Origin of the sequence: Streptoalloteichus tenebrarius, from assembly GCF_024171885.1 — a bacterium.
GTDB classification, from domain to species: Bacteria; Actinomycetota; Actinomycetes; order Mycobacteriales; family Pseudonocardiaceae; genus Streptoalloteichus; species Streptoalloteichus tenebrarius.
In genome coordinates, this window is record NZ_JAMTCP010000027.1 from 1 (window position 1) to 56,862 (window position 56,862).

Genomic DNA, 56,862 nt, shown 5'->3' on the forward strand with positions numbered 1-56,862 from the left:
CCGGGCTGGCCAGGCTGTCCGGGCTGGCCAGGCTGTCCGGGCTGGCCAGGCTGTCCGGGCTGGCCAGGCTGTCCGGGCTGGCCAGGCTGTCCGGGTGCCGGGGACGCGCCAGGACGCTGCGCGCCCGGCGGGTTCGCCGCGCCTGGAGGATGCGCACCGGGGGGGCCGCCGGGCTGGGGCCCAGGGGCGACCCCGCCACCGGGAAGCACACCGACGCCAGGGGCGCCGGCGCCCCCGCCGACGGTTCCCCCGCCGATCGCTCCCCCGCCGATCGGGCCGGGCACCGGCCCCGGCATCGCTCCCGGGACGAGGCCCGGCGCGGGTCCCACCGGCGCTCCTGCCCCCAGAACGCCAGGCGTCACCGTGCCGGGCAGGGGCGCGGGCTGTGCGGAATCCGCCGGGACGCCGACCGCGGGCGGAGGCCCGATCGTCGGAGCGCTCGGCGCGGTCGCCCACACCTGTCCCACCACGGCGGGCGCTTCCACTGCCGGCTGCCCGGACGACGCGCCCACGCCGGGTTCGTCGTGGCGGCCGGGCGGCCCCTCCACGCCTCGGTGGCCCTGCGCCGGGGCCGGGTCGCCCACCACTCCGTGGGCCACGCGCTGGTCCACGCCCCGTACGACGTCCGCGACACCGGGCACCGGCCCGGTGCTGTCCGGGTCGAGCACGGCGAGTCCCGGCGGCACGGGAGGACGCCCCGCCGCCGGCACGTTCCCGGTCGGCTCCTCCGCCGTCGGTTCCACCAGTGGATTGAGCCCCGCTCGCGCGGGGCCGTGACCGTGGGGGTTGCCGCCCCCGGGCACCACGCCGTCCGCGCCGGCCCGCACAGCACCGGCCCCGAGGCCGACCGCGTCGCTGGCGACCCCGGTGGTGATCCCGAGCGCGGCGTCGGTCGCGCCGACAGCACCCGCAACACCGCCAACGGCAACACTCCCGACCCCGCCGACGACGGCGTTCACGCCGTCCCGCACCACGCCGGACGCCCCGTCGACGGCGTGGTGGAGGGCCTGCCCTCCGGCGCCGACAGTCCCGGCAGCGCCGACAGCGCCGGCAGCGCCGTCCACCAGCCCGAGCGGGCCTCCGCCCGGAGCGTGGCCCTGCGGCGAGACCGGCAGCACCGCGTCGGTGACGCTGACGCCGCTGCCGGGCTGCACCGCCCTGGCGAGCACGTCGTGGAGCGCGGCGACGTTGGCCGCCGTCCCCCGCACCGCGGTGTCCAGCCCGAGCAGGGCGTGGGGGTGCCCGGCGGCGGCCGCCTGCTCGGCGGCGTCGCGGTTCCTGGCCAGCCCGACGAGCTGGCGCACCATCTCGACCTTGGCCGCCCCGACCTGCTCGGCGGCGTGCTCCAGGCGGTCGGCGGCGGCGTGGCAGTCCCTGGCCACCGTCGACAGGTGGCCGGAGTCCGGCGCGACGAACGCGTCCCAGTGCCGGCGGGCGGCCTCGGCGGTGTCGCCCTCCAGCGCGCCCACCGCCTCGCGCGCCACGCCGTCGGCGTCCCTGGCCAGACCGTCGATCCCGGCCGCGGCCTCACGCCACGCCCTCGCCTGCTCGCGCATGGCGTCCTCGTCGGCCGTCGGCCACCGCACGCCGGCCGCGGCGGCGACGTCGGCGAGCTCCGCGGGCAGCTCGATGCCCATCGCCGTCCCCCTAGCTCCCGTGGCCGATCGCCCGCGCCCCGTCGAGCGCCGCGTCCTCGGCCGCGCGGTAGTCCCGGGCCGTGGCGGCGAACCGCGCCGCGACCTCGCCGAGCCGTCCGCCCAACGCGCCCAGGCGGGCGACCGCGTCCGACGCCGGGCCCTCGTGCGCGGCGGCGAAGCCGCGGCCGATCTCGTCGCCGCCCCAGCACGCCCCGGTGGCGGCCAACGCGTCGGCCAGGCGCGCGGCGATCGCGTCCGCCCTGCCCGCCAGGTCCTCGAACCGCCGCGCCCGGTCCACGAGCAGCTCGTGGTCGGCGCGGAACCCGTCCGCGCTCATGCCGACCTCCCGTCGTGCGTGTCCTGCAACCAGGTGCGGTCCTCGTTGTCCGGTTCGTCGTCGGCGTCCGGCGCGCGGTGCCGGCCCGACGACGCGGGCGCCAGCTCCTCGGGACGCAGCTCCTCGGGGCGCAGGTCGCCGGTGCCGGCGAGCACGGCGGCGGGGTCGGCGCCGGGCGGCAGCACCTCGGCGACGGTCCGCTCGGCACGGGCGGCGGCCGCCGCGGCGGCGGTCCCGACGAGCCGCACCACCAGGCGGGCCAGCGCGTCGGGCCGGTGCCGCCGGTACGCGTCGTCGGAGAGGGTCAGGTCGACCAGGGCGCCGCCCGGTCCCACCGTGGCGGTGACCGCGCCGTCCTCGCTGGTCGCGGACTCCCTGACGGTCGCGAGCGCCCGGTGCACGGAGGCCAGCCGCTCCCGGTCGCGCCGGTAGGACGCGAGCAGCTCCTCCACCTGGGCGTGGTGGTCGGTCGACACGGCCACCTCCGGTCTGACGGGCTCCAGGCATGGACATGGGTCGGATGTTCGACGGGACACAGTCGGGTTTGGTTCCGCGCGCGCCGGGGAATTCCGCCGACCGTGCCCGGGGTCGCCCGAACGGACCAATCCCGACCGGAGGGGTCCGGCGGGCGGGACCCCGGCCCGAGGACCACACCCCGCGGGGCGGGCGCGACGACCGACGGAGGCCGCGCCCGTCCCGCCTACTCCCCTCACCCGTCCGTGGGATGTCAGGATCGTGCCGTGGCCCACTACGCCTTCGAGGACCTGACGCCCGGCCTGATCATCGACCTCGGCGAGGTCGTCGTGGACCGGGAGGAGATGCTGGCCTTCGCCCGGCGGTTCGACCCGCAGCCGTTCCACGTCGACGAGGAGGCCGCCAGGGACTCGGTGCTCGGCGGGCTGTGCGCCTCGGGGTGGTTCACCGCGTCCCTGTGGATGCGCGCCTACTTCGACCACGTGCTGGCCGACTCCACCTCGCAGGGCTCGCCCGGCGGCAAGGAGCTGTCCTGGCTGGCGCCGGTGCGCGCCGGGGACGTGCTGCGCTGCCAGCTTGAGGTCCTCTCCGCCCGCCGCTCCCGCAGCCGTCCCGGCCTCGGCCTGGTCGAGATCACCGGCACGGCCAACCGCGCCGGTCAGGACGGGGCCGAGGAGTGCGTGCTGCGGTTCACCTTCGTCGGGCTGTTCGGCACGAACGGGCCGGAGTGACGGCGACGCCGGTCATTCGCGGAAGCGCGGGTGGGGGACGCGCAGGCCGGCGCTGACCGCCTGGTGCACCGCCCTGGCGAGCGCGGAGCCCACGCGGGAGCGCGGGCCGCCGTAGGACTCGGCGGGTCCGGTGGCCGGGCACAGCAGCACCACCGCGTCCGTGCAGGTTCCCGTGCCGGGGACACCCGCGTCGAACAACGCCTGCGCCTTCGCCTCCGCCACGGTCGCGACCGCGTTGACCAGCGCCGCGTCGCTCAGCCGAACCGGCAGCCAGCACACCGCGTTGATCGTGCCGGCCACCAGCCGGTCCGGCGGCTCGACCGGAGGGGCGGCCGCCCAGACCGGGTAGCCGACGCCCGTCGTCACGTCGGCCCGGACACCGCCGTCCGCCACGCTGACCGCGTGCCGCACGTCGACGGCGGTGAGCAGGCCCGTGCCCCGCCCGTCCAGCCCCAGCTCCTCGGCCAGCTCCGCGACGTGGACGTCCGGGTCGTCCCGGTCGTAGTCCCGCCAGACGGTCGCGTTGACCACCCAGTGGCGCGGGCCGAGCCCGCCGCCGTGCGGGCCGGAGGAGATCGCCAGCCACGGCGGGTCGCACCGCCACACCAGCAGGGGCCGGCCCGCCACCCACGCCAGCCGGGGCTCCGGCGGCGTGGCCCGCGCGGCGCTCACGCCTGGTGGGGCTCCCACCCCGAGCGGGGGTGGAAGTCGTCGTCCGGGTTGTCGTTGACCTCGCGGTACAGCAGCGAGTGCACCTGCTCCACGTGCGGGATGTCGTCGAACTCGATGGGCTCGTCCGACGCCGACTCGATCACCAGCGTCCCGCAGCCGAAGACCCGGTCGACCAGGCCGTGCTGGAAGCGGACGCTGTTGATGCGCGACATCGGAATGTCGATCCCGCTCCTGCTCAGCACGCCCTCCCGGTACATGACCCGCTGCGTGGTCACCACGAAGTGGGTCGTGCGCCAGCGGACCAGCGGGACGAGGGTGAGCCACACGACCAGGAGGCCGCCCACCGCGCCCAGCCCGATCCACGCCACCGAGTGCCAGGAGGTGTCGCTGACCAGCCCCGCCAGGTAGAGGCCCGCGGCGACCACGACCAGGAAGGCGATCACGGGGACGACGAGCGTCTTCCAGTGGGGGTGCTTGTGCACCACCACCAGCTCGCCGTCACTGAGCAGGTTGTCGGGGTAGGCCACGTCGCTCCTCCCGGGTACCGGCGCACCCTCCTGGCCCGCTCACGCTACCCGGGAGGGGGTGCCCCGACCGGGTAAGACGTGCCCGGCGAGGCGCGTGATCCCCGGCGCTACCCGACCGGCCGAACGTGGACCACGTCCCCCGCGGAGACCGGCACCAGCGCGCCGGAGGCCTCCCTGATCACCAATCGGCCGTCGGCGTCGACGTCGACCGCGGTGCCGTGCAGCGCCCCGCCGTTCGGCAGCTCGACGCGCACCTGTTGACCGACGGTGGCGCACACCTGCCGGAACGCGGTCTGGAGACCGCTGGCCACGGGGTCGCCGGCCGCCTGGCGCCACTGCGCCTCGGCGGTGGCCAGGTGTCGGAGGAAGGCGACCGCCACCTGCTCCCTGCTCACCGAGGTCATGCCCTCGACGGCCAGCGAGGTCGCCGTCAGCCCGCCGGGACCGGTGGCCAGCTCGTCCCTGCGGTGGCTGACGTTGAGCCCGACCCCGACCACGACGGCCGGCTCCGGCTGGACGGACACGACCTCGGCGAGCACGCCGGCGCACTTGGCCCGCGCCGGCCCCACCAGCAGGTCGTTCGGCCACTTCACCGCGGCCTCGATCCCGGTCAGCTCGTCGATCACCTCCGCGAGCACCAGCCCGGTCAGCAGCGGCAGCCAGGCCAGGCGGGGGGCGGGCACGCCGCGTGGGCGCCACAGCACGCTGACGTAGAGGCCGGCCCCCCTCGGCGAGGTCCAGCTCCGCTGCTGCCGCCCCCTGCCGGCCGTCTGCTCCTCCGCGATCAGCACGGTCCGGTCGGCCGCGCCCGCCCTCGCCGCCTCGGCCAGGTCGCTGTTGGTCGACCCCGTCCGGTCGACCACGTCCAGCGCCGCCCAGCGGTTCTGGTCCACGAGCTGCTCGCGCAGCACCTCCGCCCGCAACGGGGCCCGCACCACGTCCGTCGTCACCCGTCCAGCGTGACCGAGCCGCGTGACGTGGGCAACGCCGGGCACGGTCGGGGGTGTGGGCGTGGCTACAGTGCGAGGCCGTGAGCAGCGCGACGGAGCCGATCGGCCAGCCCCCGGCTGTGTCCGACACCCAGCCGGACATCCACACCACCGCCGGCAAGCTCGCCGACCTCTACCGGCGGAACGACGAGGCGGTGCACGCGGGCTCGGCGCGGGCGGTGGAGAAGCAGCACGCCAAGGGCAAGAAGACCGCCAGGGAGCGGATCGACGCGCTGCTCGACCCGGGCTCCTTCGTGGAGCTGGACGAGTTGGCGCGGCACCGCTCGACCAACTTCGGGCTGGAGCGGACCCGGCCCTACGGCGACGGCGTGGTCACCGGCTACGGCACGGTCGACGGCCGGCCGGTGTGCGTGTTCAGCCAGGACGTGACCGTCTTCGGCGGCAGCCTCGGCGAGGTCTACGGCGAGAAGATCGTCAAGGTGATGGACCTCGCCGTGAAGATGGGCTGCCCGATCATCGGCATCAACGAGGGCGGCGGCGCGCGCATCCAGGAGGGCGTGGTCTCGCTCGGCCTCTACGGCGAGATCTTCCGGCGCAACACCCACGCCTCCGGCGTGATCCCGCAGATCTCGCTGATCATGGGGCCGTGCGCGGGCGGGCACGTGTACTCGCCGGCGCTGACCGACTTCACGGTGATGGTCGACAAGACCTCGCACATGTTCATCACCGGCCCCGACGTGATCAAGACGGTGACCGGCGAGGACGTCGGCTTCGAGGAGCTGGGCGGCGGCCGGACCCACAACACGAGGTCGGGCAACGCCCACTACCTGGCCGCCGACGAGGACGACGCGATCTCCTACGTCAAGGAGCTGCTGTCGTTCCTGCCGTCGAACAACCTCTCCGAGCCGCCGGTGTTCGACGCCGAGGTGGAGCAGGGCGCGATCGCCGAGGGGCTGACCGACTCCGACCGCGAGCTGGACACCCTGATCCCGGACTCGGCCAACCAGCCGTACGACATGCACGAGGTCATCACCCGCGTGCTCGACGACGGCGAGTTCCTGGAGGTCCAGCCGCTGTTCGCGCCGAACATCGTGGTCGGGTTCGGCCGGGTCGAGGGGCGCAGCGTCGGTGTGGTGGCCAACCAGCCCACCCAGTTCGCCGGCTGCCTGGACATCGACGCCAGCGAGAAGGCCGCCCGGTTCGTGCGCACCTGCGACGCGTTCAACGTCCCGGTGCTGACCTTCGTGGACGTGCCCGGGTTCCTGCCCGGCACCGACCAGGAGTGGAACGGCATCATCCGGCGCGGGGCGAAGCTGATCTACGCCTACGCCGAGGCGACCGTCCCGCTGGTCACCGTGATCACGCGCAAGGCCTACGGCGGCGCGTACGACGTCATGGGGTCCAAGCACCTCGGCGCCGACCTCAACCTGGCGTGGCCCACGGCGCAGATCGCCGTGATGGGCGCGCAGGGCGCGGCCAACATCGTGCACCGCAAGCGCCTGGCGGAGGCCGCCGAGAACGGCGAGGACGTCGAGGCGCTGCGGGCCCAGCTCCAGCAGGAGTACGAGGACACCCTGTGCAACCCGTACGTGGCCGCCGAGCGCGGCTACGTCGACTCGGTGATCCCGCCGTCGCACACCAGGGGCCACATCGCCCGCGCGCTCCGCGTGTTGAAGGAGAAGCGGGAGACGCTGCCGCCCAAGAAGCACGGGAACATCCCCCTGTGACCGGGAGCGAGGCCATGGACGAACAGCCGAGGCGGCCGCTGCTGCGCGTGGTGCGCGGCACCCCCGACGACGTCGAGCTGGCCGCGCTCACCGCGGTCGTCGCGGGCCTGGCGTCGTCGGTCGGCGGCGGGGAGACCGCTCCTCGCCCCCGCTCGGCGTGGGCCGACCCGGCGCGGCGGCTCCGTCAGCCGTTGCGCCCGGGTCCTGGCGCCTGGCGCGCCTCCGCCCTGCCGCGCTGACTCCACGAAAACCCCGTGGACCACGTGAAAGTCACGTGGTCCACGGGGAACGACAAGGGCATCGCGAGGCAGAATCTGACAGTTCAACTCGACGAGGACGTCATCCGCCGCGCCAAGGCGGCCGCCGCCAAGCGGGGGATGTCCCTGAGCAGCCTGATCGCCCGGGACGTCGAGCGGATCGCGGAGTCCAACGAGCGCTACGAGCGGGCGAAGCAGGTCGCCTTCGACGCGCTGGCCAACGCCGTCGACCGCGGAGGACGGAGCTGGCGCCGAGAAATCTTTACGACCGGTGATTCAGCCCGAACCGACGTTCGTCGACACGAACGTCCTCGTTCACGCACACGATCCCGTGCGTTCCACAGTCGCGCGCGCGTTGCTCGAAACACTCTGGGTCAGTCGCCGCGGAGTCCTCAGCACACAGGTGCTTCAGGAGTTCTACGCCGTCGCCACTCGCGAACTACGACCAGTGATGCCGAAAGCTCAGGCACGAGCGATCGTGGCCGCGTATGGCGAGTGGTGCGAGGTGTCCACAGACCCACTGTTGATCGTGTCGGCGAGCAGGCCTGAGGAGGATCACTCGCTGTCCTTCGGGAACGCGCTGATCGTCGAGGCGGCGTTGCGGTCCGGGGCTCGGCGTCTCGTCTCGGAGGATCTCCAGGACGGGCGCCGGTTCGGCGACCTGGTCGGGGAGAACCCTTTCGCCGGTCCCGAAGACCGACGATCGGGCCTGCCGAAGGCGTGATCACAGCCCGTAACGTGCCGGACACCCTGCTGTGGGAGGTGTTCGGTGCGTCGACTCTTCGTGGGGCTCGTCGCCCTGGCGTCGCTGCTCACGGTCCTGGTCGCGCCCGCGGGCGCGGCGCCCCCGGCGTTCGTGGTCCGCGACGGGGTGAGCCAGCCCGTCCACGACGTGGAGAAGGCCGTGCGGGAGACCGTGTGGGTGGAGATCGGCCTCGACGGCGACCGGGACGGCGTGGTGGACCGGGTGGCGGCGGACATCATCCGCCCCGGTGAGCCCGCGCGACGGGGCCAACGGGTCCCGGTGATCATGGACGCGAGTCCCTACTACTCGTGCTGCGGCCGCGGCAACGACGGCGAGCGCAAGACGTACGACCGGAACGGGCGGCCGGTGGGCTTCCCGCTCTTCTACGACAACTACTTCGTCCCCCGGGGTTACGCGGTCGTGTTGCTCGACCTGGCCGGAACCAACCGGTCGGAGGGCTGCGTCGACGTCGGCGGACGGTCCGACGTCGCGTCCGCCAAGGCCGTCGTGGACTGGCTGAACGGCCGGGCGCGCGGCTACGACGCCCGCTCGGGTGGACGGTCGGTGCTGGCGAGCTGGGCCAGCGGCACGGCCGGGATGATCGGGAAGTCCTACGACGGCACGATCGCCAACGGCGTCGCGGCCACCGGGGTGGACGGGCTGCGCACGATCGTGCCGATCGGGGCGATCAGCTCCTGGTACGACTACTACCGCTCGGACGGGGTGTCGTTCGGCCACGACCCGGTGGGGCTGGCGCGGACGGTGGAGCAGAACGGCGGACGGCCGGACTGCCGCGCGGTGAAGGACCGCCTCGTCGCCGGGGCGCCGGCGAACGGCGACGTCACTCCACTGTGGACGGAGCGGGACTACGTCCTGGGCGCGTCGAGGGTCAGGGCGAGCGTGTTCGCCGTGCACGGCCTCGGCGACCTCAACGTCAAGACCATCCACTTCGGACAGTGGTGGGACGCCGTCGGCCGAGCCGGCGTGCCGCGCAAGGTCTGGCTGGGCCAGGCGGGGCACGTGGACCCGTTCGACTTCCGCCGCGCCGAGTGGGTGCGCACGCTGCACCGCTGGTTCGACCGCTGGCTGCTGGACGTGCCGAACGGCATCGAGCGGGAGCCGTCGGCCACGATCGAGCGACAGCCCGACCGGTGGGTGGACGAGCCGAGCTGGCCGGCTCCCGGTGTCGCGCCCGCCGTCGTGCGGATGCGCCCCGGCGACACCCCCGGACTGGGACGCCTGGGCGTCGAGCCGGCCGGGGCCGGCGCGACCGAGACGTTCACCGACGACCCGGGCAAGGACGAGTTCGACTGGGCGGCGCGGCCCGACCAGCCGTCGTCGGCGCGCCTGCTGTTCACCACCGGCCCGCTCGCCGAGGACCTGCGCGTGGCCGGCACCGGCCAGGTCACGGTGACCGTCCGCTCGTCGACGCCGACCGCCCACGTGTCGGCGGCGCTCGTCGACTACGGGCCGGCGACCGTCCGCGACTCCCTGGGCGCCGGCGAGGGCATCCGGACGCTGGACACCCAGTCGTGCTGGGGGGAGAGCAGGGACGGCGACGACGCCTGTTTCCGCGACACCGCCACGACGACCAGGAACGTCGACCTGGAGGTGTTCGCCAGGGGGTGGGCCGACATCGGCAACCACGCCTCGCTCACGTCCGGGGAGCGCCTCGTCCCCGGCCGGCCGTACACCATGACGTTCCGGCTCTCCACGACCGACCACGTGGTGCCGGCCGGGCACCGGCTCGGGCTGCTCGTCGGCGGCACCGACCGCAGGTTCGTCGTCGCGCCGGCGCGGCCGCCGACGGTGACGCTCGACCTGGCCCGGTCGTCGGTCGCCCTGCCGCTGCTCGGCGGATCGGGGGCCGTCCCGCCCTGGGCCTCGGTGGGCCCGGTGACGATCGACCCGACGCGCGTTCCGCCGAAGCCGGACGTCCGCCTCAACCACGACACGGACTGACCTGATCTGACCTGACCGAAGCCGACGTGGCGCCCGCTTTCCGGCGCCACGTCGGCTTCGCGCTTTTCATCCCGAGATCCGCGTCACACCCCTGAGCCGCTCGACCCTTCGGCGGCCCCTCGTCGCCATATAGTCCACGTGGAGCATTCCTTGCCGACTGATCGATATGGAGTTCACGATGGCCGACCCACCCGAGCGCGCGCTGACCCCGCTGGCGATGGCGGTGCTGGAGCTGCTGCACGAACACCCGATGCACCCCTACGAGATCCAGCAGACGATGCGCGAGCGGCAGACGCACGACCGGCGGATCGCCAAGGTGCGCGTGGGGTCGCTGTACCACACGATCGAGCGACTGAACCGGCTCGACCTGGTCGAGGCGGTGGAGACGACCCGGGAGGGACGCCGGCCGGAGCGCACGGTCTACCGGATCACCGACGCCGGGCGGGACGCCTTCGCCGACCGGCTCGCCGGGATGGTGGCGCTCACCGCCGACGAGTACCCCGAGTTCACGATGGCCGTCGCGTTCCTCCACCAGCTCGAACCGGAGGCCGCCCTGGCGAAGCTGAACGTGCGCAGGACCCACCTCACCGGCGAACTCGCCACCCTGCGCGCCGTGCAGGCCGCGCTCAGCGAGTCCGTCCCCGAGCGGATGTACTGGCTGGACGTCGAGTACCGCATCGCCATGCGGGAAGCCGAGCTGAACTGGGTGACGAGCGTGCTGGAGCGGGTCGACCGCGGGGAGCTGCGGTGGCCGCGGCGGACCGCCGGGACCGCCCCCTCGGACACCGGGAACACCGGGAACACCAGGAACACCGGGGACACCAGGGACACCAGGAACACCGGGGACACCGAGACCGCCGACGCCGGGGGCACCGGTCGAGGCGGGACCGCCGACGCGCCGGAGGACGACCAGTGACCAGGACCCGGAACCCGTGGGTGGTGCTCGGGGCGCTGTGCCTCGGCTTCTTCATGATCATGCTGGACGGCACGATCGTGAACATCGCGATGCCCTCGATGCTGACCGACCTGGGGTCCAGCCTCGACGAGATCCTCTGGGTGGTCAGCGTCTACGTGCTCACCGGCGCGGTGCCGCTGATCCTGGCGAGCCGGCTCGGCGACCGGTACGGGCCGAAGCGGCTGTACCTGGTGGGCCTGGCGGTCTTCACCGTGGCGTCGGCGTGGTGCGGCCTGTCCGGCAGCGTCGGGATGCTGGTGGCGGCGCGGGCGCTCCAGGGCCTGGGCGCCGCCCTGCTGACCCCCCAGACCTCGGTGTTCGTCGCGACGCTGTTCCCGCCGAACCGGCGGGGCGCCGCCTTCGGCCTGTGGAGCGGCGTCGCCGGCGTCGCGACGCTGTCCGGGCCGCTGGTCGGCGGGGTGCTGGTGACCCACCTGAGCTGGGAGTGGATCTTCTTCGTCAACGTCCCCGTCGGCGTGGTCGGCCTGGTCCTGGCCGCCGTCCTGGTCCCCGACCTGCGCCCCGGCGCCGCGCACAGCTTCGACCTGCCGGGGCTCCTGCTGGTCACGACCGGGCTGTTCGCGGTGAGCTTCGGCCTGCTGGAGGGCGAGCGCTTCCACTGGGGGACCGTGGTCGGCCCGCTGAGCATCCCACTCGTCCTCGCCGCCGGCGTCGTCCTGTTGCTGCTCTTCGTCGTGCAGCAGCGACGCAACAAGCACGAACCCCTGGTGCCGATGACGCTGTTCGCGCACCGCAACTTCGGGTTGGCCAACGCCGTGGGCCTCGGCGTGAGCTTCGCGATGATCGGCATGATGCTGCCGGTCACGCTCTACCTCCAGGCCGTGCTCGGCCTGTCCGCGGTCACCGCCGGCCTGCTCAGCGCCCCGACGTCGGTGGTCGCCGGTCTGGTCGGGCCGTTCGCGGGCCGGCTGGCCGACCGCGTCGGCGGCAAGTACCTGCTGCTGTTCGGGCTGGTGGCGTACGGCGCGGGGTTCGGGACGGTGTGCGTGACGGCCGAGCCGGACAGCAACCCCTGGACGTTCCTGCCGGCGCTCGCCGTCGCCGGCGTGGGCATCGGGTGCGTGTTCACGCCGATGGCCAACGTGGCGATGGGCTCGATGGACAAACGCCTCGCCGGTTCCGCCTCCGGCGTCTTCAACACCACGCGGCAGGTCGGGAGCGTCCTCGGCAGCGCCGCGGTGGGCGCGTTGTTGCAGGCCCGCCTGGTCAGCGCCCTGCACGACGAGGCGACGGCGCGGTCCGGCCAGCTCCCGGAGGCGCTGCGGCGGCGGTTCGTCGAGGGCGTCGACCAGGTGGCCGGCGGCGGCGTCGACCTCGGCGGCGCGGCCGGACCGAAGCTCCCGTCGGACGTGCCACCCGACGTGGCCCAGACCCTCGGCCGGCTCGGGGCCGAGGTGTTCCAGCACGGTTTCGTCGCCGCCATGCGCCACACCATCCTGCTCCCGATCGGCGTCCTCGCGATCGCCGCGCTCTGCTGCCTCGCCATGGTCCGCCGCCCTCGACAGGACCACCCGGAGCGGGGTGGCGCTCCCCAGGAGCCGAGCCACGGCCCGTCCGCGACGGGCGCGGCGCCACTGAGCGGAGCGGCCCGCCCGTCCTGACCACCACGCCCCACCGCGCCGGGCCCGCTCCCCCTCGGGGGCGGGCCCGGCCGGCCTCGTAGGCTCGACAGCCATGCGCCTGGTGCTCGCTTCGGCATCCCCCGCCCGGTTGGCCGTGCTCCGCGCGGCCGGTGTGGACCCCGTGGTCGTCGTCTCCGGCGTCGACGAGGACGCCGTGGCCGCGTCGCTGCCCGACCCCACGCCCGAGGAGCTGGTGACGGCGCTGGCCATGGCCAAGGCGCGGGCGGTGGTCGACGCGACCGGCGACGAGCACCGCGACGCGGTCGTCGTGGGCTGCGACTCGATGCTCGTGGTCGACGGCCCCGACGGCCAGGAGGTCGTCGGCAAGCCGGGCACCGTCGAGCGGGCCCGGCAGCGGTGGGCCACGGTCGCCGGCCGGACGGGCCACCTGGTCACCGGGCACGCCGTGGTGCGGTTGCGCGACGGCGCGGCGGCGGCCGAGGTCGCGGGGAGCGAACGCACCCTGGTGCGGTTCGGCGCCCCGACCGAGGCCGAGCTGGAGGCCTACCTCGCGACCGGCGAGCCACTCGCCGTGGCCGGCGGCTTCACCCTCGACGGGTACGGCGGCTGGTTCGTGGAGGGCGTCGACGGCGACCCGTCGAGCGTGATCGGCATCAGCCTGCCGTTGACCCGGCGGCTGCTCGCCGAGGTGGGCGTGAGCGTCGTCGACCTCTGGCGGCCGGCCTCGGCCTCCTGAGCCGGCCGGCGCCGCCTCGCCGGCGGCGCCTCGCCGGCGGCGCCCTGTCAGGACTGCCGTGTCGGTGCCGCCTCACTGCCCTGTCGGTGTCGCCTCGCGGACCGGTGCCGCCTCGCCGACGACGACGGCGACAGGCTCTCCCGACACTCTGTCTTCTCTTCCCTTACTCCGTCTTCTCTTCCTTCTCTTCTCTCCGCGACTGGCTTCTCTTCTCTCCGCGACTGGCTTCGCGGCCCGGCCGGGCTCACTCCACCGGGCCGCGCGGCGACGTGCTGTCGCGCCAGTCGCGGCTGATCACGCCCTCTCGCGTCACGCCTGACACGCCCGCTCCGTCCCGTACCCCGGGGGTTCTCCGCTCCGCGGCGACCTGAGGCACCCCGGACCGGACGTAGCGCAAAGGGGCGATCACCTTCCGTGGGAAACCCAGGGAAATTCCCCCAAGATCAATTACGGCCAGTGAGCGTTCTCACCCGATCGCCGGTAGGGGAACAGTCAACCACCGCCTAGGGTTTCACCGAGCGTTATGAACTCTGGATGGCTTCTCACCGAGCGCCTGCACGTCGACCTGCGACGGCAGGCCAGTGCCATCTGTCCGGCCTGAGCCCACCCCACGCCTCCCCTCACCCACCCGTCACCCACGGAGTGAGCCGTGCTCAGCGCCCTGAAGAAGGTCCCGTTCAGCGTGCAGGTGATCGCCAGCCTCGTGCTCGGCGTCGCCCTCGGCCTGCTGGCCAGATCCACCGACGCCGCCTGGCTGTCCACCACGCTGGCCACCGTCGGCAACACGTTCGTCCAGCTCCTCAAGCTGGCCGTCATCCCGCTGGTGTTCACCGCGATCGTGGTGAGCATCGCCAACCTGCGTGACATCCAGGGCGGCCCCAAGGCGGTCGCCCGCCTCGGCGGCAAGACCCTGCTGTGGTTCGCCGTCACCTCGCTGGTGGCGGTCCTGATCGGCATCGGAACCGGCCTGATCACCAACCCCGGCCACGGCGTCACCCTGCCGATCGACCAGAACTACAAGCCCAAGAGCACCGGCGGCTGGCTGGACTTCCTCAAGGGCATCATCCCGACCAACCCGGTCGCCGCCTTCGCCAACGGCGAGGTGCTCCAGATCGTCTTCCTGGCCATCGTCGCCGGGATCGCCGCCTACAAGGTCGGGGAGAAGGCCGAGCCCTTCCTCCGGTTCAACCGGTCGCTGCTGGAGATCGTCCAGAAGGCGCTGTGGTGGGTCATCCGGCTCGCCCCGCTGGGCACCCTCGGCCTGATCGGCAAGGCGACCGCCCAGTACGGCTTCGAGCTGCTGCGCCCGCTGGCCACCTTCGCCGGCGCGGTCTACATCGGCTGCGCGCTCGTGCTGTTCGTGGTCTACCCGGTGCTGCTGCGCACGTTCGGCCGGGTCAGCCCGGTGAAGTTCTTCGCGAACGCCTGGCCGGCCATCCAGCTCGCCTTCGTCTCCCGGTCCTCGGTGGGCACCCTGCCGCTGACCCAGAAGATGACCACGGACAACCTGGGCGTGCCGCGCGAGTACGCCAGCTTCGCCGTGCCGTTCGGCGCCACCACCAAGATGGACGGCTGCGCCGCGGTGTACCCGGCGATCGCCGCGATCTTCGTGGCCCAGGTCTTCGGCCAGCCGCTCGGCATCTGGGACTACGTACTGATCGCGTTCGTCTCGGTGGTCGGCTCCGCGGCCACCGCCGGCCTGACCGGCGCGATCGTCATGCTCACGCTGACCCTGTCCACGCTGGGCCTCCCGCTGGCCGGCGTCGGCCTGATCCTGGCGATCGACCCGATCCTCGACATGATGCGGACCGCCACCAACGTGGCCGGCCAGATGGTCGTGCCGGTGCTGGTCGCCCGCAGCGAGGGCACGCTGGACGACAATGTGTTCGCCGCGCCGCGGCGGGACGTCTTCGCCGACGGCGAGCAGGGCTCGGTGCAGCCCGCCGCCGCCTGACCCGAACCCCTCCGGCCGCCGCCGTCCGCGCCCGTGCGCGGGGCACGCTCCCCGCGCACGGCGACGACCAGGGTGAGAGAACTCCCTGGTCATCGCGGTACGGCGGCGGTCGTCGTCTGCCAGGAACCAGCGACACCGGCGGTCGGGCAAGCCCCGCGTGGGAGGGCGGCCCGCACGGCCCTCCCCCGCAATCACAGAGCTAGTAGTCACACGGCACGAGCTGCTCCGGTCGCGGAGCCACCTGCGGCCAACCAGGGAGCTGCTCCCTCGCGGGCGCGACGGACGTGCAGCCCACGTCGTCGCCGTCGAGCCCCTGCACCTGCGCGACGACCTGACGGCAGTCCGGGCCGGCGGCCAGTCCACAGGCCCTCCGCACCGTGACCACGTCCGGCAGCCCCTCGGGCGACCGGACCCGGGCCAGCTCCAGGTAGCCGGCGTCGGAGTCGTACACGGTGTCGACCCGCGACCACGACCCGGCCTGGCCGACGAACACCTCGGCGAACAGCTCGCCAGCCGCGTCGGCTCCCCTGACCACACACACCGGCCGCCCGAACTCCGCGCACCACAGCGACTCCGGCGTCAGCCTCGCCCCGAGCTGGACGGTGTTCGTCTCGAACACGGTGGTCCCCAGCGGGCCGGTCATCCGGACCCGGCCGCCCCCGCCCCCGGGGTCTCCGAGCAGCTCGACCCGGTCCCCGCCAACCGTGGTGGAGGACAGGGACCGGCACGGCCCGCTCTCGCACCGCAGCGCGGCCTCGACGGCCGGCGAGCCCGACCGCGCGCCGGCCCCGGGGCCGCCGTCCCGAGTACCCTGACGGAGCACGGCCGCCACCACCAGCGCGGTCGTCGTCACCGCGGCCGTCACGCACATGGCGACCACCACGGAGCGGGCCGGTCCTGCCGAACCGGCGGGTCCAGCGGGCACGACCGTCCCTCCTCCGCTCCGTGACGTGAGGCGGCTCTCCGTCTGCGCGCCCCCGGCTGACCATAAACTCGCCCGAAGTCGCCCGCGCAGCAGGACGATGAACGTGGGACGTGCGACACGAGGAGGTAGGGCGTGCCCGAGCCGGCCGCGGAGCACAGCAGCAGCACGCTGAGCAAGGTGCTGATCGCCAATCGGGGTGAGATCGCCGTCCGGGTGATCCGCGCCTGTCGGGACGCCGGCCTGGGCAGCGTGGCTGTCTACGCCGACCCCGACCGGGACGCGCCGTTCGTCCGCATGGCGGACGAGGCGTTCGCGCTCGGCGGCGCCACCGCCGCCGAGTCCTACCTCGTCATCGACAAGATCATCGACGCCGCGCGGCGCTCGGGCGCCGACGCGGTGCACCCCGGCTACGGCTTCCTCTCCGAGAACGCCGACTTCGCCCAGGCGGTGCTGGACGCGGGCCTGGTCTGGATCGGGCCGACGCCGCAGGCGATCAGGGACCTCGGCGACAAGGTCACCGCCCGGCACATCGCCACCAGGGCCGGCGCGCCGCTGGTGCCCGGCACCAAGGACCCGGTGTCCGGGCCGGACGAGGTCGTGGCGTTCGCCCGCGAGCACGGCCTTCCGGTGGCCATCAAGGCCGCCTTCGGCGGCGGCGGGCGCGGCCTCAAGGTCGCCCGCACGCTGGAGGAGATCCCCGAGCTGTACGACTCGGCGGTGCGCGAGGCCGTCACGGCGTTCGGCAGGGGCGAGTGCTTCGTCGAGCGCTACCTCGACCGGCCCAGGCACGTCGAGGCCCAGGTACTCGCCGACCAGTACGGCAACGTGATCGTCGTCGGCACCCGGGACTGCTCGTTGCAGCGCCGGCACCAGAAGCTGGTCGAGGAGGCGCCCGCGCCGTTCCTGACCGACGAGCAGCGGCGCACCATCCACGAGGCCGCGCGGGCCATCTGCCGCGAGGCCGGCTACCACGGCGCCGGCACGGTGGAGTTCCTGGTCGGCACCGACGGCACGATCTCCTTCCTGGAGGTCAACACCCGGCTCCAGGTCGAGCACCCGGTCAGCGAGGAGACCGCCGGCGTCGACCTGGTGCGGGAGCAGTTCCGCATCGCGGCCGGCGAGAAGCTGCGCTTCGACTCCGACCCCGAGCCGCGCGGCCACTCGATCGAGTTCCGGATCAACGGCGAGGACGCGGGCCGCAACTTCCTGCCGGCGCCCGGCGCCGTCACCCGGTTCGACGTGCCGTCCGGCCCCGGCGTGCGGGTGGACGCCGGCGTCGAGGCCGGCAGCGTCATCGGCGGCCAGTTCGACTCGCTGCTGGCCAAGCTGATCGTCACCGGCGAGGACCGCGCGCAGGCGCTGGAGCGGGCCCGGCGGGCGCTGGACGAGATGGTGGTCGAGGGCATGGCCACCGTGCTGCCGTTCCACCGGCTCGTGGTGCGCGACCCCGCCTTCACCGCCGAGGACGGCTTCCGCGTGCACACCCGGTGGATCGAGACCGAGTGGAACAACACGGTGGAGCCGTTCACCGGGGGAGCCGGGACCGACGGCGAGGAGGCCGAGGCGCGCCAGACCGTGGTGGTCGAGGTCGGCGGCCGGCGCCTGGAGGTCTCGCTGCCCGGCGACCTGGCCCTGGGCGCGGGCGGTGGCGCGGCCGCCTCCGGCGCGAAGGCCAAGCCGCGCCGGCGCGCGGGCGGCAAGTCCGCCGCCGCCGTCTCCGGCGACGCGGTGACCGCCCCGATGCAGGGCACCATCGTGAAGGTCGCGGTCGAGGAGGGCCAGCAGGTCCAGGCCGGCGACCTCGTGGTCGTCCTGGAGGCGATGAAGATGGAGAACCCGGTGACCGCCCACAAGGCCGGCACGGTCACCTCGCTGGCGGCCGAGCCCGGCAGCGCGGTCAGCCAGGGCACCGTCCTCTGCGAGATCAAGGACTGAGGCAGCTCGGCCGTCGGCTCCGGCTGACCGAAGCGGCAGAAGCAAGACAGCCGACACGAGTTCGAACGGTGGGGCGCCCCTGCGGGACGCCCCACCGTCGTCTTCCGTCGACTTCCATCGTCTCGCTCTCCGTCGTCTCCTGTGGTCCTCAGTTGTCTCCCGTCGTCTTCCGCCGTTCCCTGTCGTCCCCGTCCGTCTCTCGTCCCCGTCCGTCTCTCGTCCCCGTCCGCCTCTCGTCCCTGTCGCGGCCCGACGGCCTGGCGGGCGTGAGCGGTGGCGGACCCGCCCGGACGTACCATCGGCGACGTGGACGACAGTGGACGGACGCCCGACATCCGCATCGGCGACGCTGAGCGGGAACGGGCCGTGTCCGCGCTGTCCGAGCACCTCACAGCGGGCCGGCTGGAGATCGCCGAGTACGACGAGCGCTGCGCCAGGGCGATGGCCGCGCGGTACCGGGGCGAGCTGGCCGCGCTGTTCGCCGACCTGCCCGAGCCCAGGCCGATGGCCCCGCCGGCGCTGGTGAGCCCACCGCCCCCGGCGCCGCCCACCCCGAGGCGCGGGGGCCGGTCCTCCGCGATCGTCGCCCTGGCCGCCGTGGCGGGACTGGCGCTGGTCCTCCGCCAGTGGGCGCTGTTCGCGCCGCTGGCCGTTGTCGTGATCATCCTCGTCATCCGCGCCGGGAGGCGGAGTGGCTGACCACCACCCCACGTTGCTGTTGCTCGATCTCGACGGTGTGTTGCGGCGGTTCGACCCGGACGACGCGGTCGAGGACGCCCACGGCCTGCCCAGGGGGTCGCTGGCCTCGGCCGCGTTCCACCCCGAGGTGGCCAGGCCGGCGCTCGTGGGCGAGGTCGACGACCTCGGGTGGCAGGAGGCCATCGCGCGTCGCCTGGTCGACGGGGGCGCGGCCCCGGAGGTGGCCCGTTCGGCGGTCCGCGCCTGGCGTCGGACCGGGTCGGTGGTGCCCGAGGCGGTCGAGCTGGTGCGCATGGCGCGCCGGCGCTGTCGGGTGGCCCTGCTGACCAACGCCACCACGGCGCTCGGCGCGGACCTCCGCGCGCTCGGCCTGGACCGCGAGGTCGACGCGGTCGTCTCGTCGCACCGGCTGGGCGTGGTCAAACCCGAGCCGGAGGCGTTCCGCCGGGCGCTGCGCGTGTTGCAGCACTCCCCCACGCGCACGCTGTTCTGCGACGACGCCGCCGAGAACACCGACGCCGCCGCGGGGGTGGGACTCATGACGGCCCACGTCCCGGACACGGCCGCGCTGCGCGCCGCGCTCGTCGCGCACGGTCTGCTGGACGCCACCGGTGGCCCCGGCAACGGCAGCGCCCCGGTGGCGTCGGGCGTGCTCGTCGTGCTGCCGGACCGCGACGAGGCCGAGGAACTCGCGGAGGAACTGAGCGCCGACGGCTGGTCGCCCTGCACGGTGCACCGCGACATGCTCGCCGGCGAGGACGACGCCGAGGACGTCGACTGGGTGGTGCTGGTCGAGACCGCGCCGGACGGCCTGCCCGCGTCGTGCTGGCGGGACGCGCTCGACCGGGCGGCCGAACAGCGCGACGGGTTCACCACCGAAGCCGACTGACCAGACCCGAGGCCCGTCTCTCCGGCTCTCTGAGCCGTGAGCGGCTGTTGTGGACGGCCGGCCCCCGCCCACGGGCTGGTTCGGGGGCGTGGCCGGGGAGGCGCGCTGCGTTAGGGTCGCCGCGTGGAGCCCGTCGAGATCAACGCCGGCACGTGGTACCTCCGGGGACTGCGCGTGGACCGGGCTTTCGACGACAGGCCCGCCCTCGTCGCGGCCTTCGCGGACGCCGATCACCGCCGGCACGTCACGGACGATGCCGTGGAGGACCTGGATTCGGCGGGCGCGTACGTCGCGCGCCGGGCCGAGGAGTGGGAGCGGGACTCGCGCTGCTCGTGGGCGGTGGCCGACACCGTGAGCGGCGAGATGCTCGGCGAGGTCGGGCTGAAGGACCTCGACCTGGCGCGAGGCACGGCCGAACTGGCCTGCTGGACGCGGCCGGAGCACCGGGGGCGCGGGATCATGACCACGGCGGCGCTGGCGGCCCTCCGGTTCGGGTTCGCCGGCCTCGGGCTGCGCCGCGTCGCCTTCCGGCACTCCGCCGACAACCGGGCCGCCCACCGACTGGCCGAGAAGTGCGGGTTCACAGTGGACGATCGACTGCCCGGAGCGGCGGTGGTTGACGGCGGACGCCAGGACGTTCTGGTCTGGTCCCGCCAGGCGAGCACCCCGGAGAGCTGATCAGCGCCCGGCCCGCACACCCTCCCCAGGACAGCCCCCACCCGCCCTGGGGGGCGAGCCCCGCTCCAGCCTACCGGCGAACGCCCCTCGCCCGGGGAACACACCGGCCGGCTGTGGACAACTCCGTCGCCTGTGGACAAACTCATCGCCCGACAGGGCGAAAGGCTTGACATCCCGCCGAACACGAGCCAACACCCAACACCCATCGCCGGGAGCCGGGAGCCGGGAGCCGGGAGCACGATCACCTAAGGACAGCCCCCACCCGCCCTGGGGGGGCGACCCCACGACCAGCCTATTGCCTCCAGATCGCCGGGCCAAGGCACGAGCCGTCGCCTGTGGAGGAATCCGGGTGACTGTGGACAACTCCGCGGGCAGACCCCGCCCGAGCATCGGCAGGGGGTGGCGGCGTCACCCGGACCAACGATGACCACACCAACTCTGACCAGCGGAAACACCGCGCGATTGGCCCGGTCGAGCGTCGTCCGGAGAAGTGATCCTCGATCACTTCTGGCACGTGCTCCGCTACCGTACGCGCCATGCGGAACGGGTGGCCGACGACGGGCGGAGCGCGGGCCGTGCTGGCCGTTCTCCTCGTCGCCGCCACGGCCGGGTGCACCTGGGCGAGCAGCAGCGCGCGCTCGGACGGCACCCCCAGGGTGGCCGATCCCCCGCTCCCGGCCACCACCACCCTTCCCCGCTCGCCACGGCCGACGGAGATCCCGCTCGACACCGTGGACCCGTGCGGCGTCCTCACCCCGGACCAGCGCCGCCAGCTCTCCCTCGACGGCACACCCACGCCGTACGCCGACTCCCGGTTCGCCAACGCCAGGGCGTGCAGCCTGCGCGACGGCGCGCACGGCCTGGTGGCGCGCCTGGCCGTCGTGACCGACCAGGGCATCGAGGTCTGGCACGACGACACCGCGCAGGTGGACGCGGAGGGCGTCCAGGTCAACGGATTCCCGGCCCTCGTCGTCCGCACCCCGGGGCAGGAGACCTTCTGCAACGTCGAGGTCGACATGGCCGACGGCCAGTTCCTCGACGTCCTGCTCAGGGACGGCGGCAACCAGAAACCCCCGCCCCGGGACGAGCTGTGCCGGGGCGCGCGGCGGATCGCCGAGGCGGCCGTCGCGTCACTCCGCGCCACCCGCTGATCACGACTACTCCGCGTGAACGTCACGCACACCACTCCCCATCGTCACTCTGTGTGGATAGAGTGACCTCGCTTACGTGTCGTCCCGGGAGGGCAGCAGTGCCGACGCGCCCCGAAACCGGCCCGCCGGCCGGACAACAGGACCCCGCCGCGAACACGTTGCGGGTCGAGCCGTCCTCGATCCCCGAGCTGCGCCGCGCCTTCGAGGCGGCGTTGAACCGCCTCGACCCGCAGGTGGACATGGCCATCACCGACCTGAGGATCCGGCCGTGGGCCGGCGACCCGGTCAGCGCGGAGGCCGCCACCGAGTTCAACCGGGCCTCCGTCGACAGCGGTGAGGGCGCGTTGAACGCGCTCCAGAGCTACCAGCGCCAGCTCAAGGCGGCGGCGGACGCCCTGCGGGACGCGGAGGCGCAGTACCGGGCCACCGAGGGCGACAACGCGGCCCTGTGGGGCAAGAAGCAACGCTGAACGCACCCGGGAGGGCAGGGCATGGGCGACCACCGTTGGCGCGGGTACACCCACGAGGAGCTCTACGCGCAGATCCACGCCGGCCCCGGCGCCGCCGCGTCCGCCTCGTCGGTGAGCCGCTGGGCGGAGCTGACCAGGGCCCTCGGCGAGATCGACAGCGACCTGAGCGCCGCGTTGGAGCGGTGCGGCGGGAGTTGGGAGGGCGCCGCGGCCGAGGCCGCCCGCGCCGGCCTGACCCCACTGGGCCAGTGGGCGTGCGACGCGCGCGGCGGCGCCGAGGTGATGCGGTTGTCCGCCGAACTCCAGGCCGACTACGTGAGCAAGGCCCGCGCCGACATGCCGCAGCCGGTGCCGGTGACGGCGGAGGAGCCGTCGGCGGCGGTGACCGGTCTGGTGCACCTGTTCGGCGGGCAGACCGACTACGAGCGGCAGGAGGCCGCGGCGGACGCCGCGGAACAACGCGCGTTCGAGGTGATGGCGACCTACGAGAGCAGCACCAGGAGCAACACCAGCACGCTCGGCGAGTTCTCCCCTCCGCCCGAGGTCGTGGTGGCGACGCCGGCGGTGACGGTGGCGGTCGGAGCCGGCGTGGCCGGCCTGCTCGCGCGAGCGCCCCGCGCGGGCGGCGCGGTCTCCGCCGGTGGCGGGGCGCGGTCCGTGGCGCCGACCCAGCGTCCGGGGAGCACGCCGCAGAAGACGGCGCCGCCGCCCCGACAGCCGTCCCCGACCACGGGTGCGCCCTCGATCTCCGTCTCGGCGAACGTCTCGACCGCATCGCCCGGCACCCCGCCCAACGCCTCGCCGGGTGTCTCGTCGGCGCCGGCGGGCGCGCGGGGCGGACCGGCGCCGGTGCCGCCGCAGCCGGGCCATCACCCGCCGACCGTGCCGGGGCCGCGCCCCGCTCCGCCGCCCCCCGGGCCCCCGGCCCCCCGGCCGGTGCCCACCGCGCCGGGGGCTCCGCCGCGCGGCGGAGCGACGGGACGGTCCACAGTGGACGGTTTTGCCGGGCCGAGGGGCCGCACGACCGACGATCCTCCCGGCGGCGGCCGGTCCGCGCGCGAGGAGGCCACGTCGGACGGCCCGAGGGACCACCGAGGACCGACACCCGGCCCGTTCGTCGAGGGTGGACCGGCCCGGCCGAACCACACCCCCGCCCCCGCTCCCGCGGTCGGCGCCGCCTCCCTGCCCGTACCGGGCGTGATCGGCCCCGACCCCGTGCTCGCGCACCGGGCGACGTCCTCCGCCGCCCCGCCGTCCGCCTCACCCGCCCTCGGCCCGGCGCGCTCCGACGGCGAGGGCGACGGCGAGCGGCCGAACTACCTGCTTCCCGCCGACGACCTCCTCGGGGACCCGTCCCGCCCGTCGCACTTCGGCACCGGCCAGCACGTGGTGCCGCCCGTGATCGGCGAGAGCGGAACGCCGTGATCGACCTCGACGGCGCCACGCTGGCCGAACCCCTCACGCTCAGCGCGTTGGAGTTCGACGTGCTCTGGGAGCACCTGGACCTCGGGCCGATGCCGCTTCCGATCAAGGTGCCGTCGCCGGGGCGGACCTGGTCGGAGCGGTCCGCGCTGGCCGAGCGCGCCTGGGCCGGGCTGGCCGGGCGCGGGCTGGGCAGCGCCCCGCACGTGGAGCCCCGGCTGGCGGACCTGTTGCGGCTGCTGGCGCACCCCGAGCGCGAGGTCGACGGGCGGATCTGGCTGGGCCGCCGGGTGCGGGTGCTGGCCGCGGCGACCGGTGACGACGCGGTGCTCGCGGTGCTCGACGGCGAGTGGCTGACCCTGAGGGAGGCCGCGGCGACCGGGCTGCCCAGGGAGGCGGTGGGCGTGCTGCCCCCGTGCTCCGCCGGCCCCGGCCACTCGGTGACCCTGCCCAGCGCCGACCTCGACGCGGCCGTGGCGAGCTGCGACGGCAGCCCCGAGGGACTGGCCTCGGCGCTCCAGGCCAGGGGCGTGCGGAGCGAGGACGCCCGCGCCCTGGCCAGGATGACCCGCGACGCGTCGCGCCTCGGCCAGTTCGGCGCGGCGGCCAGGGACGCGCTCGGCCGCCGCCGTCGCACCGCCTGGGTGGTGGGCTTCTTCGACACCCCGGAGGGCCGCTACCTCCAGGTGCGCCGGGCCAGGGAGGGCTGCGCGCCGTGGAGCACGGTCTGCCCCACGGACCAGCGCCGGCTCCTCGCCCACGTCGAGGAGGCGCTCGCGGAGGCCGAGAACCGCTGACCGGCGAGCGCCCCGGTGGGGTCAGGACGCCGTTCCCCTGGTGGGGTCAGGACGCCGGCTCCGTGGGGTCAGGCGAGCCGGATCGGCCGGTTCAGGCGACCGGCTCGGTGACGCGGGAGCGCGCCTCCGGCGCCGCCGACCGCCTGGCGTCCGCGGCCTGGTCGTCCGGCTGGGTCTGCGAGTCCCGCTCGGCCTCCACCCTGGCCGTGTAGACCTCGACCTCGCGGGCCACCGTGCCGTCGTCCCAGCCGAGCACCTCCCCCATCAGCCGGGCCACGGCCTCGGCGCAGTCGATCCCCCGGTGCGGGTACTCGATCGAGATGCGGGTGCGCCGGGTCAGCACGTCCTCCAGGTGCAGCGCCCCCTCGTGCGAGGCCGCGTAGGCCACCTCGACCTGGAGGTAGTCCGGTGCGGCGGGGATGGGCTTGAGCAGCTCCGGCCGCTCCGCGGCCAGCGCGAGCACCTCGTGCACCAGCGAGCCGTAGCGGTCCAGCAGGTGCCGGACCCGGTACGGGTGCAGCCCGTACCGGCCGGCGAGCTGGTCGGCCTGGTTGACCAGGGCGTGGTAGCCGTCCGCGCCGAGCAGCGGCACCTTGTCGGTGATCGAGGGGGCGATCCGGCCCGGCAGGTCGGGGGCGGCGGCGTCGACCGCGTCGGCGGCCATCACCCGGTACGTCGTGTACTTGCCGCCGGCGATGGCGACCAGGCCCGGCGAGACCCGGGCCACCGCGTGCTCCCGGGACAGCTTCGAGGTCTCCTCGCTCTCCCCGGCCAGCAGCGGCCGCAGACCGGCGTAGACGCCCTCGATGTCGTCGTGCGTGAGCGGGGTGGCCAGGACCTGGTTGACGTGGTCGAGGATGTAGTCGATGTCGGACCTGGTCGCGGCGGGGTGGGCCAGGTCGAGGTTCCAGTCGGTGTCGGTGGTGCCCACGATCCAGTGGTTGCTGCGCCACGGGATGACGAACAGCACGGACTTCTCGGTCCGCAGGATCAGGCCGGAGTCGGAGACGATGCGGTCCCTCGGCACCACGATGTGCACGCCCTTGCTGGCGCGGACCCGGAACCGGCCCCTGCTGCCGGACAGGCGCTGGATCTCGTCCGTCCAGACCCCGGTGCAGTTGATCACCACGTGGGCGGAGACGTCGACCTCGCGGCCGTCCTCGACGTCGCGCACCCGCACGCCGGAGATCCGGTCCGCCTCCCGCAACATGCCCACGACCTGCGTGGACGTGCGGACCACCGCGCCGTAGTGCGCGGCGGTGCGGGCGACGGTCATCGTGTGGCGGGCGTCGTCGGCGTGGGCGTCGTAGTAGCGGATGCCGCCGATCAGCGCGTTGCGCTTCAAAGCGGGCACCAGACGCAGCGCGCCGGCCCGCGTGAGGTGCTTCTGGCCGGGCACCGACCGCGCCCCGCCCATGGTGTCGTAGAGGAACAGGCCGGCCGCGGTGTAGGGGCGCTCCCAGATCCGGTGGGTCAGCGGGTACAGGAAGCTCACCGGCTTCACCAGGTGCGGCGCGAGCCGGGTCAGCATCAGCTCGCGTTCCCGCAGCGCCTCCCTGACCAGCCCGAACTCCAGTTGCTCCAGGTACCGCAGGCCGCCGTGGAACAGCTTGCTCGACCGGCTCGACGTGCCGGAGGCGAGGTCCCTGGCCTCCACCAGGGCGACCCGCAGCCCGCGGGTGGCCGCGTCCAGGGCCGCCCCGGCCCCGGTCACGCCGCCGCCGACCACGACGACGTCGAACTGGTCGGTTCCGAGGCGGCGCCACGCCGCCTCCCGCTCGGCCGTCCCGAGCCGTCCGGTGGTCGCCTCAGCTTGTCGGGGGTCCGGCTGGGCCACTGCTCCCGCCTCCTCACCGCGCCGTGCGTGCCGCGCCGTGTCTCGATCGTCAACGCTACCCGGCAAGCATGCGACATCCCGGCTCTCCTCGCCGGGTGGCCGGCGTTCGGGTGGCCGCCACCCGGCCCACCCCGCCAGGATGGTCGTGCACCGCGACGACCAGGGCCGGGACGGGGAACACGGCCGTCGTCGGCGCGACGCCGGAGAGCCGTCCGCCACCCGACGTGGCCCGCGACACACGGTCGGGCGGCCGCGGGGAGCGGGCAGAGAGGACCGCGATGACCAACGGCGAGGTCTTCGTCTGGGAGCTGCTCGGGACCGCGACGCTCATCCTGCTCGGTGTCGGGGTCGTCGCGAACGTCACGCTGCGCAGGAGCCTCGGCCGGGGCGGCGGGTGGCTGCTGATCTCCTTCGGCTGGGGGTTCGCGGTGTTCACGGGGGCGAGCGTCTCGGCCCCCAGCGGCGCGCACCTCAACCCGGCGGTCACGCTCGGCCTCGCCGTGGCCGGGCGGCTGGACTGGGACAGGGTGCCGGTGTACGTGGCGGCCCAGCTCCTCGGCGCGATCGTGGGGGCGACGCTGGGCTGGCTGGTCTACAAGCTCCAGTTCGACACGCACGACGACCCCTCGGGCACCAGGGGGATCTTCTGCACCGCCCCGACGGTGCCGGGCTGGCCGTGGAACCTCCTCACCGAGGTGGTCGCCACGCTCGTCCTGGTCGTCTGGATCCTGCTCAGCCCGGCGGCGAGGGCGGGCGAGCAGGGCGTGCCCCAGTTCGGCAACTCGGCGCTCGGGTACGCGGCGGTCGCGTTCGTCGTGGTCGCGATCGGCGCGTCGCTGGGCGGCCCGACGGGGTACGCCATCAACCCGGCCAGGGACCTCGGCCCCCGGATCGTCTACGCGCTCGCGCCCATCCGGGGCAAGGGCGGCGCCGAGTGGGGCTACGCCTGGGTGCCGGTGGTCGGTCCGCTGGTCGGCGGCGCGTTGGCGGGCCTGCTGTACCTGGCCCTGCCGACGCCGGCCTGACGCGGGGCGCGCACGACGGACAGGAGCACGACAGGCGGGAGGAGAGCACCCCATGACGCAGTACGTCGCCGCCATCGACCAGGGCACGACGTCCACCCGCTGCATGGTCTTCGACCACTCGGGGCGGGTGGTCGCGGCGGACCAGGTCGAGCACCGCCAGATCTTCCCCTCGGCGGGCTGGGTGGAGCACGACCCCGAGGAGGTCTGGGAGAACACCCGCCGGGTCACCGCCGGCGCGCTGGCCAAGGCCGACCTGGTCACCGAGGACCTCGTCACCGTGGGCATCACGAACCAGCGGGAGACCACGGTGGTCTGGGACCGCGCGACCGGGAAACCGGTGCACAACGCGATCGTGTGGCAGGACACCCGCACGGACGCGCTCTGCCGGCGGCTGGGCGAGCTCGGCGGCGGCCAGGAGCGGTACCGGCCCCGCACCGGCCTCCCGCTGGCCACCTACTTCTCCGGCCCCAAGATCCGCTGGATCCTCGACGCCGTCGAGGGGGCGAGGGAGCGGGCCGAGGCCGGCGAGCTGGCCTTCGGCAACATGGACTCCTGGGTGCTGTGGAACATGACCGGCGGCCCTGACGGCGGCGTGCACGTCACCGACCCGACCAACGCGTCCAGAACCCTGCTGATGGACCTGGAGACGCTGTCGTGGGACGAGGAGATCTGCGCGGACATGGGCGTCCCGCCGGCCATGCTGCCCGAGATCCGGTCGTCCTCGGAGGTCTACGGCAAGGTGCGGGGGCGCGGGCCGCTGAGCGGTCTGCCGATCTCCGGCATCCTGGGCGACCAGCAGGCGGCCACGTTCGGGCAGGCGTGCCTGTCGCCGGGCGAGGCCAAGAACACCTACGGCACCGGCAACTTCGTCCTGCTCAACACCGGGACCGAGAAGGTGATGAGCGAGAACGGGCTGCTCACGACGGTCTGCTACCAGCTCGGCGACCAGGCGGCGGTGTACGCGTTGGAGGGCTCGATCGCGGTCACCGGCTCCCTCGTGCAGTGGCTGCGGGACAACCTGGGGTTGATCTCCTCCGCCGACGAGATCGAGCGGGTCGCCAGGACCGTGGAGGACAACGGCGGCGCGTACTTCGTGCCCGCGTTCTCCGGCCTGTTCGCGCCCTACTGGCGGGCCGACGCCAGGGGCGCGATCGTCGGCCTGACCCGGTTCGTCAACCGGGGCCACCTGGCGCGGGCGGTGCTGGAGGCGACCGCCTTCCAGACCCGCGAGGTGATCGACGCGATGAACGCGGACTCCGGCGTGCCCCTCAAGGCGCTCAAGGTCGACGGCGGCATGGTCGTCAACGAGCTGCTGATGCAGTTCCAGGCGGACATCCTGGGCGTTCCGGTGATCCGGCCCGTGGTGAACGAGACCACGGCGCTCGGCGCGGCCTACGCCGCCGGGCTGGCCGTCGGCTTCTGGTCGGGCGAGGAGGACATCCGCGCGAACTGGGCCAAGGACAGGGAGTGGACGCCCCGGATGGATGAGGCCCACCGCGAGGAGCAGTACGCGAACTGGAAGAAGGCCGTGACCAAGACCTTCGACTGGGTCTGAGGACGCGCCCCCGTGCCTCCGACGCCGCCGGCCGTTCCCGGCCGCGGACGGCCAGGGAGCCCGAACCCCGGGGGAACGCGAGACGCGAGGGCGGCCCGACGGGCGCGCCCCCGCGCCGACCCCGGTCAGCCCGGGTCAGTCAGCTCAGGCCAGGTCAGTCCAGGTCGTCGTGCCGCATGAGCTGGCGGCCGGCCTCGGTGATCGAGCCGGACAGCGACGGGTACACCGAGAACGTGTAGGTCAGGTGCTCCACCGTGAGCTGGTTCTGCACCGCCAGCGCGATCGGCAGGATCAGCTCGCTGGCCACGGGGGCCACCACGACGCCGCCGATCACCACGCCGGTGGCCGGCCGGCAGAACAGCTTCACGAAGCCCCGGCGCAGGCCCTCCATCTTGGCCCTCGGGTTGGTGGCCAGCGGCAGCATGATCGTCCGCGCCGGCACCTCGCCGCTGTCGATCGCCTGCTGGGTGATGCCGACCGTGGCGATCTCCGGGTTGGTGAAGACGTTGGAGGCGACGGTCTTGAGCTTGATCGGCTGGACGCCCTCGCCCAGCGCGTGCCACATCGCGATCCGGCCCTGCATCGCGGCCACCGAGGCCAGCAGCAGCACGCCCGTGCAGTCGCCCGCCGCGTAGACGCCGGACACCGAGGTCCGCGACACCCGGTCCACCGGGATGTAGCCGCCGCGGCCCAGCTCGATGCCGATCCGCTCCAGGCCGATGTCGGCGGTGTTCGGGACCGACCCGACGGTCATCAGGGCATGGCTGCCCTCGACGGTCCGGCCGTCCTGGAGGTGCACCACGACGCCGTCGGCGGTCTTCTCGATCCGCTCGGCCCGCGCGTGCTTGACCACGGTGGTGCCGCGCTCGGCGAAGACCTCCTCCAGCACGGCGGCGGCGTCGGCGTCCTCGTGCGGCAGCACCCGGTCCCTGCTGGACACCAGCGTGACCTTGACGCCCATCTCGGTGTACGCCGAGGCGAACTCGACACCGGTCACCCCGGAGCCGACCACCACGAGGTGCTCCGGCAGCGCGGTGAGGTCGTAGATCTGCCGCCAGGTCAGGATGCGCTCGCCGTCGGGCTCCGCGCCCCGCAGCACGCGGGGGTTGGCCCCGGTGGCGATCAACACGACGTCGGCGGGCAGGACCTCGCGCGAGCCGTCGGGCAGCTCCACCGAGACCCGGTGCTGCGCCAGGCCCGGCTGGTCGTCGCAGAGGCGGGCGTGCCCGGTGAGCAGCCGGACGCCCTCCCGCTGGAGGCGGGCCCGCACGTCGGCGGACTGGGCCAGCGCCAGCCCCTTCACCCTGCCGTGCACGACGGGAACCTCGACGGCGGCGTCCTCGTTCTGGTTGCGGATGCCCAGCTCGCCGGCGTTGCGGAAGGCGGACCGGGCGGTCGCGGAGGCGATGAACGTCTTCGACGGCACGCAGTCGTACAGCACGCAGGCGCCGCCGAGCGCGTCCCGCTCGACCACGGTGACGTCGGCGCCGTGCTGCGCGGCCACGAGCGCGGCCTCGTAGCCGGCGGGTCCGCCTCCCATGATCACGATGCGGGTCACGTGGTCCTCCTCGCAGCACAGGCCTCGCTCAGGGCCGGGTGACGGCCAGCTTCACCGTACGCGGTGGCCCCCGGACCGGGGTCGGGTGGCCGGACCGGGTCGGTGAACGGATGGTATGCGTCCCGTGGGGTGATCCGAGTGTCGCTACGCTGTGCTCCGTGCCGCTCTACGCCGCTTACGGGTCCAACATGGACCCGGCCCAGATGTTGGAGCGCGCCCCGCACTCGCCGATGGTGGGCACGGGGTGGCTGGAAGGCTGGCGGCTGACCTTCGGCGGCGAGGACGTCGGCTGGGAGGGCGCGCTCAGCACGATCGTCGAGGACCCGCACTCCCGGGTGTTCGTCGTGCTGTACGACGTCAGCCCGGAGGACGAGCGGAAGCTCGACGGCTGGGAGGGCGCCGAACTCGGCCTGCACAAGAAGATCCGGCTGCGCGTGCAGACCCTCGAGGGCTCGGTCGTCGCCTGGTTCTACGTCCTCGACGCGTACGAGGGCGGCCTGCCGTCGGCGCGCTACCTCGGGGTCGTCGCCGACGCCGCCGAGGCCGCGGGCGCGCCGGCCGACTACGTCAACGATCTGCGCACGCGCCCCTGCCGGGGCATCGGTCCCTGACCGCCGAGCGACCGCCGAGAGGCCTCGGCGCGGTCACCTCGGCGCTGTGACCTCGGCGCTGTGACCTTGGCGGGGTGACCCCGGAGCCGCCGGCCGGCGCGCCGCCGCGCCCCCTGGTGCGGCGGCGGTGTCGCGCGCCCATTCCGTGAAGGCCGACGAGTGAAACCTGACGGAGTGAAACGTCACCTCGCCGGGGCGGAAACGAACAGCGGGGCGTGAGCGATACCCGGGGTGACGCCCCCGCCGGAAAACCGGACGGAAAATCGACCGGGGCGCTTTTGTCGCGCGCGGCGCCGCCATCCCGGAGGGATCACCCGGGTGACAGAAACAGGGTTTCTCCACCACGCGAAAGCGTGAATTCCGGCTCCGGGAGAAACGCGGTCCGCCGGCGGGCACACGACCACCACCGAGGCGGACGACGGAAGACCGACGCGCCCGGACGACGGCGGGAGCCGCTCCGGGCGCGCCGGGACGTCACGACGCCGACGGCTCACCCGTGAGCGCGGTGAGCGCGGCGTGCACGAGGACACGGACGCCGACCAGCAGGGCCCGCTCGTCGAGGTCGAACGTGGGCTGGTGCAGGTCCTTCTTCGGGCCGTGCCCCGGCCACACGCCGAGCCGGGCGAACGAGCCGGGCACGTGCTCCAGGTACCACCCGAAGTCCTCGCCGCCGGAGGACTGCTGGGTGCCGGCCAGCGCGTCCTCGCCGAGGGCGGCCCGCACGGCGTCCCGCAGCAGGTGGGTGCTCTCCCTGTCGTTCACCACCGGGGGGACGCCCCGCTGGTGGTGCCACTCGAAGCCCACGCCCGTCGGCAGGAGCAACGCGTTGACCAGCTCCTTGACCAGCGGCTCCAGCCCCGTCCAGCAGTCGCGGTCGCCCGTGCGCAGGGTGCCGCGCAGCACCCCGTCCTGCGGCACCGCGTTCGGGGCCTCGCCGGCCTGGACCTGGCCCCACACCAGCACCGTGCCCGAGCGCGGGTCCACCCTGCGGGACAGCAGCGCGGGAAGGCCGGTGATCACCGTGCCCAGTGCGTGCACCAGGTCGGCGGTCAGGTGCGGCCGCGAGGTGTGCCCACCCGGCGAGGTCAGGCGCAGTTCGAGCAGGTCGGAGGCGGAGGTGATGGCGCCGATCCTGGTGCCGACCCTGCCGACCTCCAGCCGGGGGTCGCAGTGCAGGCCGAAGATCCGGTCGACGCCGTCCAGCCCGCCCGCGGCGATCACGTCCAGCGCGCCGCCGGGCATGACCTCCTCGGCGGGCTGGAACAGCAGGCGCACCCTTCCCGGCAGGGCTGGCGCGTTGGCCAGGGCCAGCGCCGCGCCGAGCAGCGCCGTGGTGTGCGCGTCGTGGCCGCAGGCGTGCGAGACGCCGGGGCGGGTCGAGGCGAACGGCAGGCCGGTGGCCTCGGTCAGCGGGAGCGCGTCGATGTCGGCGCGCAGCGCCACGCACGGGGAGCCGGAGCCGATGTCGCAGACCAGGCCGGTCCCGCCGGGCAGGATCCTCGGCCGGAGCCCGGCCTCGGTCAGCGTCTCGACGAGGAAGCGGGTGGTGGCGTGCTCGTGGCGGGACAGCTCGGGGTGGGCGTGCACCCGACGCCGCCACGCCACGACGTCCCCGCCGTGCGCGGCCAACCAACCGTCCAACCAGGACGGTCCACGGCCGGCGCCGAGGTCCTCCACAGTGGACATGGTGGGGGCGGCGACGCCCGTCAGCGCGTCGGACGCGCCGGAGAACGGGCCGTCGGCGTCCGTCACCGGTTCCGACACCGGCGCTTCGGTCCTGGAGTCCAACACGGTCACACCGCACCTCCTGCTGGGGAAGAGGCGGCCGCGACGGCGGCGGATACCGTCGCCCCGCGACGCGCGACCCCGGACAGCAGCCGGGCGCGCTGGGTCTGGTCGGTGGCGGCGGCCACGACGGTCCACGCCATGGCCACCGCGCCGTCGAGGACGGCCCGGTCGGCCGAGGGCGTGGCGCAGGCGGCCGCGAACTCGGGTTGGTGGTTCACCGCGTCTCCGCAGTCGATGGCGATCGTGGGGTGGATCCCGGGCAACGCGCGGGTGACGTTGCCCATGTCGGTGCTGCCGGTGGAGCGGGTTCGCTCCTCCTCCTGGCTCAGCGGCCGACGTCCGAGCTCCACGACGGCCGCGCGGTAGGCGTCGGCCAACCAGGGGTCCGGATCCAGCTCGGCGTACGGCGGCCCGAGCTGGACCACCTCGTGGGCGCAGCCGGTGGCCACCGCCCCGGCGTGGAAGCAGTCCCGGATGCGGTTCTCCAGGCGCTGTAGGGACTCGACGTCGGCGGCCCGCAGGTAGAACACGGCCGCGGTGTGCGCGGGCACGATGTTCGGTGCGGCCCCGCCCCTGGTCACGATACCGTGAACCATTTGCTTCGGCTCGAAATGCTGGCGCGCCAGGCCGATCGCCACCTGGGCCACGGTGAGCGCGTCGGCCGCGTTCACCCCGAGGTGTGGCGCGGCCGCGGCGTGCGACTCCCGGCCGGTGTAGCGGACCTCCAGGTCGGTGATGGCCAGCGACGGGGGCGCCACCATCTCCTCGGGCGCGGGGTGGACCATGAGCGCGAGCGCGACGTCGTCGAACACGCCGCGCTCCAGCATCAGCACCTTCCCACCGCCGGCCTCCTCGGCGGGGGTCCCGATCACCCGGACGGTCAGGCCCAGCTCGTCGGCGACCTCGGCGAGGGCGAGCGCGGCGCCGACCGCCGCGGCGGCGATGACGTTGTGACCGCAGGCGTGCCCGACCTCGGGCAACGCGTCGTACTCCGCGCACAGGCCCACGACGAGGTCTCCCGAGCCGTAGCTCGCGGTGAACGCGGTGTCCAGGTCGGCGACGCCCCGTCGGACGGAGAAGCCGGCGCGCTTGAGCGGCTCCACCACCTTGGCGACGCTGCGGTGCTCGGCGAAGGAGAGCTCGGGCTCGGCGTGCAGGCTCCGGGAGAGCCCGACCAACGCGTCCGCGTTCCGGTCGACGGCCGCGCGGCAGCGTTCCTTCGGATGGCTGGTGGGGTCGGTACTCATTTGCCACCATCCTGCATCAGATGTGGATCGTTCATGGACGATCACGGGGTTATGACGGGCGTTCGGTCGCCGTGCTGCGCCGAACGGTTCGCCGGACTTCAGCCTGGCAGAACGTTACGCGGATCAACCCGACGGATTTCCCGAATCTTGGGAAGACCTTTCCGGTTCGTGTGCCGCGCGTGTGACGCCGAGGTGTCCGGCGGATGACGCGGATCTCCGCCGCGGATCTCCTACGAGGAGCGCTTCTTCCGCACCCGGCGGCCGTAGAAGACGATCGCGATCAGGACCGCGCCGACGAGCCCGATCACGAGTCGCCTCTTGTCCTCCGCGAGATCCCCTGGCTGTCGGGCGTCCTCGCTGGACCGCTCGGGCGTGCCCGCCGTCGGCGTCGCCGGCTGGGCCGGGCGCGGGGCGGCGGCGGGGGCGGCGAGGACCGGCGTCCCGGCCGGGGGCGGCGGCTCGGCCGCTCCCGGCATCGCCGTGCCGAGCCCCACCAGGGCGGCGACTAACACCGCGAGCGCCAGACGGCTCGTGCCTCGCATCGTGGCCCCTCCTCGAACGCCTCTCCTCGCCTCGGACGCCCCTGCGGCCCCGCGCGCCCCGACACCGCGGGCGCCTCGGGCGCTCGGCCGCCGGAGACCACGTGGCCCCCGTGCGGACGACAGCGGAGGACGCGGCTCGGGCACCGGGCGTGCCCGACTCCGTGGGTCCCTACTCTGGCGCTCACCCGGCCCGACGATCAACTTCACCCCGCCGGCGGCACGCCCGCGACGCGCCGGAGCCGGGACGTCGTCCCTCCTCCGGGTTCCCTGCCCGGCGCGGAGAGAATCATGGGCGCCTCAGAACGCGTCCGGCGGGACGTAGGCGCCCCACACGTCGCGCAGCGCGTGGCAGACCTCGCCGACGGTCGCCAGCTCCGCCAGCGCCTCCCTCATCGGGTACAGCACGTTGTCCGCGCCCTCCGCCGCCGCACGGAGGGCGTCCAGTCTGTGGGACACGGCGCGCGCGGACCGCCGTCGGCGCAACGCGGCCAACCGTGCGCGCTGATGGTCCTCGATCGCCGGGTCGACCCGGAGCGGCTCGTACGGCTCCTCCTCGTCGACCGTGAACCGGTTGACGCCGACCACGACCCGTTCCCCGTCGTCGATCTGCCGGGCGATCGCGTAGGCGGCGCGTTCGATCTCCGCCTTCTGGAAGCCGCGCTCGATGGCGCGCACGGCGCCGCCGAGGTCCTCCACCCTCGCCAGCAGGGCGAGCACGTCCGCCTCGATCCGGTCGGTCATCGCCTCCACCGCGTAGGAGCCGGCGAACGGGTCGACGGTGGCGGTCAGGTCGGTCTCGTGCGCGAGGACCTGCTGCGTGCGCAACGCCAGCCGGGCGGCCTTCTCGGTGGGCAGCGCGATCGCCTCGTCGTAGGAGTTGGTGTGCAACGACTGCGTGCCGCCGAGCACCGCCGCCAACGCCTGGAGGGCGACCCGGACCAGGTTCACCTCGGGTTGCCGCGCGGTGAGCTGCACACCCGCGGTCTGCGTGTGGAACCGGAGCATCTGGGAGCGGGGGTTGGCGGCCCCGAACTCCTCCCGCATGATCCTGGCCCAGATCCGGCGGGCGGCGCGGAACTTCGCCACCTCCTCCAGCAGGGTCGTGCGGGCGACGAAGAAGAACGACAGGCGCGGCGCGAACTCGTCGACCGCCATGCCGGCGCGGAGGGCGGCCCGCACGTACTCCGCGCCGTTGGCCAGGGTGAACGCGATCTCCTGCACGGGGGTCGCCCCCGCCTCGGCCATGTGGTAGCCGGAGATCGAGATGGTGTTCCACCGGGGGATCTCGGCCCGGCAGTAGGCGAACACGTCGGAGGTCAGCCGCAACGACGGGGCAGGGGGGAAGATGTAGGTGCCCCTGGCGACGTACTCCTTGAGCACGTCGTTCTGGACGGTGCCGGTCAGCCGGTGGCCGGGGACGCCCTGCTCCTCGCCGACGAGCTGGTAGAGCAGCAGCAGCACGGCCGCCGGCGAGTTGATCGTCATCGAGGTGGAGACCCCGTCGAGCGGGATGCCGGCGAACAGCGTCCGCACGTCGTCGAGCGAGTCGACCGCGACGCCGACCCTGCCGACCTCGCCGTGGGCCATCGGGTCGTCGGAGTCGTAGCCCATCTGCGTGGGCAGGTCGAAGGCCACCGACAGGCCGGTGGTGCCGGCCTCGATCAGCCGGTGGTAGCGGGCGTTGGACTCGGTGGCGGTGCCGAACCCGGCGTACTGCCGCACGGTCCACGGCCGCCGGCGGTACATCTGCGGGTGGACGCCCCGGGTGAACGGGTACGCGCCGGGCTCGCCGAGCCGCCGCGCCAGCCCCTCCTGGCCGCCGGCCAGGTCGGCCGACCGGTACACGGGGCGGATCTCGAAGCCGGACTCGGCGAGCCTCCGCTCCCCCGGCTCCCCGCCGGTCCCCCGCGCCGGGCCGCCCGGCGCGTCCGCGTCGGTCATGACCGCCTCCTCCCCGGTCGCGTCCCGCGCCGGCGCGCCGGTCCCGCGCGGCGACAGGGCGACCACGAGGTGTGGACAATGTGAACGTGCCCACGCCCGTCCCGGACCAGCCGGTGCAGCCCGACCAGCCCGAGCCGCGTCGTGTCGCCGGCCGCTACCGGCTCGACCACGTCATCGGGCGCGGCGCCATGGGCACCGTGTGGTCCGCGCACGACGAGATCCTGCGCCGCAGGGTGGCGGTGAAGGAGGTCCTGCTGCCGCCGGGCATCCCGGACCACGAGGCCGACGAGCTGCGCGAGCGCACCCTGCGCGAGGCCAGGGCGATCGCCGTGCTGTCCCACCCCAACGTCGTGACGCTGCACGACGTGGTGCGGGAGAACGGCGAGCCGTTCGTCGTGATGGAGTTGCTGCCCTCCCGCAGCCTGGCCGCGCTGGTGCGCCGCCTCGGGCGGCTCAACACCCAGCAGGCCGCGGCCGTGGGGGACGCGGTGGCGGCCGCGCTCCAGGCCGCGCACCGGGCGGGCATCACCCATCGTGACATCAAGCCGGGCAACGTGCTCGTCGGCGACGACGGGCGGATCAAGCTGACCGACTTCGGCATCGCCCGCAACGTCGCCGAGGCGACGCTGACGAGCAAGGGCCTGATGCTGGGCTCTCCCGCCTACATCGCGCCGGAGATCGCCGCGGGGGAGCCGGTCACCCCGGCCGCCGACCTGTGGAGCCTGGGCGCGACGCTGTTCACCGCCGTCGAGGGGCAGCCGCCGTACGACGCCGACGGCAACCCGGTGGAGACGGTCAACCAGGTCGTCCACGGCGAGGTGCCCCGACCGACGTCGGCGGGGCCGCTGGAGCCGGTCATCACCGGCCTGATGGTCAAGGACCCGCGGCGGCGGATCCCGCTGACCGAGGTGCGGCGCCGGCTGCACCCGCTGCTGCCCGACCCCGGCGCCCAGGTCTTCGAGCCGGACGACGGGGACGACGAGCCCGAGACCGGCGAGCGCGGGACGATGCGGGGCGCCCCGGTCGGCCTCACCGAGCCCGCCGGGGCGCGACGCGACCGCCCCGCCCCGCCCTCGGCCGACGCGCCCGGCGACGCCGCGGGTGACGCGGCCGGTGACGCGGCCGCCAGGGCCGCCGACGCGGCTGCCGCGGTGACCGAGCCGGACCTGCCCGACCTCTCGACGCCGCTCGCGGCCGACCCCGGGCCGCTGCCGTTCACCCCGCGCCCGCTGCCCACCGACCCGCCGACGCTGCTCACGCCCGACCCGGGACCCCTGCCCTTCCCGACCGACCCGCCCTCGGCGTCGGAGCCGGCGGCGCCGCTCGCGGCCGACCCGGGACCGCTGCCGTTCACGCCCCGCCCGGCCGTCGAGGAGCCGCCCACGGTCCTGGCCGCCGACCCGGGGCCGCTGCCCTTCCCCGAGCCACCGGCGCGCCGCGCGCCGAGGACGGCGGCCCGCCGCGCGGCGCTGCTCGCGCTCGCCCTGGTGCTGTTCGTCCTCGCGGCCGGCGGGGGGTTCGCGCTGGCCAGGATGGTCGCCGGCCGGTCGGTGATCCCGCACTCGGTGCGGGTCCTCGTGCAGGACGCCGGCGGCTCGTCGCTGGACCTGGAGCCCAGGGAGGAGGTCGCGACGAGCACGAGCAACCCCGCCGGCGGCCGGTTCGCCATCCGGGTTCCGCGCGAGTGGCAGTTGTTCAAGGAGGGCAGCCCCGGCGCGCCGGTGCTGCGCTACGCCTCGTCGGACGGCCGGCGCGAGCTGGCCGTGGAGCGGCTGATCGACTTCTACCCCCGCAACGACGTTGGCGGCTACCTGACGGCGCTGCGCCGGTCCTTCCAGAGCGCCGGAGGCACGTTCGACCTGCGGGTGGACCAGGTGTTGCCCCCGGGATCGCCCGGCGCGGGCGAGGGGGCGCACGAGGTGCTGTACCGGACCGAGGAGCGCGGACACGGCAGGAACGCGGGGTCGGCGCAGCTCCGCAGCACCTTCGCCCACCTGCTGCCCCACACCGCCGACCTGTGGGTGGTCCGGCTCACCGTCCCGGTCGAGGAGGAGAACCGGGGGCGCACCGGCGTCTTCGACGAGGTGGCCAGCTCCTTCCGGGTGATCGGCTGACCCGGGGTGAGTCGGGGCCGGCGGCGCTCCCCCTCGGGAGGCCGCCCGCGCGGACTACCCTGACCGGCCGTGACCGGTAGCAGCACGAACCCGACCAGCGACCCGAGCGACGCCCCCGCCGTGGCGCTGCCCTCCAGTGACCCGGCGGTGAACCCCGCCGCCGACCCGACCGGCCTGGCGAGCGAGGCCGCCGCCGTGCTGGCCGAGCGCACCGGCGTGGCCCAGCACGACGTGGCCGTCGTGCTCGGCTCCGGCTGGCGGCCCGCCGCCGACCTGATCGGCGAGCCGGCCGCCGAGGTGCCCGTGGCCGACCTGCCCGGCTTCCTGCCGCCGACCGTCGTCGGCCACGGCGGCACGTTGCGCTCGGTGCCGGTGAACGGCAAGAACGTCCTCGTCGTGCTCGGCCGCACCCACCTCTACGAGGGCAAGGGCGTGCCGCAGGTGGTGCACGGCGTGCGGACCGCGGTACAGGCGGGCTGCAAGCTCGTCGTGCTGACCAACGCCGCGGGCGGCCTGCGCCAGGGCATGCGGGTGGGCCAGCCGGTGCTGATCAGCGACCACCTCAACCTGACGGCCACGTCCCCGCTGGTCGGCGCCACGTTCGTCGACCTCACCGACCTGTACTCGTCGCGGCTGCGCGCCGTGGCCAGGGAGATCGACCCCTCCCTGGAGGAGGGCGTGTACGCCGGCCTGCCGGGCCCGCACTTCGAGACCCCGGCGGAGATCCGGATGCTGCGCGGCATGGGCGCCGACCTGGTCGGCATGTCCACCGTGCTGGAGGCCATCGCGGCCCGCGCGGCCGGCGCCGAGGTGTTCGGCCTGTCGCTGGTGACCAACCTCGCGGCCGGTGTGACCGGTGAGCCGATCAACCACGAGGAGGTGCTGGAGGCCGGCAGGGCCGCCGCCAGCAGCATGGGCCGCCTGCTGCGCGAGCTGGTGGAGCGCGCGTGAGCCCGGCGGGCGGGGTGGACCCGGCGCTGCGGGACGCGGCGTTCCGGTGGATCGCCGACGACGTGGACCCGGCCGCCAGGGCCGAGCTCCAGCGGGTGCTGGCCTCGGCGCTGGCCGGGGACGCGGCGGCCGCCGACGACCTGGCCGACCGGATGGCCGGCCCGCTCCGGTTCGGCACGGCAGGGCTGCGCGGTCCGCTGCGCGCCGGCCAGAACGGGATGAACCGGGCGGTCGTGGTCAGGGCCACCGCGGGCCTGGCGGAGTGGCTGCGGGCGCACGGCCGCGCCGGCGGCGTCGTGGTGGTCGGGCGGGACGCCCGGCACGGCTCCGAGGAGTTCCACGCCGACGTGGCCGGTGTGCTGGCCGCGGCCGGGTTCGACGTCCGGGTGCTGCCCCGCCCGCTGCCCACGCCGGTGCTGGCGTTCGCCGTGCGCCGGCTGGACGCGGTGGCGGGGGTGCAGGTGACGGCCTCGCACAATCCGCCGGGGGACAACGGGTACAAGGTCTACCTGGACGCGGGCGCGCAGATCGTCCCGCCGGTGGACGCCGAGATCGAGGCCGCCATCGCGGCCTCGCCCGCGTCGGTCGCGGTCCCCCGCTCGACGGATTGGTCCACTGTGGACGAGTCTCTGGTCGAGGAGTACGTGGCCGGGGTCGCCGCGCTGCCCACGGGCACGGCCAGGGACCTTCGGGTGGCGTTGACGCCGTTGCACGGCGTCGGCGGCGAGACCGGCGTGCTCGCGTTGCGGGCGGCGGGGTTCACCGACGTGCACGTGACCGCGTCGCAGGCCGCTCCCGACCCCGACTTCCCGACGGTGTCGTTCCCGAACCCGGAGGAGCCGGGCGCGACGGACGCGCTCCTGGCCCTGGCGTCGGAGGTGGGCGCCGACCTCGCGGTGGCGCTGGACCCGGACGCGGACCGGTGCGCCCTCGGGGTGCGGGACCGGGACGGCCGCTGGCGGATGCTGCGCGGCGACGAGACCGGCGTGCTGCTCGGCGACCGCGTTCTGTCCACTTTGGATCGTTCAGCGCACCCCGATCCCCTGGTGGCCACGACGATCGTGTCGTCGTCGATGCTGCGCTCGGTCGCCGAGGCGCACGGCGCGCGGTACGACGAGACGCTGACCGGGTTCAAGTGGCTCGTGCGGGCCGGCGACGGCCGGGGCACCGGGCTGGTCTACGCCTACGAGGAGGCGCTGGGCCACTGCGTCGCGCCGGACCTGGTGCGGGACAAGGACGGCATCTCCGCCGCCGTGCTGGCCTGCGACCTCGCGGCGGAGCTGAAGGCGGCCGGCCGGACGCTGGTGGACGCCCTCGACGAGCTCGCCGTGCGGCACGGCCTGCACCTGACCGACCAGGTGTCGGTCCGCCTCGGTGCGATGGCCGAGGTCCAGTCGGCGATGGCGGCCCTGCGCGAGCGGGTGCCCGCCGAGGTCGGCGGCCGGCCGGTGACCGCGGAGGACCTGCGGCCCAGGGACAACACGCTGGCCCTGCGGGGCGAGGGCCTGCGGATCATGATCCGCCCCTCCGGGACCGAGCCGAAGCTCAAGGCGTACCTGGAGATCGTGGAGCGGGCGGAGAGCACGGCCGAGCTGGACGCGGCGCGGGAACGCGGTCGCGCGGCGCTTCTGGCCCTGCGGGGCGACGTGGAGGCCCTGCTGCTGGGCTGACGCCTCCGGGCAATCGTCGACAGAACGTGGGGCCGTTGTCCGCGCCAGATGCGGACAACGGCCCCACGTTCGATGTGATCCGTCCTCGGTGTGATCGGCCTTCGGTGTGATCCGTCTTGGTGCGTCCGACGGGGTGCGTCCGACGGGATGCGTCCGACGGGGTGCGCCCGACGGGGTGCGGCGCTACCGGCGGTGGTCACCCTGGCGGTCGCCACCCCGGTGGTCGTCCCCCTGCCGGGCGTCGACCACCAGCGCGCAGCGGGCCCGGATCACCGACGCACGAACTTCATGCCGTTCTCGTCGTAGCGGTCGCCGGCGACGGCGTCGAGCGGCACCGCGGCCTCCACCCGCTCCAGCTCCTCCGGGGAGAGCTCCAGCGTGGCGGCGGCGACGTTCTCCTCCAGGTACTTGCGGCGCTTCGTCCCCGGGATCGGCACGACGTCCGCGCCGCGGTGCTGCACCCACGCGAGCGCGAGCTGGCCGGGGGTCACGCCCCGCTCCGCGGCGAGCGCCCGCAGCGCGTCCACGATGGCCAGGTTGCGCTCGAAGTTGCCGTCCCGGAACCGCGGGTAGTTCCGCTGGCGGAAGTCGTCCTCGCCCAGGTCGGCCGTGGAGGTGATCCGCCCGGTCAGGAACCCCCGTCCCAGCGGCGAGTACGGCACCAGGCCGACGCCCAGCTCGCGGCAGGTGGACACGACGCCATCCTCGATGTCCCTGCTCCACAGCGACCACTCGCTCTGCACGGCCGCGATCGGGTGGACGGCGTGGGCGCGGCGGATGGTCTCCGGCGCCGCCTCGGACAGGCCCAGGTGCCGGACCTTGCCCGCCGCGACCAGCTCGGCCATCGCGCCGACGGTCTCCTCGATCGGCACGGTCGGGTCGATCCGGTGCGCGTAGTACAGGTCGATGTGGTCCACCCCGAGGCGGCGCAGCGAGGCGTCGCACGCCTGGCGGACGTACTCGGCGTCGCCCCGCACGCTCCGGCCGCGGGGGTCGTCGCTCCGGACGATGCCGAACTTGGTCGCCAGCACCACGCGGTCGCGCCGGTCGGCGATCGCCCGGCCGACGAGTTCCTCGTTCGCGCCCCTGCCGTACATGTCGGCGGTGTCGAGCAGGGTGACGCCCAGGTCGAGGGCGCGGTGGATGGTGGCGACGGACTCGGCGTCGTCGGTCGTGCCGTAGAACTCGCTCATGCCCATGCAGCCGAGGCCCTGGGCGGACACCTCCAGTGCGCCGAGACGTCGGGTGGGCAGGGCGGTGTCGGTCATGCGGTCGCCTCCTCGGGCGTGGCGGCGGCGCGCTCGCGCGCGGCCTGGTCACGCAGGATCTGGTCGTAGTTGTCGATCTTGTAGTTGAGGACGTCGAGGCAGGACCGGAGTTCGGCGATGCGCTCCAGCACGTCGGCGCGGTGCTCCACGAGGAGCTGCTTGCGGCGACCCGCCGTCATCACTCCCCGGTAGCGGAGCTGGGCGTACTCGCGCATCATCCGGATCGGCATGCCGGTCAGCCGGAGCTTGGTCAGGAAGTCCAGCCAGGTCAGGTCGGCGTCGGAGTAGACCCGTCGTCCACCGGAGTCCCTGGCCGGTGGTTCGAGCAGCCCGATGCGCTCGTAGTAGCGCAGGGTGTCGACCGAGAGGCCGGTGCGCTCGGCGGCCTGGGCTATCGAGTAGGTCACGCCGACGACGGTAGAAGTTGAAGCGCACTCCAGGTCAACCCGGTGGCGCGCGCATCCCGCGATTCCACCCCCCCGGATTCTCCTGGTGGAGGCGGGAAGACTCAGCTCCGGCCGGCGTCCCCGAGTCGACGGCGGGCGCTGGTCGTGGCCGGGGTGACCGGGACGGACGTGGTCGCCGCGGCCATGCCGAAGGGCGGCATGTTCACGTAGACGGCCTCGGCGCTCCCCCGACGCACCTGGTAGGTCTCGTGCCAGACCCCGACCGTGCCGTCCGCGCCGACGCGCCGGTTGAAGTCCCGCCACGCGGGCGCGTGCGGGGCGGCCTGGTCGCCGGCGAAGGCCAGCAGGTGCTCCACGCTGCGCCAGTAGGTCAGCAGGAGCGTCGTCCTGCCGAACCAGGGGCGCCAGCCGAGCAGGCCGGCCTCGGGGTGCTCCGCCAGGTGCCGCAGCATCCTCGGCATCGCCCGGAACACCGGCCACCACCGGTCGACCCGCAGGGGCCGGTTCACCCGCATCCCGATGAGGAAGACGGTCACGCCGTCCTCGGGGACCTCCGCCGTCCAGCGGCCAGCCCGCACCACCACGACAACCCCCACGCTGGTCAGACGTTTCAGAACAGCGTTATAAAACAGTGTCGCGATACGGTGGTCAAGTGCCACGGCCCAAGATCCACGACGAGGCCCTCCGGACGCGGCTGCTCGACCGCACCGGCGAGCTGCTGTCCGCCCACGGCCCGGACGCGCTGAGCCTGCGCCGGCTCGCCGCCGACGTGAACACCTCGACGACGGCCGTCTACTCGCTGTTCGGCGGCAAGGCCGGCCTGGTCGCCGAGGTGCACCGCGAGGCGTGGCGGCGGTTCGGGGCGCGGCTGGCCGAGGTCACCCCGTCCGACGACCCGGCGCGCGACCTGGTGGCACTGGGACACGCCTACCGGGCGAGCGCGCTGGCCGACCCCCACCTCTACGGACTGCTGTTCGGCAGCCCGGTGCCGGACTACACGCCGGACCAGGAGACCAGGGAGGAGTCCATGGCCGCCTTCCGACCCCTGCTGGACGCGGTGCGGCGCGGCGTCGACTGTGGACAGTTCGCGGCCGACCCCCCGGAACGCATGGCGCTCGCCTGCTGGGGCCAGGTGCACGGGCTGGTCTCCCTGGAACTCAACGGTTCCCTGCCCGAGGACGTCGACGTGGAGGGCGGTTACGACACGGCCCTGCGCGCGCTCGTCGAGGGCTGGCGACGCCGCCCCTGAGCGCGCCGGGAGGGGTCCCCGGGACGTCTCCCGGGGACCCCTCGCGCGCGGGACGGGCGGAACGCCCGCCCCCGACGGATGACCGTCCTACTTGGACAGTCCGTTGTGGACAGCGGTCATCAGCTCGCCCTCGGCGGTGTCGCCGTCGAGCGACCAGATCATCGCGCCGCCCAGCCCCTCGTCCCTGGCGTAGCGGGCCTTGCGGGTCAACTCGATCGGGTCGTCGTAGGTCCAGAACGTGGTCCCGTTGAACAGCCACGCGTGCCCGGACGCCTCGTCCCGGTGGAGCTTGTAGCCCTGGCCGAGCAGGTTCTTGAGCTTCTTGTAGTCGTCGATGCCCTTCTCGTAGGTGCCCGGCGCGCCGTCGGTCGCGCTCTGGAACAGACCGTTGTTGGCGTTGGTGACGCCGGTCCAGCCACGGCCGTAGAACGGCACGCCCAGCACCAGCTCGCCCTTCGGGGCGCCCTTGCCCGTGTAGGCCTTGATCGTCGTCTCGATGCTGAACTGCCGCGCGGGCGGCGACGGGTCGCCGGGCACCACCCGGATCGCCGACTGGTGGTTGGTCGTCTTCTCCCACGCGCCGTGCAGGTCGTAGCCCTGGACGGTGCCGAAGTCGAGGTAGTCGAAGATCTTCGGCACCTCGAAGCCGGCCTCGATCTTCGCCGGGTCGGCCGGCAGGAACGCGGTCAGCTCGAACTTCCGGCCCACCTGGGCGCCGTAGGCGTCGAGCTGGCGCCGGAACTCGGCCAGCAGCAGGGTGAAGTTCTGCTTGTCCTCCGGGCGGATGACGTTGCCCACCTCGCCCTCGGAGCCCGGCCACTCCCAGTCGATGTCGATGCCGTCGAAGATCCCGGCGGCCACGCCGGGCCCGCCCTGCGGCTCGCCGCCGATCTTCGGCAGGTTGCCCTTGATGAACAGGTCCAGGCAGCTCGAGACGAACGCCTTGCGCGAGGCGTCGGTCAGCGCGGCGTTGGAGAAGTACTTCGACCAGGTCCAGCCGCCGAGCGAGAGGTTCACCTTCAGGTTCGGGTGCTTGGCCTTCAGCTTCCTGATCTGGTTGAAGTTGCCGGCCAACGGCTGGTCGTAGGTGTCGCCGACGCCGTCGACGGACTCGGCGGCGTTGTAGCGCCGCTGGTAGTCGGCCCAGGCGTCGCCCTGGCCGGCCTGGTTGACCACGAAGCACCGGCCGTCCTGGCTGACGTTGCCGAACGCGTAGTTGATGTGCGTCAGCTTGGCGGCCGTGCCCGAGGTCTCCAGGTTCTTGACCAGGTAGCCCCGGTCGTAGACGCCCCACTGGGTGAAGTAGCCGACCTTGCGCTGCCCGCCGGGGCCGGGGTCGCCGCCACCGCCGTCGGTCGTGCTGACCGTGACCGGCTTGCTGGGCGCGGAGACGTTGCCCGCCGCGTCACGCGCCCGGACGGTGAAGGTGTAGGCGGTCTTGGGCGCCAGACCGGACACGGTGAACGAGGTCCGCGCCGTGGTGCCGACCCTGGTCTCGCCCTGGTACACGTCGTACCCGGTGACCGTGACGTTGTCGGTGGCCGCGTCCCACGCCAGGTCGACGCTGGAGGCGGTGGCGCCGGCGCCGCGCAGGTTGCCGGGGGCGCTGGGCGCCTGGGTGTCGGGCTCGCCGGGCGAGCCGTCGCACGGGGCGCCGTTGACCGTGCAGGTCACGGGGGCGGCGAAGGCGCCGGAGTAGGACACGCCGAAGCCGAAGCTCACCTGGGCGCCGGGGGCGACCGAGCCGTTCCAACCCACGTTGCGGACGGTGACCTTCTGGCCGGAGACGGTGTGGCTGCCCTCCCACAGCGAGGACAGGCGCTGGCCGGCGGCCAGCTCGAACTCGACGGTCCAGCCGGTCAGCGCCGTGGCGCCGCCGTTCTTGATCGTGTACTTGGCCTCGTAGCCGGTCCCCCAGTCGCTGGTCTTGGTGAAGGTCGCGGTGACGCCACCGGCGCCGTGGGCCGGCGGGCCCGCGACACCGAGCGCGACGAGCAGCGCCGCGAGGACCACGGTGAACTGCCATCGACGACGTGGCATGGGTACTCCTTCGGTGCAGGGTGGCCGGGTGCTACCCGGTTGGGGGACAAGATGTGCCCCACCCCACACCCCGTCAAGGGTCTAGACCATTGGGTCACCCGAACGGCCTAGAACGGGATCGGGTCATCGGGACCTGTTCACCGGAACCCGACAACCTCGGCCCCGATTTCCCTTGCGCCACCAGGAAAAGGCGAGTAGAGGCGCGAACTCTGTTCGACACCGGAACAAGATCGGCCAACGCGATGGGAGCTTCCGCCGTCCCACACGGGAAACGACACGCTCGCGAACGCGGACGTGATGACGGGGTTCTCGGCGTCGCCGGCGTTCGCCTCTCCCCCACGCGAGATATCTGTCCTTTGTGGACTCCCGGGGCGGTTTCTTCTTCCGTGACACGGAGATCGCTCCACTGAGGGTTCGGGTGCGACGGCCGCCCCGAACGGCGACGGCGTCCCGGAGCGCAGGGGAGCCAGCCTCTCCAGCGGCGCCACCCCACCCGCCGACAGTCACTCTCCGTAGCGGTCATTCTTCGCGGCGAGCGCCTTCGGGTGTAGCGCGCGGAACCCGCTGAGTCGAGGAGGTTCACGCCCGATCTGTCAAACGGCTATCCACAGGCGCCCGGCGTGTCGCGAGTTATCCACAGCTCTGCGTTGTCGGCTTTGACGCTGCGTGACCGGCCGATAGGCTGGTGCAGGGGCGCCCCCCAGGGCGGGTGGGGGCTGACCAGGGGAAAGGCGCTGGGGAGAGTGTGACCCGGCTGGAGGGGAGCGCCCTGGTCGCCGGGATCGCTCTGGAAGGTGGCCCCGGGGAGGTCCGCCGCCGTTTTGTCCCTCCCCGGGGGAATCCCACGGTCTTCGCTCGGGCGTGATCAGGTCAAGGTCTAGACCAAACTATGCCCTGTTCGGCCTCATAACACCTGGTCATAGCGGGTCGCACCGAAACAGGTCAGCGGAGTGCCTCCCCCCGCCCGTCGGCGCCGCTCAGGCCGCCGTCCACCGGGCCGTCCCCAGGGTCGCCACAGGGCCACAGGGCTGTTCACCCCGCGATCGCCGGGCTTCTCGCCTTGCCGTTCACCGGGCCGTCCTCCTGGCCGTCCTCCCGGCCGCCCACCTGGCCCTCACCGGGGCCGGAGCAGGGCCTCCAGCCTGGCCACCGCCGCCGGATCGCCCTCGACCCGCAGCAGGCCCGCCGCCGTCGCCTCCGCGCGGCTCGTCCGCCGCGCGCCGAGCCGGACGAAGGTCAGCGGGTCGCAGACGTACCGGACGGCGGGGTCGGCGACCTCGCCCTCCTCCACCCGCACACCGTCCGGTCCGGCGAGCACGCGCACCGGCAGGTCGCCGACGACGAACTGGTAGGACTCCGGCCGGTCCGGCCAGCGCCCCCGCTCGACCAGCGCGGACAGCCCCAGCACCGCCCACCGGGGGCGGAACTCGGCGTCGTCCGGCACCTCGGGCCGCAGGGCGAGGCCGAACCGGGCGAGCGCGTGGACGACCTCGCGCAGGCCCTCGCCGCGCTCGGTCAGCCGGTAGGGCGCGCGGGGCCCGTCGCCGTCCCTGTCCACCAGCCCGGCGGCCTCCAGCGTCCGCAGTCGCTCGGCGAGCAGGTTGGTGCCGATGCCGGGCAGGTCGGCGAGCAGGTCGTTGTAGCGCCGCGACCCGAGCAGCAGTTCCCGGACGACGAGCAACGTCCAGCGGTCGCCCACCAGGTCGAGCGCGTGCGCGAGCCCGCAGACCTGCCCGTAGCTGCGCTTGGCCATCACCACCCCTTGACGTGGTCGCGACCGGGACCGAAGATCACCGCGATCACTACATCTTTTTCAAGCTTAGCGAGTCGGAGGTCGTGCCCGGTGCGTCGCCGCAGGACCCCCCGAACGCGCGTGTCCCGGGAGAACCTGGGTTCTCACCGGGACACGGCTGGTCGGGAGGGCGGCTCAGACCGAGCCGTACTGGCGATCCCCGGCGTCGCCGAGGCCCGGCACGATGTATCCGGAGTCGTTGAGCCGTTCGTCGACGCTCGCGGTCACCACACGCACCGGCAGACCGGACTCCTCCAGGAGCCGGATGCCCTCGGGCGCGGCCAGCGCCACGACGGCGGTCACGTCGGTCGCGCCCCGGTTGGCCAGCAACCGGATCGTGTGGACCATCGAGCCGCCCGTCGCCAGCATCGGGTCCAGCACGAGCACCGGGCGGTCGGACAGGTCCTCGGGGAGCGACTCCATGTAGGGCGTCGGCTGGAGGGTCTCCTCGTCCCTGGCCAGGCCGACGAAGCCCATCTGCGCGTCCGGGATGAGCTTGTGCGCCTGGTCGGCCATGCCCAGCCCGGCCCGCAGCACCGGCACCAGCAGCGGCGGGTTGGCCAGCGCGTAGCCGTCCGTGCGGGCGACCGGGGTGTGGATGCGCTCGATCCGCACGGGCGCGTCCCGCATCGCCTCGTAGATGAGCATCACGGTCAGCTCCTGGAGGGCCGCGCGGAACGCGGCGCTGTCCGTGCGGGCGTCCCGCATGGTGGTCAGCCGCGCCCTGGCCAGCGGGTGTTCGACGACGAGCACGTCCATGGCCGAGAACGGTAACCGGAAGGGGCACGTCTTGTACGAATCGATCTACCGCCAGGCCCGCGAACGCGTGACCGAGATCGCGCGCGGCCTCGGCGACGACGAGCTGGGCCGCACCGTGCCCGCCTGTCCTGAGTGGACGGTGCGCGAGATGCTGGCCCACGTGGTCGGCGTGGCGGCCGACGTCGTGAACCAGCGCATGGACGGCGCGCCGGGACCGGAGTGGACGGTCAGGCAGGTGGAGGAGCGGCGGGACCGGTCCGTGGCCGAGGACCTCGCCGAGTGGGCCGGCTACGCGGAGCGCGCCGAGGCGACCCTCGCGGCCAACCCCCGGATCCCGCTGCTGGCCCACGACCTGGTCCAGCACGAGGGCGACCTGCTGGGCGCCCTCGGCCGCGGCCGGCCGCCCCGCGAGGCGTGGTCCCCGCTGCTGGACAACACCCTCGCCGGCCTGGCCAGGCGGCCCGAGCTGCCGGGAGCGCTCGTCCTGGCGACCACCGACGGGCGCCGCGTCGTCGGCGCCGGCGACCCGGTGGCGGAGCTGGAGGTCGACGGCTACGAGCTGTACCGGGCCGTGTTCGGCCGGCGCAGCCGGGCCCAGATGGCGGCATGGGCGTGGTCGGGCGACCCCGCCGCGTTCCTCGACCTGATCCCGGTCTTCCCGCCCCGCGAGGACGATCTCGTGGAGGTCTGAGCGCCCGCTCGGCGGGCGGCGGGGCCCGGTCGGCGGCCTAGACTCACCGACATGGGTGTCCCGTCCACAACGGCGTCGGCGGTGTCGACGGCGTCGGCGGGGGCGGTCAGCGCGACGCTGCCCGCCCACCTCGCCGACGCCGTCCGCGACGACGCCGCGTTGCGTCGCTTCCTGCACGGCCTGCCCGGCGTCGACCAGGTCGGCCTCGAGCAGCGCGCCGCCGGCCTGGCCACGCGCAGCATCAAGAAGGCCGCGAAGCTGTGGGCGATCGACACGGCGATCCGCATGGTCGACCTCACGACGCTGGAGGGCGCCGACACCCCCGGCAAGGTGCGGTCGCTGTGCGCCAAGGCGCGGCGCCCCGACCCCGAGCGCCCGGACGTGCCGCGCGTCGCCGCGGTGTGCGTGTACCCCGACCTGGTCGAGGTCGCCGTCGCCGAGCTGGCCGGCACCGGGGTCGGCGTGGCCAGCGTGGCGACCGCGTTCCCGTCGGGCCGCTCGTCCCGGGCGGTGAAGCTGGCCGACACGCGGCTGGCCGTCGAGGCCGGCGCGAGCGAGGTCGACATGGTGATCGACAGGGGCGCGTTCCTGTCCGGCCGCTACGGCGAGGTCTTCGAGGAGATCGTCGCCGTGAGGGAGGCCTGCGGCGAGGCGCACCTGAAGGTGATCCTGGAGACCGGGGAGCTGGCCACCTACGACAACGTGCGCCGCGCCTCCTGGCTGGCGCTGTTGGCCGGCGCGGACTTCATCAAGACCTCCACCGGCAAGGTCTCGCCCGCCGCGACGCTGCCGGTGACCCACCTGATGCTCGGCGCGGTCAGGGACTGGCACGCCCAGACCGGGGAGGCGCGCGGGGTCAAGCCGGCCGGCGGCATCCGCACGACCAAGGACGCCGTCCGCTACCTGGTGGCCGTGCACGAGGTCGCCGGGCCGAGGTGGCTCGACCCGCACCTGTTCCGGTTCGGCGCCTCCAGCCTGCTCAACGACCTGTTGATGCAGCGGCGCACCCAGCTCGACGGCCACTACAGCGGCCCGGACTACGTGACGGTGGACTGAGATGACGAGCAACGACGTCTGGGAGTACGCGCCCGCGCCGGAGTCGCGCGAGATCGCCAACCTCAAGCCGAGCTACCGGATGTTCGTCGACGGCGAGTTCGTCGACGGCGCCGGCGAGCCGCTGAAGTCGATCAATCCGGCCACCGAGGAGGTGCTCGCCGAGGTCTCCACCGCTGCTCCGTCCGATGTGGACCGTGCGGTGCAGGCGGCGCGGCGCGCCTACGACGAGGTGTGGGGCCGGATGCCCGGCCGCGAGCGCGCCAAGTACCTGTTCCGCGTCGCGCGGCTGATCCAGGAGCGCGGCAGGGAACTGGCCGTGCTGGAGACGCTGGACAACGGCAAGCCCATCAAGGAGTCGCGGGACGTCGACGTGCCGACGGCGGCGGCGCACTTCTTCCACCACGCCGGCTGGGCGGACAAACTCGCCCACGCCGGGTACGGGCCGGACCCGCGCCCGATCGGCGTGGCCGGCCAGGTCATCCCGTGGAACTTCCCGCTGCTGATGGCCGCGTGGAAGATCGCGCCCGCCCTGGCGTGCGGCAACACCGTGGTGCTCAAGCCGGCCGAGACCACGCCGCTGACGGCGCTGGTGCTCGGCGAGATCCTCCAGCAGGCGGAGCTGCCGCCGGGCGTGGTGAACATCGTGCCGGGCGCCGGCGACGTGGGCGCGCGGCTGGTGCGGCACGAGGGGATCGACAAGGTCGCCTTCACCGGCTCCACCGAGGTGGGCAAGGAGATCCAGCGCGCGGTCGCCGGCACCGGCAGGCGCCTCACGTTGGAGCTGGGCGGCAAGGCCGCCAACGTCGTGTTCGACGACGCCCCGCTGGACCAGGCGGTCGAGGGCATCGTCAACGGGATCTTCTTCAACCAGGGCCACGTCTGCTGCGCCGGCTCACGCCTGCTCGTGCAGGAGTCGATCGCCGAGGAGCTGCTGGACCGGTTGCGGCAGCGGGTCGCCACGCTGCGGCTGGGCGACCCGCTGGACAAGAACACCGACGTGGGCGCGATCAACTCGCGGGCGCAGCTCGAGAAGATCCGCGAGCTGGCCGACGCGGGCGACGCCGAGGGCGCGCAGCGCTGGACCAGCCCGTGCCCGGTGCCGGAGAAGGGTTTCTTCTTCGCCCCCACCGTGTTCTCCAACGTGCACCAGGCGATGCGCATCGCCCGCGAGGAGATCTTCGGCCCTGTGCTGTCGGTGCTCACCTTCCGCACCCCGGACGAGGCGGTCGCCAAGGCCAACAACACGCCGTACGGCCTGTCCGCCGGGATCTGGACCGAGAAGGGCTCGCGGATCCTGTGGATGGCGCAGCGGATGCGCGCCGGCGTGGTGTGGGCCAACACGTTCAACCGCTTCGATCCCACCGCGCCGTTCGGCGGGTACCAGGAGTCGGGCTTCGGCCGCGAGGGCGGTCGTGCCGGTCTGGCGGCCTACCTGGCCACCGGTGACGAGGGGACCGGGAACTGATGGGGAACAACAGGACCAGCGCCGTGGACGGCCGACTGCCGGTCACGAAGACCTACAAGTTGTACGTGGGCGGGGCATTCCCCCGCTCCGAGTCCGGTCGGGTGTACCAGGTGACGGACAAGAAGGGTCAGTTCCTGGCCAACGCGGCGCAGGCCTCGCGCAAGGACGTGCGGGACGCGGTGTCCGCCGCGCGCAAGGCGTTCCCGAAGTGGTCGGGCGCCACGGCCTACAACCGCGGCCAGGTGCTCTACCGCGTGGCCGAGATGTTGGAGGGCCGGCGCGAACAGTTCGCCGCCGAGGTCGGCGCCGCCGAGGGCGTCTCGCCCAAGCGCGCGCAGGCCGACGTCGACGCGGCGATCGACCGCTGGGTCTGGTACGCCGGCTGGACCGACAAGGTCTCCACCGTGCTGGGCTCGGCCAACCCCGTGGCCGGCCCGTACTTCTGCTTCAGCGTCCCCGAGCCGACCGGTGTCGTCGGCGTGCTCGCGCCGCGGGCCTCGTCGCTGCTGGGGCTGGTCAGCGTGGTCGCCCCGGTGATCGCCACCGGCAACACCTGCGTCGTGGTGGCCAGCGAGGAGCGGCCCCTGCCGTCGGTGACGCTGTCCGAGGTGCTGGCCACCTCCGACCTGCCCGGTGGCGTGGTGAACGTGCTGACCGGCCGCACGGCGGAGATGGCTCCCTGGCTGGCGGCGCACGCCGACGTCAACGCGCTGGACCTGTGCGGCGCGCCGGAGGAGCTGCGGGCCGACCTGGAGCGCGCCGCGGCCGACACCGTGAAGCGCGTGCTGCCGGCGCCGGCCACCGAGCCGGACTGGTCGCGGGAGCCCGGCGTCGGGCGGCTGCGGGCCTTCCTGGAGACCAAGACCGTCTGGCACCCCACCGGGGTCTGAGGCGCGCGACGGCCCGCCGTGTCACGCCGTCCGCGTGGCGCGGCGGGTCGTCGCAGGTCCCGACGGCGGGGCCGGCGCGGCACGCCACGCCCGAGCGCGCTCAGCGGATGCGCCAGTCCAGTCGACCGTCCCAGGTGACCGACGGCTCGCAGTGGCCGACCCTGGAACCGGTGTGCAGCGACTCCACGACCTCGTCCAGCATCGCCGCCAGGCTCGGCCACTCCGGCTTGAGCACCTGGCACAGCTCGTGGTCCCACTCCAGCACGCAACCCCGCAGCGGACCCGGTCTCAGGTCGACCACCAGGTCGTCGCCGCAGCCGTCGAACGCTATCGGCACCCACGCGGGGTGGTAACTGAACCCGGCGTCCCCCGCCTCCGGGTCGCAGTCCGGCTCGTCCCAGTTGTCCCGCCACGTCTTGCGCCAGGACCGCCACGAGTCCAACGCGCCGACCACCGAGTACGGGGTGTAGAACGGCGGGAACAGCTCGGCGAACACGCCGTTCTCGGTCCCGTCGCAGGCTCGCCACCACTCCCGTAACTCGGCGGGCAGCCGCTCCCCCAGCTCCCGCTCCAACGCGTCGATGTCCGCATCGGCCGCACCCGGCCGGATCACCTCGTACGTCGTTGGTGCGTGCTCGCCGAGCCAGCCGAGCAGGCGGGCCCAGCCCTCCGTCACGCCCATGGGATCATGTTCCCAGCTCCCGAGCCGTTCCCGCTGCCGCCAACACGGCGGTGGCCGGCGGGCCATCTGGGCGAAGTCGGCCACGCCGGACGGGCCCTTCCGCCAGGCTGGGGAACCACCGGAGGGTGCGGCACGTCGAAGGGCGCGCGGCACCGGTCGCACCGTGGTGAGCGAAAGGCGCAGGGAACCAACATGGGGGAACAGGGCTTCGGCGTCGTCGAGGAGGCGCTCGAGACCTACGCCGGCCGGGTGCCGGGTCTGGCCGACGAGCTGGGCAAGGTGGGCTCGTCCACGTTGAACGGTGTCACCTCGTTGCCGGCCGACTGCTTCGGCAAGCTCGGCCAGGAGGTCGGCCTGCACGGCGCGTTCCAGAAGGCGGCGCAGTCCCAGGTCGACGGGCTGAAGGCGGTCTCGGAGGGGCTGGACGGGCTCGCCGGGGCCGTGCGCGGCGCCCTGGGCAGCTACCGCCAGCAGGACGCCGACACCGCGCAGGCCATGACCCGGGCCGGCCGGGTCTGACCGGGGCGCCTCGGGACGGGGAGGGACGATGGGCTTCGACGTGGCCGGGTTCGTCAGCGGCCTGGTGCGACCGATGCGGGAGCATCTGGCCAAGTTGGACGGTGACACCGGGGCCGCCGGCGCGGCGGGGGACTCACTGGCGCGGGCGACCACCGCGCTCAACGACGTGAAGGGCAGGCACACCAGCGAGGCCAACGCCGCGCTCAACGGCTGGTACGGCGAGCGGGCCAACGCCTTCCAAAGCCGGGTGGCCGCCTTCGACGGCGCCGTGGGGAAACTGGCGACGAACACCTCGACGTTGCAGGCGACGGCCAGCGCCGCGGCCTCCGTCGTGTCGTCGGCGAGGGCGGCGATCCAGAAACTGATCGACGAGTGCGTGGCGGCGTTGACGCCGTACCTGATGGCCGCCGGTGCCTCCGCCCTGTTCGGCAACCAGGGCCTGATGTTGCGGGCCTGCGGCGCGGCCAAGAGCAAGGCCGACGAGTACGCGGCGCGCAGCGCCAAGGAACTCGAACACGCCCGCGCCGAGCTGACCCAGTTGATGGGCAGGCTCAACGGGCTCCAGCAGATCGACACGGGCGCGCTGCGCGGTCTCGGTGACCCGCTCGGCGGGGACGCGCCGGCGGTGACCAACCCCAGTGGCGCGCACGGCAGGGACCCGAAGGCTCCGCCGTCGCACGGTGGTGGCGACGGCGGTGGCGGGCACAGCGGTGGTGGCGGAGGCGGCTACCACGGTGGCGGTGGCGGCGGAGGAGGCCGCGGCGGAGGTGGCGGAGGTGGCGGAGGCGGAGGTGGCGGCGGGAAGCCGCGCCTGCCGGTGGCCGTCCCGCCCCAGCCGGGCAGCGGGGTGGGCATCAACCTCCCAGGCGGCGCGCACGTGGAGGCCCCCAACGAGACGGCCGCGGCGGCGGTGCGCAACGCGTTGTCGGCGCTGGGCACCCCGTACGTCTGGGGTGGCTCGAACCCACCGAAGGGCACCGATTGCAGCGGCCTGACGAAGTGGGCCTACGGCAAGGCCGGCCTGGAGATCCCGCGCCTGGCGCAGTCGCAGACCGTCGGCGCCGAGGTGCCGAGCATGGACCAGCTCCTGCCGGGCGACCTGGTCGTGTGGAGCGGCCACGTCGCCATGGTCATCGGCAACGGGCAGATGATCGAGGCCGGGGACCCGGTGCAGATCAACAAGATCCGCACCACCAACGCCGGCCAGAAGTTCATCGGGTTCTACCGCCCGACGGGCTGAGCACGCCGAGGAGCGAACGGTGAACGAGGACTTGGACAGGCACGTGCGGGACGCGGTGGACCGCGCGGCGGAGCGCGTCGCCGCGACCCAGCGGCGGGTCGCCGACCGATTGGCCGGCACGACGCCGGTCACCGGGCGCGCGACGTCCGCGGACGGCGCGGTCACCGTGGTGGTGGCCCCCGGCGGGATGCTGCGCAGCGTGGAGATCTCCCCCTCGGCGCTGGGCATGGGCCCCGAGGCCCTGGCCCGCGAGGTCGTCGAACTCGCGGGGAAGGCGACCCGCAACGCGGCCGCCCGCATGCACGCGTCGCTGCGGGGCGTGCTCGACCAGGCCGGCGTGCGCGGGCTGGAGGAACTGGGCCTGCGGCCCGGCGAGGACGACGATCCGGACGACGACGACGTCGACACGATGCTGCGGAGGGTCCTGTGAGGATGGCCGACATCGACGCGGACACCGACACCGACGAGCTGATCGACCAGGCCGAGCAGCGGCAGCGCGCGAGCGAGCACCTGGAACGCGCCCTCGACCGGGTGACGGCCACGGCGCGCAGCGCGGACGGGACCGTCGTCGCCGTCGCGTCGGCCCGGGGCGAGCTGCTGCGGCTGGACCTGTACCCCGCCGCCCTCCAGCACGGGCCGCGCGCGGTGGGCGAGGCGATCGCGGAGACGGCGCGGCGGGCCGCCAGGATCGCGGTGCAGCGGTGCTTCGACACCCTGGCCCCCGTGCTGGGCGACCAGCTCACGATGACCGTGGAGGAACTCGTCGGCACCGCGCCGGCCAGGGCCGACGGGTGGGACGCGGCGTCCGAGATCCGCGCGCCGATGGTGGCCGGGGTGGGCAGGCCGGTTCCGGCGGGACAGGCGCCCACCGCGGGCGGCGCGCCCATGGCCGGCGCCCCGGCGGCCCGGGAGATCGACGAGTACGACGAGGACGACATCTTCTCGTTCGACCCGGCCAGCCTGCGCTCGGACCGCTGATCGGGTGTCATCCGGTCAACTCGGTACGCTTCGGCCGCGGCTGGACGCCGTCACGGTGGACGTCACGATGGACGTCACGGTGAACGCGGAGGTGCGGTAGTGGCGCAGGACATCGTCCCGATCGAACTCAGCCTGACCGAGGGCGACGTGGTCACGCTGTGGGCGCCGCGGTGGCGGGAGGAGGGCGAGGAGTGGGAGGCCTTCCTCGGTGACGAGGACGCGCTGTTCGCCTTCCCGGACGCCGCGCACCTCGCCGCCTTCGTGCGCACCGCCGACCGGCACGACCTCTCCGACCACCCGGCGTGGCACGTCGTCCCGCAGCTCTCGGTGGACGAGCTGATCCCGGACGAGGAGCACCGGTTCGACGTCGTCGGCGTCCTGGAGCTGGTGGCGGAGGAGCCCGACACCTGGGTGGTCTCGGAGCTGGCCGGCATCGTCTCGATGGTGCGGTCGCTGGCCGACGTGTGCGACCTGGAGAAGGTGCACGAGGTGCTCGACTCGGCCGAGGGCTTCGCCCTGCTGGAGCGGGGCACGCTGCCCTTCACCGGCCGGGACGGCGAGAAGGTGTGGACCGAGCTGGCCAGGGTGGTCGCCGAGCGGTGGGACGAGGTGCTCGACGCGCTCGACGAGGTCGTCACCGAGCCGGTGGTCGACGCCGACGCGCTGGCCGCCGCCGAGGACGAGCTGGCCGAGATCGAGGCGGCCGAGGACGAGTCCGACGAGGACTTCCGCGACGGGGCCGACGACACCGAC

54 protein-coding genes and 1 pseudogene (1 of these 55 only partly in view) are annotated in these 56,862 nt (G+C 73.9%); 35 read left to right on the top strand and 20 right to left on the bottom strand.

The features are described 5' to 3' along the window. The 3 genes from LX15_RS20735 to LX15_RS32600 all read right to left on the bottom strand — a co-directional run. Positions 1–1,637, bottom strand: a 1,637-nt coding sequence (locus LX15_RS20735; protein ID WP_253671284.1) for a WXG100 family type VII secretion target, incomplete at its 3' end; no start/stop codon positions are given. A 10-nt stretch (positions 1,638–1,647) separates the two neighbouring features. Then, the gene (locus tag LX15_RS20740) at positions 1,648–1,974 is read right to left on the bottom strand and encodes a hypothetical protein (RefSeq protein WP_253671285.1); all 327 of its coding nucleotides are present in this window, start codon (positions 1,972–1,974) and stop codon (positions 1,648–1,650) included. Next, the gene (locus LX15_RS32600; protein ID WP_308213500.1) at positions 1,971–2,450 is read right to left on the bottom strand and encodes a YbaB/EbfC family nucleoid-associated protein; all 480 of its coding nucleotides are present in this window, start codon (positions 2,448–2,450) and stop codon (positions 1,971–1,973) included. Before LX15_RS32600 ends, LX15_RS20740 begins: the two co-directional genes overlap by 4 nt. Before the next feature lie 264 nt (positions 2,451–2,714). Here LX15_RS32600 and LX15_RS20750 point away from each other — a divergent pair, with 264 nt between their 5' ends. Further along, the gene (locus LX15_RS20750; protein ID WP_253671286.1) at positions 2,715–3,179 is read left to right on the top strand and encodes a MaoC family dehydratase; all 465 of its coding nucleotides are present in this window, start codon (positions 2,715–2,717) and stop codon (positions 3,177–3,179) included. A gap of 12 nt (positions 3,180–3,191) precedes the next feature. Here the strand turns inward: LX15_RS20750 and LX15_RS20755 are convergent, their stop codons facing one another. From LX15_RS20755 to LX15_RS20765, 3 genes are all read right to left on the bottom strand, one after another. Further along, complete coding sequence (locus tag LX15_RS20755) at positions 3,192–3,851, bottom strand: adenosylcobinamide amidohydrolase (protein ID WP_253671287.1); 660 nt, start codon at positions 3,849–3,851, stop codon at positions 3,192–3,194. After that, a complete protein-coding gene (locus LX15_RS20760) occupies positions 3,848–4,378 on the bottom strand; it encodes a PH domain-containing protein (protein WP_253671288.1) in 531 nt (176 codons plus the stop codon). The genes LX15_RS20755 and LX15_RS20760 overlap by 4 nt, the downstream gene beginning before the upstream one ends. Positions 4,379–4,485: 107 nt before the next feature. Next, the gene (locus LX15_RS20765; protein WP_253671289.1) at positions 4,486–5,328 is read right to left on the bottom strand and encodes a biotin--[acetyl-CoA-carboxylase] ligase; all 843 of its coding nucleotides are present in this window, start codon (positions 5,326–5,328) and stop codon (positions 4,486–4,488) included. A gap of 80 nt (positions 5,329–5,408) precedes the next feature. Here LX15_RS20765 and LX15_RS20770 point away from each other — a divergent pair, with 80 nt between their 5' ends. The 10 genes and pseudogenes from LX15_RS20770 (at position 5,409) to LX15_RS20805 (ending at position 15,268) form a co-directional block, all read left to right on the top strand. After that, positions 5,409–7,055 carry an acyl-CoA carboxylase subunit beta gene (locus LX15_RS20770; RefSeq protein WP_253671290.1) on the top strand — a complete coding sequence of 549 codons (1,647 nt, stop codon included), beginning with the start codon at positions 5,409–5,411 and terminating at the stop codon, positions 7,053–7,055. Positions 7,056–7,069: 14 nt separating this feature from the next. Next, positions 7,070–7,294 (top strand): acyl-CoA carboxylase subunit epsilon, encoded by a 225-nt coding sequence (locus tag LX15_RS20775; protein ID WP_253671357.1) that lies wholly within the window; start codon positions 7,070–7,072, stop codon positions 7,292–7,294. Positions 7,295–7,318: 24 nt separating this feature from the next. Beyond that, positions 7,319–7,447: pseudogene (locus LX15_RS33590) on the top strand (DUF6364 family protein); the annotation flags it as partial. A gap of 136 nt (positions 7,448–7,583) precedes the next feature. Next, positions 7,584–8,036 (top strand): PIN domain-containing protein, encoded by a 453-nt coding sequence (locus LX15_RS20780; protein ID WP_253671291.1) that lies wholly within the window; start codon positions 7,584–7,586, stop codon positions 8,034–8,036. Positions 8,037–8,081: 45 nt separating this feature from the next. Then, positions 8,082–10,019 (top strand): Xaa-Pro dipeptidyl-peptidase, encoded by a 1,938-nt coding sequence (locus tag LX15_RS20785; RefSeq protein WP_253671292.1) that lies wholly within the window; start codon positions 8,082–8,084, stop codon positions 10,017–10,019. Positions 10,020–10,197: 178 nt separating this feature from the next. Beyond that, the gene (locus LX15_RS20790) at positions 10,198–10,935 is read left to right on the top strand and encodes a PadR family transcriptional regulator (protein WP_253671293.1); all 738 of its coding nucleotides are present in this window, start codon (positions 10,198–10,200) and stop codon (positions 10,933–10,935) included. Further along, positions 10,932–12,596, top strand: a complete 1,665-nt coding sequence (locus LX15_RS20795; protein WP_253671294.1) for an MFS transporter — start codon at positions 10,932–10,934, stop codon at positions 12,594–12,596. The genes LX15_RS20790 and LX15_RS20795 overlap by 4 nt, the downstream gene beginning before the upstream one ends. Before the next feature lie 73 nt (positions 12,597–12,669). Continuing rightward, positions 12,670–13,314: a Maf family protein gene (locus LX15_RS20800; RefSeq protein WP_253671295.1), complete on the top strand. Its 645-nt coding sequence runs from the start codon at positions 12,670–12,672 to the stop codon at positions 13,312–13,314. Between the two features lie 523 nt (positions 13,315–13,837). Next, positions 13,838–13,915: a putative leader peptide gene (locus LX15_RS33595; RefSeq protein ID WP_372502766.1), complete on the top strand. Its 78-nt coding sequence runs from the start codon at positions 13,838–13,840 to the stop codon at positions 13,913–13,915. A 48-nt stretch (positions 13,916–13,963) separates the two neighbouring features. After that, entirely contained in the window at positions 13,964–15,268 is a 1,305-nt protein-coding gene (locus LX15_RS20805; RefSeq protein WP_253671296.1) for a dicarboxylate/amino acid:cation symporter, read from the top strand. Between the two features lie 199 nt (positions 15,269–15,467). Here LX15_RS20805 and LX15_RS20810 read toward each other — a convergent pair whose 3' ends face one another. Continuing rightward, positions 15,468–16,193, bottom strand: a complete 726-nt coding sequence (locus LX15_RS20810) for a hypothetical protein (protein WP_253671297.1) — start codon at positions 16,191–16,193, stop codon at positions 15,468–15,470. Positions 16,194–16,325: 132 nt separating this feature from the next. On the opposite strand from LX15_RS20810, the gene LX15_RS20815 reads away from it, so the two are divergent. The 8 genes from LX15_RS20815 to LX15_RS20850 all read left to right on the top strand — a co-directional run bounded on the left by LX15_RS20815 (position 16,326) and on the right by LX15_RS20850 (position 24,234). Beyond that, positions 16,326–18,128: an acetyl/propionyl/methylcrotonyl-CoA carboxylase subunit alpha gene (locus tag LX15_RS20815; RefSeq protein WP_253671298.1), complete on the top strand. Its 1,803-nt coding sequence runs from the start codon at positions 16,326–16,328 to the stop codon at positions 18,126–18,128. A 306-nt stretch (positions 18,129–18,434) separates the two neighbouring features. Further along, positions 18,435–18,827 carry a DUF1707 SHOCT-like domain-containing protein gene (locus tag LX15_RS20820; RefSeq protein WP_253671299.1) on the top strand — a complete coding sequence of 131 codons (393 nt, stop codon included), beginning with the start codon at positions 18,435–18,437 and terminating at the stop codon, positions 18,825–18,827. Further along, positions 18,820–19,716, top strand: a complete 897-nt coding sequence (locus LX15_RS20825; RefSeq protein ID WP_253671300.1) for an HAD-IA family hydrolase — start codon at positions 18,820–18,822, stop codon at positions 19,714–19,716. The genes LX15_RS20820 and LX15_RS20825 overlap by 8 nt, the downstream gene beginning before the upstream one ends. 123 nt (positions 19,717–19,839) lie before the next feature. After that, positions 19,840–20,394: a GNAT family N-acetyltransferase gene (locus LX15_RS20830; RefSeq protein WP_253671301.1), complete on the top strand. Its 555-nt coding sequence runs from the start codon at positions 19,840–19,842 to the stop codon at positions 20,392–20,394. A 536-nt stretch (positions 20,395–20,930) separates the two neighbouring features. Further along, complete coding sequence (locus LX15_RS20835) at positions 20,931–21,545, top strand: DUF3558 domain-containing protein (RefSeq protein WP_253671302.1); 615 nt, start codon at positions 20,931–20,933, stop codon at positions 21,543–21,545. A gap of 98 nt (positions 21,546–21,643) precedes the next feature. Beyond that, positions 21,644–22,015, top strand: a complete 372-nt coding sequence (locus LX15_RS20840; protein WP_253671303.1) for a transcriptional regulator — start codon at positions 21,644–21,646, stop codon at positions 22,013–22,015. A gap of 21 nt (positions 22,016–22,036) precedes the next feature. Continuing rightward, a complete protein-coding gene (locus LX15_RS20845; RefSeq protein WP_253671304.1) occupies positions 22,037–23,440 on the top strand; it encodes a PPE domain-containing protein in 1,404 nt (467 codons plus the stop codon). After that, positions 23,437–24,234: an ESX secretion-associated protein EspG gene (locus LX15_RS20850; RefSeq protein ID WP_253671305.1), complete on the top strand. Its 798-nt coding sequence runs from the start codon at positions 23,437–23,439 to the stop codon at positions 24,232–24,234. Before LX15_RS20845 ends, LX15_RS20850 begins: the two co-directional genes overlap by 4 nt. A gap of 91 nt (positions 24,235–24,325) precedes the next feature. On the opposite strand, the gene glpD is transcribed toward LX15_RS20850, so the two are convergent. After that, positions 24,326–26,071: a glycerol-3-phosphate dehydrogenase gene (gene glpD / locus LX15_RS20855; RefSeq protein WP_253671306.1), complete on the bottom strand. Its 1,746-nt coding sequence runs from the start codon at positions 26,069–26,071 to the stop codon at positions 24,326–24,328. A gap of 278 nt (positions 26,072–26,349) precedes the next feature. Here glpD and LX15_RS20860 point away from each other — a divergent pair, with 278 nt between their 5' ends. Both LX15_RS20860 and glpK read left to right on the top strand, forming a co-directional pair. Continuing rightward, complete coding sequence (locus tag LX15_RS20860; RefSeq protein ID WP_253671307.1) at positions 26,350–27,096, top strand: MIP/aquaporin family protein; 747 nt, start codon at positions 26,350–26,352, stop codon at positions 27,094–27,096. A 52-nt stretch (positions 27,097–27,148) separates the two neighbouring features. Then, entirely contained in the window at positions 27,149–28,651 is a 1,503-nt protein-coding gene (gene glpK, locus LX15_RS20865; RefSeq protein WP_253671308.1) for a glycerol kinase GlpK, read from the top strand. A gap of 154 nt (positions 28,652–28,805) precedes the next feature. Here glpK and LX15_RS20870 read toward each other — a convergent pair whose 3' ends face one another. Continuing rightward, positions 28,806–30,209 (bottom strand): NAD(P)H-quinone dehydrogenase, encoded by a 1,404-nt coding sequence (locus LX15_RS20870; RefSeq protein ID WP_253671309.1) that lies wholly within the window; start codon positions 30,207–30,209, stop codon positions 28,806–28,808. Positions 30,210–30,367: 158 nt separating this feature from the next. Here LX15_RS20870 and LX15_RS20875 point away from each other — a divergent pair, with 158 nt between their 5' ends. Then, a complete protein-coding gene (locus tag LX15_RS20875; protein WP_253671310.1) occupies positions 30,368–30,820 on the top strand; it encodes a gamma-glutamylcyclotransferase family protein in 453 nt (150 codons plus the stop codon). Positions 30,821–31,294: 474 nt separating this feature from the next. Here LX15_RS20875 and LX15_RS20880 read toward each other — a convergent pair whose 3' ends face one another. The 4 genes from LX15_RS20880 to LX15_RS20895 all read right to left on the bottom strand — a co-directional run bounded on the left by LX15_RS20880 (position 31,295) and on the right by LX15_RS20895 (position 36,338). Continuing rightward, positions 31,295–32,617, bottom strand: a complete 1,323-nt coding sequence (locus LX15_RS20880; protein ID WP_253671311.1) for an amidohydrolase — start codon at positions 32,615–32,617, stop codon at positions 31,295–31,297. Next, complete coding sequence (locus LX15_RS20885; RefSeq protein ID WP_253671312.1) at positions 32,614–33,855, bottom strand: M20 family metallopeptidase; 1,242 nt, start codon at positions 33,853–33,855, stop codon at positions 32,614–32,616. The genes LX15_RS20880 and LX15_RS20885 overlap by 4 nt, the downstream gene beginning before the upstream one ends. A 230-nt stretch (positions 33,856–34,085) precedes the next feature. Beyond that, positions 34,086–34,397, bottom strand: coding sequence for a hypothetical protein (locus tag LX15_RS20890; protein ID WP_253671313.1), 312 nt, complete (start codon positions 34,395–34,397; stop codon positions 34,086–34,088). Positions 34,398–34,694: 297 nt separating this feature from the next. Continuing rightward, the gene (locus LX15_RS20895; protein ID WP_253671314.1) at positions 34,695–36,338 is read right to left on the bottom strand and encodes an acyl-CoA mutase large subunit family protein; all 1,644 of its coding nucleotides are present in this window, start codon (positions 36,336–36,338) and stop codon (positions 34,695–34,697) included. A 188-nt stretch (positions 36,339–36,526) separates the two neighbouring features. Here LX15_RS20895 and LX15_RS33195 point away from each other — a divergent pair, with 188 nt between their 5' ends. From LX15_RS33195 to LX15_RS20910, 3 genes are all read left to right on the top strand, one after another. Continuing rightward, positions 36,527–38,452 carry a serine/threonine-protein kinase gene (locus LX15_RS33195; protein ID WP_253671358.1) on the top strand — a complete coding sequence of 642 codons (1,926 nt, stop codon included), beginning with the start codon at positions 36,527–36,529 and terminating at the stop codon, positions 38,450–38,452. A 174-nt stretch (positions 38,453–38,626) separates the two neighbouring features. Continuing rightward, positions 38,627–39,403 (top strand): purine-nucleoside phosphorylase, encoded by a 777-nt coding sequence (locus tag LX15_RS20905; RefSeq protein ID WP_301304986.1) that lies wholly within the window; start codon positions 38,627–38,629, stop codon positions 39,401–39,403. Further along, complete coding sequence (locus LX15_RS20910; protein ID WP_253671315.1) at positions 39,400–41,073, top strand: phospho-sugar mutase; 1,674 nt, start codon at positions 39,400–39,402, stop codon at positions 41,071–41,073. Before LX15_RS20905 ends, LX15_RS20910 begins: the two co-directional genes overlap by 4 nt. Before the next feature lie 269 nt (positions 41,074–41,342). Here LX15_RS20910 and LX15_RS20915 read toward each other — a convergent pair whose 3' ends face one another. The 3 genes from LX15_RS20915 to LX15_RS20925 all read right to left on the bottom strand — a co-directional run bounded on the left by LX15_RS20915 (position 41,343) and on the right by LX15_RS20925 (position 43,344). After that, positions 41,343–42,341 (bottom strand): aldo/keto reductase, encoded by a 999-nt coding sequence (locus LX15_RS20915; protein WP_253671316.1) that lies wholly within the window; start codon positions 42,339–42,341, stop codon positions 41,343–41,345. Beyond that, the gene (locus tag LX15_RS20920) at positions 42,338–42,748 is read right to left on the bottom strand and encodes a MerR family transcriptional regulator (RefSeq protein ID WP_253671317.1); all 411 of its coding nucleotides are present in this window, start codon (positions 42,746–42,748) and stop codon (positions 42,338–42,340) included. The genes LX15_RS20915 and LX15_RS20920 overlap by 4 nt, the downstream gene beginning before the upstream one ends. A gap of 101 nt (positions 42,749–42,849) precedes the next feature. Continuing rightward, positions 42,850–43,344: a DUF4188 domain-containing protein gene (locus LX15_RS20925; protein ID WP_253671318.1), complete on the bottom strand. Its 495-nt coding sequence runs from the start codon at positions 43,342–43,344 to the stop codon at positions 42,850–42,852. Positions 43,345–43,400: 56 nt separating this feature from the next. On the opposite strand from LX15_RS20925, the gene LX15_RS20930 reads away from it, so the two are divergent. Then, positions 43,401–43,997, top strand: a complete 597-nt coding sequence (locus tag LX15_RS20930; protein ID WP_253671319.1) for a TetR/AcrR family transcriptional regulator — start codon at positions 43,401–43,403, stop codon at positions 43,995–43,997. 87 nt (positions 43,998–44,084) lie between these two features. Here LX15_RS20930 and LX15_RS20935 read toward each other — a convergent pair whose 3' ends face one another. The 3 genes from LX15_RS20935 to upp all read right to left on the bottom strand — a co-directional run bounded on the left by LX15_RS20935 (position 44,085) and on the right by upp (position 48,588). Continuing rightward, positions 44,085–46,037, bottom strand: a complete 1,953-nt coding sequence (locus LX15_RS20935) for a glycoside hydrolase family 18 chitinase (protein ID WP_253671320.1) — start codon at positions 46,035–46,037, stop codon at positions 44,085–44,087. A gap of 1,114 nt (positions 46,038–47,151) precedes the next feature. Continuing rightward, positions 47,152–47,790 carry a winged helix-turn-helix transcriptional regulator gene (locus LX15_RS20940; protein WP_253671321.1) on the bottom strand — a complete coding sequence of 213 codons (639 nt, stop codon included), beginning with the start codon at positions 47,788–47,790 and terminating at the stop codon, positions 47,152–47,154. A gap of 174 nt (positions 47,791–47,964) precedes the next feature. Then, positions 47,965–48,588 (bottom strand): uracil phosphoribosyltransferase, encoded by a 624-nt coding sequence (gene upp / locus LX15_RS20945; protein ID WP_253671322.1) that lies wholly within the window; start codon positions 48,586–48,588, stop codon positions 47,965–47,967. 31 nt (positions 48,589–48,619) lie between these two features. On the opposite strand from upp, the gene LX15_RS20950 reads away from it, so the two are divergent. The 4 genes from LX15_RS20950 to LX15_RS20965 are packed head-to-tail and all read left to right on the top strand — an operon-like array spanning position 48,620 to position 52,690. After that, the gene (locus tag LX15_RS20950; protein ID WP_253671323.1) at positions 48,620–49,279 is read left to right on the top strand and encodes a maleylpyruvate isomerase family mycothiol-dependent enzyme; all 660 of its coding nucleotides are present in this window, start codon (positions 48,620–48,622) and stop codon (positions 49,277–49,279) included. 51 nt (positions 49,280–49,330) lie between these two features. After that, positions 49,331–50,335 (top strand): deoxyribose-phosphate aldolase, encoded by a 1,005-nt coding sequence (deoC, locus tag LX15_RS20955; RefSeq protein ID WP_253671324.1) that lies wholly within the window; start codon positions 49,331–49,333, stop codon positions 50,333–50,335. A 1-nt stretch (position 50,336) separates the two neighbouring features. After that, on the top strand, positions 50,337–51,800 hold the full coding sequence (locus LX15_RS20960; RefSeq protein ID WP_253671325.1) for an aldehyde dehydrogenase family protein: 1,464 nt from the start codon (positions 50,337–50,339) through the stop codon (positions 51,798–51,800). After that, positions 51,800–52,690 carry an aldehyde dehydrogenase family protein gene (locus LX15_RS20965; RefSeq protein WP_301304970.1) on the top strand — a complete coding sequence of 297 codons (891 nt, stop codon included), beginning with the start codon at positions 51,800–51,802 and terminating at the stop codon, positions 52,688–52,690. The genes LX15_RS20960 and LX15_RS20965 overlap by 1 nt, the downstream gene beginning before the upstream one ends. A gap of 100 nt (positions 52,691–52,790) precedes the next feature. On the opposite strand, the gene LX15_RS20970 is transcribed toward LX15_RS20965, so the two are convergent. Further along, a complete protein-coding gene (locus LX15_RS20970; protein ID WP_253671326.1) occupies positions 52,791–53,372 on the bottom strand; it encodes an SMI1/KNR4 family protein in 582 nt (193 codons plus the stop codon). 192 nt (positions 53,373–53,564) lie between these two features. Between LX15_RS20970 and LX15_RS20975 the strand changes: the two genes are divergently transcribed. The 5 genes from LX15_RS20975 to LX15_RS20995 all read left to right on the top strand — a co-directional run. Beyond that, a complete protein-coding gene (locus LX15_RS20975) occupies positions 53,565–53,891 on the top strand; it encodes a hypothetical protein (RefSeq protein WP_253671327.1) in 327 nt (108 codons plus the stop codon). A 28-nt stretch (positions 53,892–53,919) separates the two neighbouring features. Next, positions 53,920–55,131 (top strand): C40 family peptidase, encoded by a 1,212-nt coding sequence (locus LX15_RS20980; protein ID WP_253671328.1) that lies wholly within the window; start codon positions 53,920–53,922, stop codon positions 55,129–55,131. A gap of 19 nt (positions 55,132–55,150) precedes the next feature. After that, the gene (locus LX15_RS20985) at positions 55,151–55,561 is read left to right on the top strand and encodes a YbaB/EbfC family nucleoid-associated protein (RefSeq protein ID WP_253671329.1); all 411 of its coding nucleotides are present in this window, start codon (positions 55,151–55,153) and stop codon (positions 55,559–55,561) included. 2 nt (positions 55,562–55,563) lie between these two features. Continuing rightward, entirely contained in the window at positions 55,564–56,109 is a 546-nt protein-coding gene (locus LX15_RS20990) for a YbaB/EbfC family nucleoid-associated protein (RefSeq protein ID WP_253671330.1), read from the top strand. Positions 56,110–56,208: 99 nt separating this feature from the next. Next, on the top strand, positions 56,209–56,862 hold the 5' portion of the coding sequence (locus LX15_RS20995) for a SatS C-terminal domain-containing protein (protein WP_253671331.1). The gene runs 630 nt beyond the window's last position; 654 of the gene's 1,284 nt are visible here — the first part of the coding sequence; it begins with the start codon at positions 56,209–56,211; the stop codon falls past the right edge of the window.

What these genes read in the sequence shown, in the direction of transcription:
- LX15_RS20740 (WP_253671285.1), bottom strand. Translation starts at nt 1,974, where the DNA reads ATGAGCGCGGACGGGTTCCGCGCCGACCACGAGCTGCTCGTGGACCGG.
- LX15_RS20775 (WP_253671357.1), top strand. Translation starts at nt 7,070, where the DNA reads ATGGACGAACAGCCGAGGCGGCCGCTGCTGCGCGTGGTGCGCGGCACC.
- LX15_RS20790 (WP_253671293.1), top strand. Translation starts at nt 10,198, where the DNA reads ATGGCCGACCCACCCGAGCGCGCGCTGACCCCGCTGGCGATGGCGGTG.
- LX15_RS20800 (WP_253671295.1), top strand. Translation starts at nt 12,670, where the DNA reads ATGCGCCTGGTGCTCGCTTCGGCATCCCCCGCCCGGTTGGCCGTGCTC.
- LX15_RS33595 (WP_372502766.1), top strand. Translation starts at nt 13,838, where the DNA reads ATGAACTCTGGATGGCTTCTCACCGAGCGCCTGCACGTCGACCTGCGA.
- LX15_RS20835 (WP_253671302.1), top strand. Translation starts at nt 20,931, where the DNA reads ATGCGGAACGGGTGGCCGACGACGGGCGGAGCGCGGGCCGTGCTGGCC.
- LX15_RS20845 (WP_253671304.1), top strand. Translation starts at nt 22,037, where the DNA reads ATGGGCGACCACCGTTGGCGCGGGTACACCCACGAGGAGCTCTACGCG.
- LX15_RS20860 (WP_253671307.1), top strand. Translation starts at nt 26,350, where the DNA reads ATGACCAACGGCGAGGTCTTCGTCTGGGAGCTGCTCGGGACCGCGACG.
- glpK (WP_253671308.1), top strand. Translation starts at nt 27,149, where the DNA reads ATGACGCAGTACGTCGCCGCCATCGACCAGGGCACGACGTCCACCCGC.
- LX15_RS20885 (WP_253671312.1), bottom strand. Translation starts at nt 33,855, where the DNA reads ATGAGTACCGACCCCACCAGCCATCCGAAGGAACGCTGCCGCGCGGCC.
- LX15_RS20890 (WP_253671313.1), bottom strand. Translation starts at nt 34,397, where the DNA reads ATGCGAGGCACGAGCCGTCTGGCGCTCGCGGTGTTAGTCGCCGCCCTG.
- LX15_RS20895 (WP_253671314.1), bottom strand. Translation starts at nt 36,338, where the DNA reads ATGACCGACGCGGACGCGCCGGGCGGCCCGGCGCGGGGGACCGGCGGG.
- LX15_RS33195 (WP_253671358.1), top strand. Translation starts at nt 36,527, where the DNA reads ATGGGCACCGTGTGGTCCGCGCACGACGAGATCCTGCGCCGCAGGGTG.
- LX15_RS20915 (WP_253671316.1), bottom strand. Translation starts at nt 42,341, where the DNA reads ATGACCGACACCGCCCTGCCCACCCGACGTCTCGGCGCACTGGAGGTG.
- LX15_RS20935 (WP_253671320.1), bottom strand. Translation starts at nt 46,037, where the DNA reads ATGCCACGTCGTCGATGGCAGTTCACCGTGGTCCTCGCGGCGCTGCTC.
- LX15_RS20940 (WP_253671321.1), bottom strand. Translation starts at nt 47,790, where the DNA reads ATGGCCAAGCGCAGCTACGGGCAGGTCTGCGGGCTCGCGCACGCGCTC.
- upp (WP_253671322.1), bottom strand. Translation starts at nt 48,588, where the DNA reads ATGGACGTGCTCGTCGTCGAACACCCGCTGGCCAGGGCGCGGCTGACC.
- deoC (WP_253671324.1), top strand. Translation starts at nt 49,331, where the DNA reads ATGGGTGTCCCGTCCACAACGGCGTCGGCGGTGTCGACGGCGTCGGCG.
- LX15_RS20960 (WP_253671325.1), top strand. Translation starts at nt 50,337, where the DNA reads ATGACGAGCAACGACGTCTGGGAGTACGCGCCCGCGCCGGAGTCGCGC.
- LX15_RS20965 (WP_301304970.1), top strand. Translation starts at nt 51,800, where the DNA reads ATGGGGAACAACAGGACCAGCGCCGTGGACGGCCGACTGCCGGTCACG.
- LX15_RS20970 (WP_253671326.1), bottom strand. Translation starts at nt 53,372, where the DNA reads ATGGGCGTGACGGAGGGCTGGGCCCGCCTGCTCGGCTGGCTCGGCGAG.
- LX15_RS20975 (WP_253671327.1), top strand. Translation starts at nt 53,565, where the DNA reads ATGGGGGAACAGGGCTTCGGCGTCGTCGAGGAGGCGCTCGAGACCTAC.
- LX15_RS20980 (WP_253671328.1), top strand. Translation starts at nt 53,920, where the DNA reads ATGGGCTTCGACGTGGCCGGGTTCGTCAGCGGCCTGGTGCGACCGATG.
- LX15_RS20990 (WP_253671330.1), top strand. Translation starts at nt 55,564, where the DNA reads ATGGCCGACATCGACGCGGACACCGACACCGACGAGCTGATCGACCAG.